The 54,590-nt window shown below is 74.1% G+C and carries 52 protein-coding genes, 3 tRNA genes and 1 pseudogene (1 of these 56 running past the window's edge); 30 read left to right on the forward strand and 26 right to left on the reverse strand.

Translation table 11 applies throughout. The features are described 5' to 3' along the window. Positions 1 to 31, forward strand: partial view of a beta-ketoacyl-ACP synthase II gene (gene fabF / locus ABZ924_RS06615; protein ID WP_361905058.1) — the 3' end only. 1,235 nt of this gene lie to the left of the window's left edge; 31 of the gene's 1,266 nt are visible here — the last part of the coding sequence; the start codon falls outside the window, past its left edge; the stop codon is at positions 29 to 31. 154 nt (positions 32 to 185) lie between these two features. Here fabF and ABZ924_RS06620 read toward each other — a convergent pair whose 3' ends face one another. Then, positions 186 to 680 (reverse strand): DUF3145 domain-containing protein, encoded by a 495-nt coding sequence (locus tag ABZ924_RS06620; protein WP_361905061.1) that lies wholly within the window; start codon positions 678 to 680, stop codon positions 186 to 188. Positions 681 to 930: 250 nt separating this feature from the next. On the opposite strand from ABZ924_RS06620, the gene ABZ924_RS06625 reads away from it, so the two are divergent. Next, complete coding sequence (locus ABZ924_RS06625) at positions 931 to 1,827, forward strand: SGNH/GDSL hydrolase family protein (RefSeq protein ID WP_361905064.1); 897 nt, start codon at positions 931 to 933, stop codon at positions 1,825 to 1,827. A 42-nt stretch (positions 1,828 to 1,869) separates the two neighbouring features. Here the strand turns inward: ABZ924_RS06625 and ABZ924_RS06630 are convergent, their stop codons facing one another. Further along, complete coding sequence (locus ABZ924_RS06630) at positions 1,870 to 2,295, reverse strand: MarR family transcriptional regulator (protein ID WP_361905390.1); 426 nt, start codon at positions 2,293 to 2,295, stop codon at positions 1,870 to 1,872. A 172-nt stretch (positions 2,296 to 2,467) separates the two neighbouring features. Between ABZ924_RS06630 and ABZ924_RS06635 the strand changes: the two genes are divergently transcribed. Next, positions 2,468 to 3,358 (forward strand): alpha/beta hydrolase, encoded by an 891-nt coding sequence (locus ABZ924_RS06635; RefSeq protein ID WP_361905066.1) that lies wholly within the window; start codon positions 2,468 to 2,470, stop codon positions 3,356 to 3,358. 40 nt (positions 3,359 to 3,398) lie between these two features. Continuing rightward, positions 3,399 to 4,310: a DMT family transporter gene (locus tag ABZ924_RS06640; RefSeq protein ID WP_361905068.1), complete on the forward strand. Its 912-nt coding sequence runs from the start codon at positions 3,399 to 3,401 to the stop codon at positions 4,308 to 4,310. A 46-nt stretch (positions 4,311 to 4,356) separates the two neighbouring features. Here ABZ924_RS06640 and ABZ924_RS06645 read toward each other — a convergent pair whose 3' ends face one another. Then, complete coding sequence (locus ABZ924_RS06645; RefSeq protein ID WP_361905071.1) at positions 4,357 to 5,007, reverse strand: hypothetical protein; 651 nt, start codon at positions 5,005 to 5,007, stop codon at positions 4,357 to 4,359. 115 nt (positions 5,008 to 5,122) lie between these two features. On the opposite strand from ABZ924_RS06645, the gene ABZ924_RS06650 reads away from it, so the two are divergent. Further along, positions 5,123 to 5,833 (forward strand): carbon-nitrogen hydrolase family protein, encoded by a 711-nt coding sequence (locus ABZ924_RS06650; RefSeq protein WP_361905074.1) that lies wholly within the window; start codon positions 5,123 to 5,125, stop codon positions 5,831 to 5,833. A gap of 52 nt (positions 5,834 to 5,885) precedes the next feature. Here the strand turns inward: ABZ924_RS06650 and ABZ924_RS06655 are convergent, their stop codons facing one another. From ABZ924_RS06655 to ABZ924_RS06665, 3 genes are all read right to left on the reverse strand, one after another. Next, complete coding sequence (locus tag ABZ924_RS06655) at positions 5,886 to 7,505, reverse strand: DUF2142 domain-containing protein (RefSeq protein WP_361905077.1); 1,620 nt, start codon at positions 7,503 to 7,505, stop codon at positions 5,886 to 5,888. After that, a complete protein-coding gene (locus ABZ924_RS06660; protein WP_361905080.1) occupies positions 7,502 to 9,244 on the reverse strand; it encodes a hypothetical protein in 1,743 nt (580 codons plus the stop codon). The genes ABZ924_RS06655 and ABZ924_RS06660 overlap by 4 nt, the downstream gene beginning before the upstream one ends. A 245-nt stretch (positions 9,245 to 9,489) precedes the next feature. Further along, positions 9,490 to 10,113 (reverse strand): DUF1707 and DUF4190 domain-containing protein, encoded by a 624-nt coding sequence (locus ABZ924_RS06665; RefSeq protein WP_361905083.1) that lies wholly within the window; start codon positions 10,111 to 10,113, stop codon positions 9,490 to 9,492. 219 nt (positions 10,114 to 10,332) lie between these two features. On the opposite strand from ABZ924_RS06665, the gene ABZ924_RS06670 reads away from it, so the two are divergent. Further along, positions 10,333 to 11,052, forward strand: a complete 720-nt coding sequence (locus ABZ924_RS06670) for a hotdog fold domain-containing protein (RefSeq protein WP_361905086.1) — start codon at positions 10,333 to 10,335, stop codon at positions 11,050 to 11,052. Between the two features lie 58 nt (positions 11,053 to 11,110). On the opposite strand, the gene ABZ924_RS06675 is transcribed toward ABZ924_RS06670, so the two are convergent. Beyond that, complete coding sequence (locus ABZ924_RS06675; protein ID WP_361905089.1) at positions 11,111 to 11,401, reverse strand: helix-turn-helix domain-containing protein; 291 nt, start codon at positions 11,399 to 11,401, stop codon at positions 11,111 to 11,113. Positions 11,402 to 11,549: 148 nt separating this feature from the next. Between ABZ924_RS06675 and ABZ924_RS06680 the strand changes: the two genes are divergently transcribed. Then, positions 11,550 to 12,470: an NAD(P)-binding domain-containing protein gene (locus ABZ924_RS06680; RefSeq protein ID WP_361905091.1), complete on the forward strand. Its 921-nt coding sequence runs from the start codon at positions 11,550 to 11,552 to the stop codon at positions 12,468 to 12,470. Positions 12,471 to 12,922: 452 nt separating this feature from the next. Here ABZ924_RS06680 and ABZ924_RS06685 read toward each other — a convergent pair. The 3 genes and pseudogenes from ABZ924_RS06685 to ABZ924_RS06695 all read right to left on the reverse strand — a co-directional run. Beyond that, positions 12,923 to 13,648, reverse strand: a pseudogene (locus ABZ924_RS06685) (EI24 domain-containing protein); the annotation flags it as partial. Positions 13,649 to 13,715: 67 nt separating this feature from the next. Next, entirely contained in the window at positions 13,716 to 14,138 is a 423-nt protein-coding gene (locus ABZ924_RS06690; protein WP_361905094.1) for an organic hydroperoxide resistance protein, read from the reverse strand. Between the two features lie 65 nt (positions 14,139 to 14,203). Next, a complete protein-coding gene (locus ABZ924_RS06695) occupies positions 14,204 to 15,223 on the reverse strand; it encodes an NADP-dependent oxidoreductase (protein ID WP_361905097.1) in 1,020 nt (339 codons plus the stop codon). 92 nt (positions 15,224 to 15,315) lie between these two features. On the opposite strand from ABZ924_RS06695, the gene ABZ924_RS06700 reads away from it, so the two are divergent. Further along, complete coding sequence (locus tag ABZ924_RS06700) at positions 15,316 to 15,747, forward strand: MarR family transcriptional regulator (RefSeq protein WP_361905100.1); 432 nt, start codon at positions 15,316 to 15,318, stop codon at positions 15,745 to 15,747. A 9-nt stretch (positions 15,748 to 15,756) separates the two neighbouring features. Here ABZ924_RS06700 and ABZ924_RS06705 read toward each other — a convergent pair whose 3' ends face one another. Further along, complete coding sequence (locus tag ABZ924_RS06705) at positions 15,757 to 16,662, reverse strand: hypothetical protein (protein WP_361905103.1); 906 nt, start codon at positions 16,660 to 16,662, stop codon at positions 15,757 to 15,759. 78 nt (positions 16,663 to 16,740) lie between these two features. Between ABZ924_RS06705 and ABZ924_RS06710 the strand changes: the two genes are divergently transcribed. Beyond that, positions 16,741 to 17,337, forward strand: a complete 597-nt coding sequence (locus ABZ924_RS06710) for a hypothetical protein (protein WP_361905105.1) — start codon at positions 16,741 to 16,743, stop codon at positions 17,335 to 17,337. A 26-nt stretch (positions 17,338 to 17,363) separates the two neighbouring features. Here the strand turns inward: ABZ924_RS06710 and ABZ924_RS06715 are convergent, their stop codons facing one another. Further along, the gene (locus tag ABZ924_RS06715) at positions 17,364 to 18,164 is read right to left on the reverse strand and encodes a triacylglycerol lipase (protein ID WP_361905108.1); all 801 of its coding nucleotides are present in this window, start codon (positions 18,162 to 18,164) and stop codon (positions 17,364 to 17,366) included. A 222-nt stretch (positions 18,165 to 18,386) separates the two neighbouring features. Here ABZ924_RS06715 and ABZ924_RS06720 point away from each other — a divergent pair, with 222 nt between their 5' ends. After that, positions 18,387 to 19,424, forward strand: coding sequence for a rod shape-determining protein (locus tag ABZ924_RS06720; RefSeq protein ID WP_361905111.1), 1,038 nt, complete (start codon positions 18,387 to 18,389; stop codon positions 19,422 to 19,424). After that, complete coding sequence (locus ABZ924_RS06725; protein ID WP_361905114.1) at positions 19,421 to 20,968, forward strand: GAF domain-containing protein; 1,548 nt, start codon at positions 19,421 to 19,423, stop codon at positions 20,966 to 20,968. Before ABZ924_RS06720 ends, ABZ924_RS06725 begins: the two co-directional genes overlap by 4 nt. Here the strand turns inward: ABZ924_RS06725 and ABZ924_RS06730 are convergent. Then, a complete protein-coding gene (locus ABZ924_RS06730; protein WP_361905117.1) occupies positions 20,965 to 21,414 on the reverse strand; it encodes an Lrp/AsnC family transcriptional regulator in 450 nt (149 codons plus the stop codon). The two genes, ABZ924_RS06725 and ABZ924_RS06730, sit on opposite strands and share 4 nt — an antisense overlap. Positions 21,415 to 21,484: 70 nt before the next feature. Here ABZ924_RS06730 and ABZ924_RS06735 point away from each other — a divergent pair, with 70 nt between their 5' ends. Both ABZ924_RS06735 and ABZ924_RS06740 read left to right on the forward strand, forming a co-directional pair. After that, entirely contained in the window at positions 21,485 to 22,336 is an 852-nt protein-coding gene (locus tag ABZ924_RS06735) for a LysE family transporter (protein ID WP_361905120.1), read from the forward strand. 68 nt (positions 22,337 to 22,404) lie between these two features. Continuing rightward, positions 22,405 to 23,757, forward strand: coding sequence for a carboxyl transferase domain-containing protein (locus tag ABZ924_RS06740; RefSeq protein ID WP_361905123.1), 1,353 nt, complete (start codon positions 22,405 to 22,407; stop codon positions 23,755 to 23,757). 45 nt (positions 23,758 to 23,802) lie between these two features. Here the strand turns inward: ABZ924_RS06740 and ABZ924_RS06745 are convergent, their stop codons facing one another. Further along, the gene (locus ABZ924_RS06745; protein ID WP_361905126.1) at positions 23,803 to 24,651 is read right to left on the reverse strand and encodes an AraC family transcriptional regulator; all 849 of its coding nucleotides are present in this window, start codon (positions 24,649 to 24,651) and stop codon (positions 23,803 to 23,805) included. A gap of 49 nt (positions 24,652 to 24,700) precedes the next feature. Between ABZ924_RS06745 and ABZ924_RS06750 the strand changes: the two genes are divergently transcribed. Beyond that, positions 24,701 to 25,150: a cupin domain-containing protein gene (locus ABZ924_RS06750; RefSeq protein ID WP_361905129.1), complete on the forward strand. Its 450-nt coding sequence runs from the start codon at positions 24,701 to 24,703 to the stop codon at positions 25,148 to 25,150. A 54-nt stretch (positions 25,151 to 25,204) separates the two neighbouring features. On the opposite strand, the gene ABZ924_RS06755 is transcribed toward ABZ924_RS06750, so the two are convergent. Then, a complete protein-coding gene (locus ABZ924_RS06755; RefSeq protein ID WP_361905132.1) occupies positions 25,205 to 26,509 on the reverse strand; it encodes an MFS transporter in 1,305 nt (434 codons plus the stop codon). A gap of 172 nt (positions 26,510 to 26,681) precedes the next feature. Between ABZ924_RS06755 and ABZ924_RS06760 the strand changes: the two genes are divergently transcribed. Beyond that, positions 26,682 to 27,863, forward strand: coding sequence for a glutamate--cysteine ligase (locus ABZ924_RS06760; RefSeq protein WP_361905134.1), 1,182 nt, complete (start codon positions 26,682 to 26,684; stop codon positions 27,861 to 27,863). A 68-nt stretch (positions 27,864 to 27,931) separates the two neighbouring features. Here ABZ924_RS06760 and ABZ924_RS06765 read toward each other — a convergent pair whose 3' ends face one another. The 4 genes from ABZ924_RS06765 to ABZ924_RS06780 form a co-directional block, all read right to left on the reverse strand. Further along, on the reverse strand, positions 27,932 to 28,135 hold the full coding sequence (locus ABZ924_RS06765; RefSeq protein WP_361905137.1) for a hypothetical protein: 204 nt from the start codon (positions 28,133 to 28,135) through the stop codon (positions 27,932 to 27,934). An 87-nt stretch (positions 28,136 to 28,222) separates the two neighbouring features. After that, positions 28,223 to 28,296 (reverse strand) — tRNA-Ile (locus tag ABZ924_RS06770). A gap of 185 nt (positions 28,297 to 28,481) precedes the next feature. Further along, positions 28,482 to 28,554: transfer RNA gene (locus ABZ924_RS06775), tRNA-Asn, on the reverse strand. 5 nt (positions 28,555 to 28,559) lie between these two features. Further along, positions 28,560 to 28,632: transfer RNA gene (locus ABZ924_RS06780), tRNA-Asn, on the reverse strand. Between the two features lie 146 nt (positions 28,633 to 28,778). Between ABZ924_RS06780 and ABZ924_RS06785 the strand changes: the two genes are divergently transcribed. From ABZ924_RS06785 to ABZ924_RS06800, 4 genes are all read left to right on the forward strand, one after another. Next, complete coding sequence (locus tag ABZ924_RS06785) at positions 28,779 to 29,081, forward strand: YtxH domain-containing protein (RefSeq protein WP_361905139.1); 303 nt, start codon at positions 28,779 to 28,781, stop codon at positions 29,079 to 29,081. 94 nt (positions 29,082 to 29,175) lie between these two features. After that, entirely contained in the window at positions 29,176 to 30,630 is a 1,455-nt protein-coding gene (locus ABZ924_RS06790; RefSeq protein ID WP_361905142.1) for an FGGY family carbohydrate kinase, read from the forward strand. A gap of 151 nt (positions 30,631 to 30,781) precedes the next feature. Next, positions 30,782 to 32,515, forward strand: a complete 1,734-nt coding sequence (locus ABZ924_RS06795; RefSeq protein ID WP_361905145.1) for an ABC transporter ATP-binding protein — start codon at positions 30,782 to 30,784, stop codon at positions 32,513 to 32,515. Then, complete coding sequence (locus ABZ924_RS06800) at positions 32,512 to 34,434, forward strand: ABC transporter ATP-binding protein (protein ID WP_361905148.1); 1,923 nt, start codon at positions 32,512 to 32,514, stop codon at positions 34,432 to 34,434. Before ABZ924_RS06795 ends, ABZ924_RS06800 begins: the two co-directional genes overlap by 4 nt. Positions 34,435 to 34,518: 84 nt before the next feature. On the opposite strand, the gene ABZ924_RS06805 is transcribed toward ABZ924_RS06800, so the two are convergent. After that, entirely contained in the window at positions 34,519 to 35,670 is a 1,152-nt protein-coding gene (locus ABZ924_RS06805) for an RNA polymerase sigma factor (protein ID WP_361905393.1), read from the reverse strand. A 174-nt stretch (positions 35,671 to 35,844) separates the two neighbouring features. Here ABZ924_RS06805 and ABZ924_RS06810 point away from each other — a divergent pair, with 174 nt between their 5' ends. Then, positions 35,845 to 36,441: a hypothetical protein gene (locus ABZ924_RS06810; RefSeq protein ID WP_361905151.1), complete on the forward strand. Its 597-nt coding sequence runs from the start codon at positions 35,845 to 35,847 to the stop codon at positions 36,439 to 36,441. Then, positions 36,438 to 37,403 (forward strand): nucleotidyl transferase AbiEii/AbiGii toxin family protein, encoded by a 966-nt coding sequence (locus ABZ924_RS06815; RefSeq protein ID WP_361905154.1) that lies wholly within the window; start codon positions 36,438 to 36,440, stop codon positions 37,401 to 37,403. The genes ABZ924_RS06810 and ABZ924_RS06815 overlap by 4 nt, the downstream gene beginning before the upstream one ends. A gap of 10 nt (positions 37,404 to 37,413) precedes the next feature. Here the strand turns inward: ABZ924_RS06815 and ABZ924_RS06820 are convergent, their stop codons facing one another. Both ABZ924_RS06820 and ABZ924_RS06825 read right to left on the reverse strand, forming a co-directional pair. Further along, a complete protein-coding gene (locus ABZ924_RS06820; RefSeq protein WP_361905157.1) occupies positions 37,414 to 39,492 on the reverse strand; it encodes a molybdopterin oxidoreductase family protein in 2,079 nt (692 codons plus the stop codon). Positions 39,493 to 39,805: 313 nt separating this feature from the next. Further along, a complete protein-coding gene (locus tag ABZ924_RS06825; protein ID WP_361905396.1) occupies positions 39,806 to 40,516 on the reverse strand; it encodes an ElyC/SanA/YdcF family protein in 711 nt (236 codons plus the stop codon). A 375-nt stretch (positions 40,517 to 40,891) separates the two neighbouring features. On the opposite strand from ABZ924_RS06825, the gene ABZ924_RS06830 reads away from it, so the two are divergent. The 4 genes from ABZ924_RS06830 (at position 40,892) to dnaG (ending at position 46,349) form a co-directional block, all read left to right on the forward strand. Next, entirely contained in the window at positions 40,892 to 41,626 is a 735-nt protein-coding gene (locus ABZ924_RS06830; RefSeq protein WP_361905160.1) for a CbiX/SirB N-terminal domain-containing protein, read from the forward strand. A gap of 58 nt (positions 41,627 to 41,684) precedes the next feature. Beyond that, the gene (locus tag ABZ924_RS06835) at positions 41,685 to 43,025 is read left to right on the forward strand and encodes a deoxyguanosinetriphosphate triphosphohydrolase (RefSeq protein ID WP_361905163.1); all 1,341 of its coding nucleotides are present in this window, start codon (positions 41,685 to 41,687) and stop codon (positions 43,023 to 43,025) included. Positions 43,026 to 43,118: 93 nt separating this feature from the next. Continuing rightward, the gene (locus ABZ924_RS06840) at positions 43,119 to 44,393 is read left to right on the forward strand and encodes an FAD-dependent oxidoreductase (protein ID WP_361905166.1); all 1,275 of its coding nucleotides are present in this window, start codon (positions 43,119 to 43,121) and stop codon (positions 44,391 to 44,393) included. A gap of 33 nt (positions 44,394 to 44,426) precedes the next feature. Further along, positions 44,427 to 46,349, forward strand: a complete 1,923-nt coding sequence (gene dnaG, locus ABZ924_RS06845) for a DNA primase (protein WP_361905169.1) — start codon at positions 44,427 to 44,429, stop codon at positions 46,347 to 46,349. Positions 46,350 to 46,377: 28 nt separating this feature from the next. Here dnaG and ABZ924_RS06850 read toward each other — a convergent pair whose 3' ends face one another. Together ABZ924_RS06850 and cutA are read right to left on the reverse strand one after the other, a co-directional pair. Beyond that, positions 46,378 to 46,797, reverse strand: coding sequence for a gamma-glutamylcyclotransferase family protein (locus ABZ924_RS06850; protein WP_361905172.1), 420 nt, complete (start codon positions 46,795 to 46,797; stop codon positions 46,378 to 46,380). Next, entirely contained in the window at positions 46,794 to 47,117 is a 324-nt protein-coding gene (cutA, locus tag ABZ924_RS06855) for a divalent-cation tolerance protein CutA (protein ID WP_361905399.1), read from the reverse strand. Before cutA ends, ABZ924_RS06850 begins: the two co-directional genes overlap by 4 nt. Before the next feature lie 351 nt (positions 47,118 to 47,468). Here cutA and ABZ924_RS06860 point away from each other — a divergent pair, with 351 nt between their 5' ends. Both ABZ924_RS06860 and ABZ924_RS06865 read left to right on the forward strand, forming a co-directional pair. Continuing rightward, on the forward strand, positions 47,469 to 48,014 hold the full coding sequence (locus tag ABZ924_RS06860; protein ID WP_361905175.1) for a hypothetical protein: 546 nt from the start codon (positions 47,469 to 47,471) through the stop codon (positions 48,012 to 48,014). 157 nt (positions 48,015 to 48,171) lie between these two features. Next, positions 48,172 to 48,792 (forward strand): class F sortase, encoded by a 621-nt coding sequence (locus ABZ924_RS06865; RefSeq protein ID WP_361905178.1) that lies wholly within the window; start codon positions 48,172 to 48,174, stop codon positions 48,790 to 48,792. Between the two features lie 63 nt (positions 48,793 to 48,855). Here ABZ924_RS06865 and ABZ924_RS06870 read toward each other — a convergent pair whose 3' ends face one another. Next, entirely contained in the window at positions 48,856 to 49,632 is a 777-nt protein-coding gene (locus ABZ924_RS06870; protein WP_361905181.1) for a TSUP family transporter, read from the reverse strand. A 204-nt stretch (positions 49,633 to 49,836) separates the two neighbouring features. Here ABZ924_RS06870 and ABZ924_RS06875 point away from each other — a divergent pair, with 204 nt between their 5' ends. The 3 genes from ABZ924_RS06875 to nirD are packed head-to-tail and all read left to right on the forward strand — an operon-like array spanning position 49,837 to position 54,082. Beyond that, entirely contained in the window at positions 49,837 to 51,174 is a 1,338-nt protein-coding gene (locus tag ABZ924_RS06875; protein WP_361905184.1) for an FAD-dependent oxidoreductase, read from the forward strand. Positions 51,175 to 51,176: 2 nt separating this feature from the next. Beyond that, a complete protein-coding gene (gene nirB, locus ABZ924_RS06880; RefSeq protein WP_361905187.1) occupies positions 51,177 to 53,723 on the forward strand; it encodes a nitrite reductase large subunit NirB in 2,547 nt (848 codons plus the stop codon). Then, positions 53,720 to 54,082, forward strand: coding sequence for a nitrite reductase small subunit NirD (nirD, locus tag ABZ924_RS06885; RefSeq protein WP_361905189.1), 363 nt, complete (start codon positions 53,720 to 53,722; stop codon positions 54,080 to 54,082). Before nirB ends, nirD begins: the two co-directional genes overlap by 4 nt. A gap of 23 nt (positions 54,083 to 54,105) precedes the next feature. Here the strand turns inward: nirD and ABZ924_RS06890 are convergent, their stop codons facing one another. Continuing rightward, positions 54,106 to 54,513 carry a VOC family protein gene (locus ABZ924_RS06890; protein WP_361905191.1) on the reverse strand — a complete coding sequence of 136 codons (408 nt, stop codon included), beginning with the start codon at positions 54,511 to 54,513 and terminating at the stop codon, positions 54,106 to 54,108. Between the last annotated feature and the right edge of the window lie 77 nt (positions 54,514 to 54,590).

Below are 54,590 nucleotides of genomic sequence, written 5' to 3' on the forward strand. Positions count from 1 at the left end.
CAACGTCACGCTGGCGTTCCGAAGCGTCTGACCCCCTCTCTGCGCCTGAACCGGCGCCGCTCTCGCGGCGCCGGTTGCTCGCCGTCTGGGTTCCTCAATTGATGGCTGAGGTGTTCGTCGTCGAGTAGCACACGCAGAAGGCCCACCCGGGAATCACCGGGTGGGCCTTCTGCGTGTGTCGCGGCTCAGACCACCTGGTGGAGCCAGCGGACCGGCGCGCCCTCGCCGGCGTAGCGGAAGGGCTCCAGCTCGTCGTCCCACGGCTTGCCGAGCAGCTTGGCGATCTCCGCCTCGAGGTCGGTCTCGCCGCGCGCGGAGCGGGCGAGGGCGGCGCGCAGCCGGTCCTCGGGGATCAGGATGTCGCCGTGCAGGCCGGTGACGGCGTGGAAGATGCCGAGTTCGGGGGTGGAGCTGTAGCGCTCGCCCTCGGCGGTCGGGCAGGGTTCCGCCGTCACCTCGAAGCGCAGCAGGTGCCAGCCGCGCAGCGCGGAGGCGAGCTTCGACGCCGTTCCCGCATCGGCCTGCCAGGAGAACTCGGCTCTCCAGGTGCCCGGGGAGGCGGGCTGCCGGATCCAGTCGAGGTTCACCCGCACCCCCAGCACGCCCGCAACAGCCCATTCCACGTGCGGGCAGAGCGCGCGCGGTGCGGAATGCACGTACAGAACTCCACGTGTCGTCACCGGGACCTCCAGTGTGGGACGAGGTCGGGAATAAACTCCAGAAACCGGACAGAATGTGACGTGATGTAACTTAGCGGAAAAGATCAGACATTGCGCTGCGGGACCTGCGGCCGAAACGCCACGGGGAAAAGCTACCGTGCCCCAGGGTCCATGGTGTGTCGTACGGTCGGTCCGAGGCCGCCAAACGCAGAGCATTCACTCAGCAGGACGCCCCGTGAGGACGTGGGGCGACAAGGAGGGGAACCACCCGATGCGCACCACCGCTCCCGGCCGCCGCGCGCGCCGCACTCTCGCCGGGGCGGGGGCCGCGATCGCCCTGCTGGCAGGGGCGCTGACCGGCTGTCAGGAGGAATCGGCCCCCGCGAAGGGCGACCGGGGTGCGCAGGCCGGGCCGCGCTGGAACACCGCGCCGACCTCGGTCGCCGCCGCCGGGGACTCCATCACCCGCGGTTTCGACGCCTGTTCGGTCCTCGCCGACTGCCCGGAGGTCTCCTGGGCGACCGGGAGCGACCCCGGCGTGCAGTCGCTGGCCGCTCGGCTGCTCGGGCAGGCCCAGGTGGCGGGGCGCAGTTGGAACTACGCGGTCACGGGCTCGCGGATGGCGGACCTGGCGGGGCAGCTGGCCTCGGCCGCCGAGCACAAGCCCGACCTGGTCACGGTCATGGTGGGCTCGAACGACGCCTGCCGCCCGTCGGCCGGGGCGATGACGCCGGTGGCGGAGTTCCGGGCCGGGTTCGAGAAGGCCCTCGCCGGTCTGCGGGCCACCTCACCCGCCTCGCAGGTGTACGTCTCCAGCGTCCCCGACCTCCAGCGGCTGTGGCAGCAGGGCAAGGACAGCCCGATGGTACGGCAGGTGTGGAAGCTGGGGATCTGCCAGTCGATGCTGGCGGACCCGCTGTCGTCGGCCGGGGCGGCGACCGCCCGGCGCGAGCAGGTGCGGGCGCGGGTGGTCGAGTACAACGAGGTGCTGCGCGAGGTCTGCGCGAAGGACGCGCTGTGCCGCTACGACGGCGGCGCGGTGTTCCAGTACCCCTTCGCGGTCGATCAGTTGAGCCGCTGGGACTGGTTCCACCCGGGGCGGGACGGGCAGGCCCGGCTCGCGGAGCTGGCGCACCGCCAGGTGACCTCGGCCGAGCCGCCGCGCTGACGTCCGGCGCGCGCCCGTCGCAGGGCGGCTCCGGGCCCGGTTTCAGGGGTGGTTTCCGGCCACGTCGCGGACCAGGTGGCGGGCGAGGAGCTCCAGGGCCTCGGTGACCTCCGGAAGCCGGGCGGACTCGGTGGCGCCCAGGGCCTTGGCGAGGGCCTCCTCGACCTTGGAGGAGCCTGCGGCCCGGATGGCGGCCACGCGGTCGGAGACCTCGGGAGCCTGGCGGACGAGGGTGCGGCGGCGGTCGGCCGGGTCGGGGGCCGTGCGGACCGAGCCGGCCTCGCGCAGGCGGGCGACGGCGGTGGAGACCTGGCTCTGCGGCAGGCCGGTGCGCTGCGCGGTCTCGCCGACCGTGGTGTCGGGGTGTGCGGCGATGTCCCCGGCCACGATCACGACGGAGCGGGTGCTGCCCTCGTACTGGGCGGCTCCGCCGGGAGGTTCGGGCAGGGCCTCCTCGCCGAGCTTCATCAGGGCGCGGCCCAGCAGGAAGAGTTCGATTCCGTCCACGCGAAGAAGGTACATCACGGCGGATGCATCGCTGGAGATACATCACTCTTGATGCATCTGTTTCGATGGGTTAGGCTGGTCGCAGAGCAGCGGACGAAGGGTCCGCCGCCGCGGCAGTACAGGGGGTATCGCCATGTCCCGAACCACCACCGTTGCCAGCACCGTTGCCAGCGCCGCCGTCACCACAACGACCGCCACCAGCACGACTGGAACGCTCGAGGTGCCGGGCGCTTCGCTCCACTACCGGCTCCAGGGGTCGGGGCCGCTGCTGCTCATCGCGCAGAGCGGTGAGGGCGACGCGGACCGGACGGTGGACCTGGTATCCCATCTCGAGGACGCGTTCACGGTGCTCACCTACGACCGGCGCGGCCTGTCCCGCAGCCGACTCGCCGAGCCGGGGCGGACCACCCCGCTCACCGAGCACGCCGAGGACGCCCACCGGCTGCTCGCCGCCGTCACCGACGAGCCCGCGCTGATGCTCGGGTGCAGCCTCGGCGCCGTGATCGGGCTGCACCTGGCGGTCCGGCACCCCGGGCAGGTCTCCACCCTGATCGCCCACGAGCCGGTGGCGCCCCGGCTGCTCCCGGCGGAGCTGCGGGAGCGGCACACGGAGGAGCTCTCCGGGCTGCAGGACACCTACCGTTCGGGAGGCCTGGCGGCGGCCTTCCCCGAGATGGCGCGGGTGCTGGGCATCGACCTCTCCCGGCGGGACGCGGAGCCGGGCCTGACCCCGCAGCCGCTGGACGACCGGCGCCGGGCGAACTTCGACTACTTCATCGAGCACGACTTCGCCGCGATCATCGAGGACACCCTCGACCCGGCCTCCCTGGCCGGGACGAGGACCCGGATCCTGCCGGCGGTCGGGGCCACGACGCCGCCCGAGGTCTTCGACCACCGGTGCGCGACCGAACTGGCGCAGCTGCTGGGCACGGGGATACGGACCTTCCCCGGCGGTCACAACGGCAACACCGCGCACCCCCGGGCGTATGCGGCCGAGATCCGCTCCCTGCTGGCCGGTCGATAAACCGCTCGGCAGGAGCGGGCGGCGCGATTAGGTTGCCGGGATGGACCAACAGGCTGGCGATCCCAGAACCGACCGTCGTGCCCTGGCTGCCGCATCCCTCACCGTGGTGTTGTGGGCCTCCGCTTTCGTCTCCATCCGCTCCGCGGCCGCCCACTACGACCCGGGAGCGCTGGCCCTGGGGCGGCTGCTGACGGCCTCGCTGGCCCTGGGGCTCGTGCTCCTGGTCAAGCGGGTGCCGTTCCCTCCGCGCGGGGCCTGGCCCGGGATCCTGGCCTCCGGGGTGCTGTGGTTCGGGCTGTACATGGTCGCCCTGAACTGGGGCGAGCAGCAGGTGGACGCCGGCACGGCGGCCATGGTGGTGAACATCGGCCCGATCGTCATCGCGCTGCTCAGCGGGTGGCTGCTCAAGGAGGGCTTCCCTCCGATGCTGCTGGCGGGGATGGGGGTGTCGTTCGCGGGGGCGGCCGTGGTGGGGCTGTCCACCTCCAAGGGCGGCTCCTCGTCCGTGCTGGGTGTGCTGCTGTGCCTGCTCGCCGCGCTCACGTACGGGGCCGGGGTGGTGGCGCAGAAGCCGGCGCTGTCGTATGCGAGCCCGATCCAGGTGACCACGTACGGCTGCTTCACCGGCACCCTCGTCACGCTGCCCTTCGCCGGGCAGCTCCTGGAGCAGCTGCCGCAGGCTCCGCTGTCGGCCACGCTGAACATGGTGTACCTGGGGCTGTTCCCGACCGCCCTGGCGTTCAGCACCTGGACGTACGCGCTGTCGCGGACCACCGCCGGGAAGATGGGCGCGACCACGTACGCGGTGCCGGCGACGGTGGTGCTGATCGCCTGGATCGTCCTGGGCGAGGTGCCGGGGTGGCTGACCCTGCTGGGCGGGGCGATCTGCCTGGCGGGCGTGGCCGTCTCGCGCCAGCGGCCCGGCCGGCCGCCGGCCCGCGCCGCGAGCTGACCGCCCGCGGTCGGCCGGAGGCCGCAGGGCAGGACCGCCCGCGGTACTAGGAGCGGCCGAGGAGGGGGTCGTGGACGGGGCAGGGCGGGCGGCGGGCGGGAGCGGGGACGCGGTAGACGGTGCGGCTGCGCAGGCGGCCCGTCCACGGCTCCCGCTCCGAGCGGCGCCTGACGAGGAGGTGGCGGCTGCTGCCCGCCTTCAGGTGGGCGCGGTATTCGCCCAGCAGCGGGTCCGCGGGGCCGAGGAAGTCCCGGATCTGGTCCTCGACGAGGCAGAACGGGCAGTCCGGGCCGGGCGGCAGCCGGAACTGGCGGCCCTCCGGACGGTCGTCGGAGCCGAAGGCCGTCAGGGCCAGCACCCCGCTGAACAGGACGCACACGCCCATGACCTGGGGTCCGGGGGAAGCCGCCACCTGCCCGGCGAGGCCGCGGAGCTCCGCGGTGTCGACCACCCGGATCCGCCCCAGCAGGGTGCGTGTTGCGGCCAGGAGGTGGTGGACCGCGGCCACCAGGGACACGGCGGCGACCGCCGGCGCGCCCCAGGACGGTCCGGTGTCCGCCAGCAGCCAGAGCAGTCCCGCGTTCAGCACGGCCATGGTGAACACGGCGACCCGCAGCCCGACGCCGCTCCTGCGGACCACGCCGTAGGACACCAGGAGGAAGGCGGCTGTCAGGACCGGGTGGATCCAGTCGGGCATCGGCCGGCCTTTCGTCAACTCCGGTGCGTGCGCGGGCCGTTACAGCATTGCGCGGCCCGGGGCGGCCGTCGACCCCCTGGCCGGCGGTCCGTGGCCGGCTGGCATCCTGGAGCCCGTGAAGATCGCCGCAGCCCAGCTGACCTGCATCCCGGCGGACGTGACCGCCAACACCGCGCAGGCCGCAGCCCTCGCCGACGAGGCCCGAAGCCAGGGCGCCGAGCTCGTCGTGTTCCCCGAGTTCACGCTCACCGGCTACGAGCTGGAGGCCCTGGCCGCCGACCCCGGCCTGTGGATCGCGGACCCGGACGACCCCCGCCTCGACCCGCTGCGGTCCGCCGGGATCGCCGTCGCCGTCAACGTCGCCCTGCACACCCCCGGGCCGCAGCCCGCCATCGCGACGCTGGTCTACGGGGCGGACGGCGCGCACGTGACGACGTACGCCAAGCAGCACCTGTACCGGCACGAGCAGGGCGCCTTCACGGCGGGCCGGGCGGACGGCCGGTTCGAGCTCGGCGGCATCCGCTTCTCGCTGGGCGTCTGCTTCGACAACCACTTCCCGGAGCTCGCCGGGCGCGCGGCGGCCGACGGCTGCCGCGTCCACCTGGCCTCCTCCCTGTACGGGACGGGCGACGGGATCCACGAGCGGGCCACGGTGCACCCGGCCCTCGCCGGGCACGGCCTGTACGTGGTCCTCGCCAACCACGTCGGCCCGGCAGGCCCGTGGACCGGCTGCGGCCGCTCCGCGGTGTGGGAGCCCGGCGGGAGCGTGCTCGCCGAGGCGGACGACCGTACGCCGTCGGTCGTGACGGCGGACATCCCCGTTTGACCCCGCGCGGCCGGGCGGGCGGGGCGGGGCGCATACGCCCCGCCCCCGCGGCTCAGCCGATCGCCGCGGCCCTCGGCCGCCCGGCGGTGCCGGTCGCGGCGGTGGGGGCCTCGTCGGGCGCGTCCGCGCCGTCCGCGGCGGCGGGCTGCTCCCGGTCCCGCATCAGCGCGATCAGGACGAGCATGAACGCGGCGGCCGTGTACACGCCGGTCCACAGGATCCAGCCGCCGGGCGGTGCCCAGTGCGCCGAGAACGGCACCCAGGGCCCGGCGGTGCCGACGGCGAAGCGCCGCAGCACCCAGAAGAACGCCGCCGCGTTGGCGAGCGCCAGCCCGGCCACCGTGAAGCCGGTGAGCCGGCGCCAGGGGAAACCCCGCCCCTGCGACCGGCTCGCGCCGATCAGCGCCGCCATCAGCGGCAGTCCCACGGCGAAGGGCAGCAGGTAGCGCCCCTGCCAGACCATGCCGAGCTTCTCGGCCTGCGAGGACTGGGCTACCACCGGGACCACCACGATCGCCACCAGCATGCCGACCAGGGCCAGCGCCTCGCGCCCGCGCCCGTACGCCAGGCCCAGCGCGACCAGCACCGCGATCGCGCCCAGCCAGATCAGGTAGGTGAAGGCCGGGGCGGGGGTGTCGAGCCAGCCGAAGTACCCGATCATCTGCTGGACGTAGGTCTCGGTGTTGCCGAAGGTCTGCCGGGCGGCCTCGCCGGCGGTCAGCGTCTTCGGCGTGTTGATCACAGAGTTGTCCGGGTGGGCCCCCGCCCACAGCAGCGCCCCGGCCGTGGCCAGGCCCAGCAGCGCCGTCCAGACCCACAGCGCCTTGCGCCGCAGGACCCGGCGCAGCGCGCCCCGCTGCTGGAGGAGCAGGGCGAAGACGACCGCGCCGGCGAACCAGATCAGGCCGAGCGGCCGGATGTTGATCAGCACGAGGCCGCCGATGCCCACGCGGGCCAGCCGGCGGTTCAGCAGCCGCGGATCGGGCGAGACGAGGAGGGACAGCAGCGCGGTCCACACGAGGATGCCGGCGGCGATCTCACCGCCGGAGGGGTTGACCACGCCCCCCATGTACAGGGCCATCGGCGTGGCGGCGGTGAGCACGCCGAGTACCGCCACGGAGCGGCGCCGCCACTCGGCGGCCGTGACCACCGCGCTCGCCAGCAGGGCGGAGCAGATCACGGCTGCCATCAGGCGCATCAGGTAGAGCCCCTGGGGGCCCTTGACCAGCAGGCTCGGCCAGCCCGTCGCCAGGTAGAAGGCCGGGTGGTAGCGGCCGGCGGCGGTGGTGGCCTGGACGGTCTTCTCCGAGTGCCCGATCGCCGGCGCGCAGGACGCGGGCCGGACCTGCTTCCACGAGTAGCAGTCGTGCTGGTGGGGCAGCTCGGTGTACCACTGCGGGAGCTTTACTCCGGTCTCGGCGAACTTGCCCTCGATGCCCGCCACGTTGTGCGGCACCATCACCTCGGTGCCGCCGAGCTGGCCCCGGGCCACCGCGGCCGCGCGGATGAAGTGCGCGTGCTCGTCGGGTGAGCCGCCGAGCGGGGTGGCCGCGGACCAGGAGGCCGCGAGGGCGAAGAAGAGCGCGAAGGACAGGGCCCAGAGCCGCCTGGGGGTCCGGGCCGACCAGTCGGCCAGCCGCGTCAGTGCGGAGGTCATCGGTTCCCGGGTCATCGGATGTACGCCAGCCAGCTCTGGTCGCCGTCCTTGGAGCACACGCCCTTCGGCGCGAACTTCGGGCACGTGCCGTTCTGCTGGCGCACGGTGTGCGACACCCACGGCAGGATCCGGTACGTGCCGTCCTGCGCCGGCATCAGCCGGTCGGACATCGAGGACGAAACCGTGCCGAGCAGCAGCATCAGCGCACAGAGCGCGCCGATCACCGCGCCCTCGCGCCCCGGGAACCCGCCGCCGCGCACGGCAGCGACGGCCACCGGGACATCCGTCGGGGCATCCGTCGGGGCGAGCGCCGCAGCGCCGGAGCGCCGCTCGGCCAGCCGCAGCGAGACCAGGTGCGCCACGAGCGCGCACAGGATCAGCCCGCAATAGAGCAGCTGGTTGTTGGTGCGGGTGTACAGCTGGACGGTCTGCGTCTCGTACATGTGGGAGGCGATGTACATCCGCATCACCCACGCGCTGACGAACATGGCGGCGATGGTGACCACCAGCGGCTTGCGCAGGCCCAGCCAGATCGCGGCGCCCAGGCAGACGAAGGTCACCAGGGCGAACAGCCCGACCCCGCCGAACTCGCCGGGCGGCGGCCAGTCCCCCACCTTGCCCGGCATGTCGGTGCGCCACATCAGGTAGTAGGCGGGGTCGGTGAAGTTGTCGAAGCGGAAGTTGTAGTCCTTGGTGGTCTGGCCCTCCCGCAGCATGACCACCAGGTAGCGCCCGGCCACCGCCAGGAAGGCCGCGAGGGCAGCGCCCACGAAGGCCGCGCCCTTGGCGGGGCCGGTCCGCCACGGGAAGTACAGCAGGGCGGCGAACAGAACGCCGGCCGCGCTCCACAAGAACCAGCCGGAGTACGTGAGGAAGAGCACGCCGAGCAGCGCGCCGAAGCCGGCGCCCTTGAGCAGCAGCGGCCGCCACCTCTCGGTGCCGCTGCGGCGCAGCGCCACCACCATCGCGACCAGCACCGGCACCAGCAGGGCGAGCACGGTCTGGCTGTACGGCTTGTACGAGTCGATCAGCGCGAAGGCGGGTACGACGCCGAAGGCCAGCGCCCGCACCGGGCTCAGCAGCATGCGCCAGGCCAGGTACACCAGCGGCCCGAAGGCGGCGGCGCCGAGGATCTGGAGGTCCTTGAACGCGTACGCGGTGTTGCCGCCGTGGAACCACTCGGCGTAGTAGCCGAGGGTGTAGAGCGGCAGCGGCGGGTAGACCGCCGAGCCCGAGGGACGGCCGTTCGCGACGGCGTGGGCCCATTCGACGAGGCGGCCGGTGTCGCCGTTGAGGCCGAACATCGGCCACGGCGTGCCCAGCAGCGCGATCACCGCTCCCGCGGCGACGAAGCCGCTGGCCAGGCCGGCGATGCCGGCGGAGGCGATGCGGGTGGCGAGGTCGAAGTGGCGGCCCCGGCGCAGCCGCATCGCCAGCACCACGGCGGCGACGAGCACCAGCGCGAGCAGCGCGAACCGCAGCTGGACCGCGGCCAGGCCGCTGACCTGGGCGATCCGGTCGAGCGGGTTGAGCTTGAGGCGGCGGGCCAGCAGGGGGAGGACCAGGGCCGCGGCGAAGGCCACGGCGGCTTCCAGCAGCAGCAGGCCGCCGCGGGAGCGCCAGGTGCGCGGCGCCGAGGGCGCTGCGGCCTCCACGGACGTCGCGGCCTCCGCGGGCGGCGCGGGGTCGTGGGCGGCCGGTCTGCTCGGGGGACCCGGACGCACGTCCGCCTGTCCCTCGGTACTGACTGTCACTGACGTGTCCCTACTGCTTGCTGGTCGGTGTTCGGCCCCCGGTGGTCGCAGCGCAGCAGACGACTGCCCCTCTGGGCCCGCCGCACCGGTGCCCCTGGCAGGGAGCGGCAGGATGAAGGGCGGTGCGGGACAGTTCCGGCTGTGCTGCCGCGCATACTATCCGGCCGTCTCGAACAGTCGTCGGCCTCGGGACGGCGGTCCGGGCGGGCCCGACGTGGTCCGGCCGGACCCGCCCGACCTGCGGATCAGTCGAGGACGCCCAAACCGGCGAGCAGGAAGAGCAGCACCCAACCGCCCATGGCCAGCCAGCCGAGGGCCAGGCCGATCGTGGCCGGCCCCTCGCCCTCCTCGCCGCTCGCCCGCATCTGCGCCTTGGCGATGTGGCCGGTGATCACGGCGCCGGGGGCCGCCACCCCGAAGGTCGGCAGGCTCAGCACACCCATGACGAGGGACGCGATGGCCATCCCGTTGACCCGGCGCCCGGGCACCGGCACCGTCCCCGGCATCGGCATCGGCATCGGCTGCGGCCCGAAGGCGGGCGGCACCGGCGCCGCCGGCAGCGCGGCGCCGAAGGGGCCCGGCACCGGCCCGGCGGGCAGGTCGGCGATCAGCTGCGCGAGCTGGCCGTACGTCTGGGCCCGGGAGGCCGCGTCGAAGCGCTGGCCGTACTCCTCGCGGGAGAGCCGGCCCTCGGCGTACGCGGCCTTGAGGACGTCGACCGTGCGGTCGCGGTCGGTGTGCGAGGCGCGCATCGCCGCGTGCGGCGCGGGCAGGGGCTGCTGCCAGGGCTGCCCGTACCCGTACGGCTGGGGTTGGGGCTGCGGCCGGGGAGGGACCGGGTACTGCTGCCCCCACGGCTGATCGCCCATCCCGCACCTCCGTCGCCCCTGCGCGCGGCACCCGCCGCGCGCGCCGCGCGCCTTCGGCGCACGTCGTTCCAGGATGGAGGACGAACGGGCCCCGGCAAAGGTTGCCGCTCTGCGGTCCGGGTCCGCGTCCGGGTCCGGTTCGCGTCCGGGTGCGGGTCCGGGTCCGGTCCGTGTCCGGCCCGGCTGCCGCCCGGCAGGTGTGTGTGATGAGGTGGCGGCATGACCGACTTCGAGACGATCACGGTGCCGGCCCGCCTGTGCGGATACCCCGGAGTGGCCTTCGGCGGGTACGTGGCCGGGACGCTGGCCGCACGGGCGGCTGCGCCGACGGTACGGGTGGACTTCCGCCGGCCCGTGCCCACCGACACCCCGGTCCGGCTCGCCGCGACCGCCGGCGGCGGGACGGAGCTGACGGACGGTACGGCCCTGCTGGCGACGGCGGTCCCCGCCGAGCCGGAGGCCCAGGCCCCGCCCGCCCCCTCGTGGGAGCAGGCGTCCGCGGCGGCCGACGCCTTCCGGGCGGCTCCGCCGGACGGCGGCGTCGACTGCTTCGGCTGCGGCCTGGACCGCACCCCCGACACCGGGCTGCGCCTGCACTGCGGCCTGGTCCCGGGCACCGCGCTGGTCGCCGCGGCCTGGACGCCGGGACCCGCCCTGGCGGGCGCGGATGGGCTGCTGCCGCCCGAGCTGGTGTGGGGCGCGCTGGACTGCCCGGGGAACGCGGCGGGCCGCCTCCTCGACGGCCGCAAGGCCGGTGCGGTCACGGCCTCGCTGACCGCGCGGCTGCTGCGCCCCGTCCCGGTCGGCGCGGGCCTGGTCTCGTACGCCTGGCTGCTCGGCAGCGAGGGGCGCAAGTACCGCGCGGGCACGGCCCTGGCCACCGCCGACGGCGAACTGTGCGCGCTCGGCGAGGCCCTGTGGGTCGAACCGCGCGGCTGAAGGCCCCGACCGGCCGGTCGGCCGACCGGGACGACCGGCCGACCGGCACGACCCGCGACTAGGCCGACGCGGCGGTGTGCGGCAGCAGGAGTCTGCCGAACTCCGCCAGCGGCTCCAGGGCGGTGTTGAGGTCGTGGCCCAGCGGGGTCAGGGAGTACTCCACGCGCGGCGGGACCTCGTCGTAGGCCTCGCGGTGGACGAGGCCGTCGGTCTCCATCTCGCGCAGCTGGGCCGCGAGCACCTTCTCGGAGACGCCGGGGACCAGTCTGCGCAGTTCACCGAAGCGGCACGGCCGCCGGTCCAGCTCCCACAGGAGCGACACCTTCCACTTGCCGTCGATCAAGGACATGGCCGCAGCCACACCACAGTGGTCCGCACCCGGCCTCCGCGTCACCGACATCGCACACCCCTCCCGACCTGCTCGCTCACCTCGGGGTAACCACCCACTCCGAAGTGCGTACTTGAGTGCCCGTCAGCCCGTGACCAGGCTGAAGGGCATGAACGACACCGACACCACCGTGGCACAGCGCTCCCTCACCCTTCTCGGCCTCGGCGACATGGGCTCGGCCCTCGCCCGCACCTGGCTCGCCGCAGGCCACTCCCTCACCCTCTGGAACCGCACCGCCGCCAAGGCGAATTCCCTCGCCGCGGAGCCGGGCGCCGCCGGCGCCGTCACCGTCGCCGCGAGCCCGGCCGAGGCGGTGGCCGCGAACCGCCTCGTCGTGGTGTGCCTGCTGGACGACGCCAGCGTCGGCTCCGCCCTCGACGGCGTCGACCTGAGCGGCAAGGACCTCGTCAACCTCACCACCGGAACCCCGGCCGAGGCCCGCCGGCGCGCCGCCCGGTCCGAGGCGCGCGGCGCCCGGTTCCTGGACGGCGGGATCATGGGCACCCCGGTGATGATCGGCGCACCCGAGACCGGCGGCTACGTCTTCTACAGCGGCTCCCGGGCCCTGTTCGACACCCACCGGGCCGTCCTGGAGGTCCCGGCCGCCGCCCGCTTCGTCGGCGAGGACCCCGGTCACGCCGCCCTGCACGACGTGGCGCTGCTGAGCGCGATGTACGGCCTGTTCGCCGGCATCAGCCACGCCTTCGCGCTGGTCGAGGGCGAGGAGGGCATCGCCCCGAAGGACCTCGCGCCGCTGCTGTCCGAATGGGTGGGCGCGATGGGCTTCTTCGTGGGCAACGCAGCCGAGCGGCTGACCTCGCGGGACTTCACCACCGGGGTGGTGTCGAACCTCGCCATGCAGGTCGCGGGCAGCGGGACGCTGCTGCGCACCGCCGAGGAGCAGGGCGTCAGCGCGGAGCTCATCGCCCCGTACTTCGAGCTGATGCGGCGCCGGCTGGCCGCCGACGAGGCCGCGCACGCCGGGGAGGACACGGCGGGCGCGATCACCCTGCTGAAGCGGGCGGGCTAAGCCGCCGGCCCCGCCTCTCACGGCTGCGGCGCCGACGGCGGTGCGCCGTGGCCTCCGGCGGGGTACTGCGGCGGATACGGGGCCTGCTGACCGCCGGCGGCCGGATACTGCGGCGGGTACGGGCTCTGCTGCGGCTGGGCGTACGGGCCCGGCTGCGGCTGCGCGTACGGCTGCTGCTGCGGCTGCGCGTACGGCTGCTGCCCGTACGGGTTCGGCTGCTGCGGCGCGTACGGGCCCTGCTGCTGCGGCGGGTACGCCGCCTGGTACGGCCCGGGGGCCCCGCCCTGCTGCTGCGGCGCGTACGGCCCCGGCCGGTCCGCGAACGGCGCCTGCTGCCCGTACGGCGAGTGCTGCGCCGGGGACGCCGGCCCGCCGGCGCCGCCCTCGGCGGCCCCCCGGTCCCCGTCGCGACCGGCCTCGGTGTCCTCGTCCGCGCCCTCGTCCTCGCCCCGCAGGTCCCGCACCATCAGCGTGGCCCCGGCCACCGCGCCCGGCATCAGGAACACCGCCACCAGCGGCAGCAGGAACACCAGCACCAGCGGCACGCCGAAGCCCAGGGCCATCGCCCGCCGCCCGCGCAGCAGCGCCAGCCGGTCCTTGAACTCCACCTCGCGCCGCTGGAGCGCGACGGCGGTGAGCTCCTCGGTGAGGAAGAACCCGGACACGCAGAACCCGATCGCCGGGACCACGGTCTGCCCGATCACGGGGATGAAGCCGAGCGCGAAGAGCAGGATCCCGTACAGCAGCACCCGGAGGAGCACCTTCACGCTGTCCCGGGCGGAGATCCACAGCTCCGTCATCAGCGGCAGCCCGGACTCGGGGGCTTCGCCGCCGACGCTGCGGTCGACCTGCTCGGAGAGGGACTCGTAGAACGGCTGGCCGATGAGCAGGGTAACGGCGGTGAAGGTGATCACCGCGAGGAACAGGCCGAGGGCGAAGACGAGGGCGGTCAGGAAGCCCCGGAACAGCCCGAGCCAGGGCGAGCCCCAGCCGTCGGCGAACGGCGTCGCCCAGGCCGTGAGGTCGTCGGCGCCGTAGCCCAGGCCGACGAGGGCGCCGGCGTACAGCACCAGCGACACCAGGCCGGGCAGCAGGCCGAAGCCCAGCCACCGGCCGTTACGGAACACCCATCTCTGTCCGGCCCACAGGTAGCCGAATCCCCCCGCAAGATCACGCATGGGGTCCAGCTTACGGCGAAGGCCGCCCCCCGCTTCGGGGGGCGGCCTCAGCCGGGCGCGAGCCGGATCAGACGGCGAGCTCGACCGTGATGTTGCCGCGGGTGGCCTTGGAGTACGGGCAGACCTCGTGGGCCTTCTCGATGAGCTCCTTGGCCTTGGCCTCGTCGACGTTCGGGATCACGGCGGAGATCTTGACGATCAGGCCGAAACCGTCGTCGTTCTTGCCGATGCCGACCTCGGCGGTGACGGTGGAGCCGGAGATGTCGGCGTTCTCGTTGCGGGCGACGACGCCGAGGGCGCCCTGGAAGCAGGCGCTGTAGCCGGCGGCGAAGAGCTGCTCCGGGTTGGTGCCGGCGCCGTTGCCGCCCAGCTCCTTCGGCGGGTTGACCACGACGTCGAGCTGGCCGTCGTTCGTCGCGACGCGGCCGTCACGGCCGTTCTCGGCGGTGGCGACGGCGGTGTAGAGGACGTCGGACTGCTGGATGGACATGTAAGGGGATCCTCCTGGTCATCGCCGCGACTCGCGCCCACGATCGCGACGGTTGTGCAGTGAGCCTAACCGGTGAAAGAAACGATCATCTTTCCGGTGTTGTCGCCGCGCAGCATTCCGAGGAACGCGTCCGCCGCGTTCTCGACGCCCTCGACGACCGTCTCGTCGGCCACGAGCTCCCCGGAGCGCAGCCAGCCGGCCACGTCCTGGACGAACTGCTGCTGCAGACCGGCGTGGTCGCTGACGAGGATGCCCTGCAGGCGCAGGCGCTTGCCGATGACCGCGACGAGGTTGCGCGGGCCGGGCGCCGGCTCGGTGTCGTTGTACTGGGCGATCGCCCCGCACAGGGTGGCCCGGCCGTGCAGCTTGAGGGAGTTGATGGCGGCTTCGAGGTGGTCGCCGCCGACGTTGTCGAAGTAGACGTCGATGCCCTCGGGGGCGGCCGCCTGCAGCTGCTCGCCGACGGGGCCGTTCTTGTAGTTGAAGGCGGCGTCGAAGCCATACTTCTCTGTGAGGAGCGTCACCTTCTCGTCGGAGCCGGCGGAGCCGATCACACGGGCGGCGCCCTTGATCTTCGCGAACTGGCCGACCAGGCTGCCGACCGCGCCGGCCGCGCCGGAGACGAAGACCGAGTCGCCCTCCTTGAAGGAGGCCACCTCGAAGAGGCCGGCGTAGGCGGTCAGACCCGGCATGCCGAGGACGCCCAGGTAAGCGGAGAGCGGGGCGAGCGAGGCGTCGACCTTGGTGGCGTGCTGCGCGTCGAGGTCGGCGTACTCGCGCCAGCCCAGGCCGTGCAGGACGTGGTCGCCGACCTCGAAGCCCTCGGCGGCGGAGGCGACGACCTCGCCGACCGCGCCGCCGTCCATGGGCTTGTCCAGCTGGAACGGCGGGATGTAGGACTTCACGTCGTTCATGCGGCCGCGCATGTACGGGTCCACGGACATGTGGAGGTTGCGGACCAGGATCCGGCCGGGGGCCGGGGCGGCCACCTCGACCTCGCGCAGGGCGAAGTCCTCGGCGACGGGCCAGCCCTGGGGACGGCGGATGAGGTGCCACTCGCGGCTGACGGCAGGGATCTCGGACATGGTGCACTCCCGGTCGGAAAAATGCTTCAGAAGGTGAAACAACCATGCGCCTGGATATTTCATGTTGTCAAGCAAATGGGTAGGCTGGAGCCATGCCCAGTCACCCCAGTCGCCGCGTGGATCCCCTGACCGTCGAGGTCGTCGAGCTCATCGGTACCGTCGTGGCCCGCTACCACGAGGAGTACGAGCACGCGGCCGCCAGTCACCAGCTGACCGGCGCCCAGGCCCGCGTGCTGAACCTGCTGTCCCTGGAGCCGATGGCGATGCGCCGCATCGCGCAGAAGCTGAAGTGCGAGCCGTCCAACATCACCGGCATCGTGGACCGCCTGGAGACGCGCGGCCTGGTCGAGCGCCGGCCCGACCCGGCCGACCGCCGCGTGAAGCTGGCCGCCCCGACCGAGGAGGGCCTGCAGACCGCCGACCGGCTGCGCGAGTCGCTGGACTTCGCGCGCGAGCCGCTGGCCGGCCTGTCCGCGGACGAGCGGGCGGTGCTGCGGGACCTGCTCAAGCGGATGCTGGGCTGACCGGCCCGGTCAGCAGAAGATCCACAGCACGCAGGACTGCGCCGTCTTCGTCGGCGTCGGACTCGGCTTCGGCGGCGGCACCGGCTGCGGCTGCGCCGTGCCCGAGGCGCTCGGCGAAGGCTGCCCCGACTGCCCCGGCTTTACGGACGGCCCCTTCCCGGTGACCGGCTGCGCTCCGGAGTCCCCGGAGGCGGAGGCCGACACCCCGGGACCCGGCTGCGCCGTGCCCGAGGCGGAGTCCCCGGGCTGCCCCGGCTGCGCAGCCCCGCCGGAGGCCTTCGCCCCGCCGGAGGCCTTGACCGGCTTCAGCGAGGCCGGAGCGGCCGGCCCGCCGGTTCTGCTCGGCAGCGGAGCCGGCTCCTCGGGACCGTTCCCGTCGGTCAGCATCACCTTGGCGGCGCGGTCGGAGCGCTCCCCCTCGGCCAGCATGCGGGCCAGCGCCACCGAGCCGCCGACCGCGAGCGCGAGCCCCAGCCCGACGCTGAGCAGCATCCGCCGGCGCCGACGGGTCTCGGCCCGGCGGCGGGCTCCGACGCGGCGCTCGTACGGCCCGGCCAGCTCGACGAGGGAGTCCGTGAACGGATCGGCCGACTCCGGCTCCGGCTCCGGCTCGCCGGCGGCCCCCTGGGGCGCGGGGGACTCGTACGGCGCGTGGGACTCGTAAGGGGCGTGGGACTCGTACGGGGCGTGGGCCCCGCGCGACCCGGCGGCGGCCCCGTAGGCACCGCCGTCCCCGTACGCACCGCTGTCCGCGTACGATCCGGCGGCCCCGTACGGCGCAGCCCCCTCGTACGGGGCGGCGGTCGCGACGGGGCTCGGCGGCGCGACGGGGGGCAGGTACTCGGCCGGGGTTCCGCACCCGGCGCACGCCAGAGCGCCGTTGAGGTGCCTCCGGCAGGCGTGGCAGTAGTCCATGGCGCCCTGACGCTACGCCGTTCGAGGCAACATCCGTATCGCGAGTTCGTAAAGGTCCTGTGTGGAATCGTTGAGTCCATGACCACCACGCCGCCCTCCGGACCCTTCGGCCGCACCGCGTTCCAACTGGTGCTTCTGCGCCGCATGGCGGATTTCCGGCCGGAGCTGGCCGAGGAGGCCCGGCGGCGGCTCGGCGCCTCGCTCGCCGACCAGCGGGAGGCCAACAAGCGCTGGCAGGCGATGGTCCGCTCACCCCGCTCGCGCGGGGCCCTGGCCCGCTACCGCTCGGTGCTGGGGCCGCCGGAGTCCACGGCCGCGCGGACCGTCGGCGACCTGCAGTGCGAGGCGCTGCTGTGGGCGCTGCCGCTCTGGCCGGACCTGCGCTTTGAAGTGCTGGCCGCGCCCGACGGGGCGGTGTGGAACGAGTGGCTGGTCCGCGCACCGGGCGCGCCGGCGCCCGTACTGGGCGCACCCGAGGACCTGCGGCCCTGGTCGGCGACGGTGGACGAGGTGGCGCGGGCCTTCGCCCCGGTGCGGCCGATGGAGGGCACCGCGCCGACTCGGTGGCGGCTGGCGTTCACCGCGCAGGGGCGGCCCTGCGTGGCGGAGTTCACGTACGGCCTGCTCCAGCGCGTGACGGTGGACGGCGCCGAACTCGCGCCCGCCGCCCCCTGAAATCGCGGCCGCGCCCGCGACCCGACCTAGCTCGCGAGGAAGGCCCGCACCCCCGCCGCGGTGACGCCGTCGCCCAGCAGGTCGTTGTGCTTCAGGCAGCCGACCGGGGTGTTGGCGGCCCCGGCCAGTGCGACGCTGCTGTCGGGGTTGACGACCTCGTCGCAGTTCGACCAGAACGCCGCGTACTTCACCGCGCCCGGGGTCTCGTCCCCCGAGTTCAGGTTCTTCACCACGTACGAGCCGGGGGTCATGTCCCGGCAGGCCTGGTCCCACAGGGCGCACGCCCAGGCGGTGGAGGTGCCGTGGTTGGGGCCGGCCAGCGAGGCCCAGTGGGCCACGCTCGCGCTGCCGCCTCCGTACTTCACGTACCAGCGGCTGACGAGCGATCCGAAGGAGTGCGCGACGATGTCGACCTCGGCGGCGCCGGTCTGCCGGCGGACCTGGTCGACGTACGCGCCGAGCTGCCCGGCCAGGACCTCGTTGACCGACCGGTGGGTGTCGTAACCCCAGGAGAAGAGCTCCGAGTCCGCGTAACCGGCGGCGCGCAGCTCCGCGCGCAGGGAACCCCAGACGCCCGGGTCGGCGTTGTAGCCGTGGACGAGGACGACGGGCCGGTGCGCGGACGCCGCCGGCCCGAAGGCCGGTGCCGGTCCAAAGGCCTGCGCCGGAACGGCGGCCTGCCCGGGGACGGCGGCCCGCGCCGGGACCGCGGCCCGCGCCGGGACCGCGGCCTGCGCCGGGGCGGGTGCCCGCAGGCCCAGGAGCACCAGGCAGAGGGTCAGGCACGCCGTCAGGAGCGCGGCCGTTCTCCGGCGGGGCGTCAGCATCGGTGTCCCCTTACCTTGTTACGGGCGAGTAGCGCGGGCGATGCGCGCATCGTCGTGCCTGTCGGTACAGAAATCCACCCCCGTGCAGCACCCCTCGCCCCCTGCGGCGCACCCCGGCCGGAGCAGTTCAACGGGCGCTATGCCCCATTCGCCCGAGAAGATATGGAGTGCAAACCGGCAGCCGCCGGTCTTCTTGCGTCAGCGCTCTCGGGAGGATCTGCCGTGACCGTCAGTCTTGAGCAGTTGCGCCGTTGCCACGTCGCCGTCGACCTCGGGGCCGCCAGGACCCGCGTCTACGTCAAGGGCGCCGGCCTCGTCGTGGACGAACCCAGCGTCGCCGCCGTCAACACCCGCACCGGCGCGCTCATCGCCGTCGGCACCTTCGCCGAGCGGATGACCGGCCGCACGCCCGACTACATCCGCGTGGTCCGCCCCGTCTCCGGCGGCACCGTCGTCGACATCGACATGGCCCAGCGGATGCTGCGCCACCTGCTCGGCGAGAAGCTGCGGCGCGCCCTGCGCCGCAAGCCCCGGCTGCGGGCCGCCGCCTGCACCCCGTACGACGCCGACCCGCTCGCCCAGCGCGCCGCCGTGGAGACCCTGGTCGGGCTCGGAGCCCGGCACGTCGAACTCGTCGACACCCTGATCGCGGCGGCCGTCGGCTGCGGCCTGCCCGTGGAGCAGCCGACCGCGACGATGATCATGGTCTGCGGGGCCGCGGCCACCCAGGTCGCCGTCCTCTCCCTCGGCTCGATCGTCACCGCCGAGCGGATCCCCGTCGGCGGCGAGGCCATCGACCACGCCGTCGTCCAGCACCTGCGCCACGCCCACGAGCTGATGCTGCCCAGCCAGGCCGTCCGGCCGCTCCAGCTGGCCCTGTCCGGCAACGGCATCACCGCCGGGGGCCCCGCCTCCACCCTCATCCACGGCCGCGACGTGTCCACCGGGCTCGCCCGCTCCGTCCACGTCGACACCGCCGCCGTCCGCGACGCCATCCACACCCCGCTGACCGCCGTCCTCGACGGCATCGGCAAGGTGCTGCGGGACTGCCCGCCCGACCTGGTGGCCGACCTGACGGACCGGGGAATCATGATGGTGGGAGGCAGCGCCCTGCTGCCCGGCCTGGACCAGATGCTGCGCGACGCCACCGGCATGCCCGTCGCCATCGCGGAGAGGCCGGACGTGTGCGCCGTGCTCGGGCTCGGCAAGATGCTCGAAGGGAAGATCGCCCCGATGGTCCTCAACCCGCTGTCCAAATGACCCCCGACCAGGGGGCCGGCCTCCCCGTCCTGTTGGAGGCGGTCCTCGGCGTCGGCTCGGAGCCGGAGCTGCGCACCACGCTCCAGCACCTCGCGGACTCGGCCGCCGAACTGTGCGGCGCCCGGTACGCGGCGCTCGGGGTCGTCGACCCCGAGCGCATCGCGCTGACCGGGCTGTACACGGCCGGGATGGGCGAGGCGGAGCGCGCCGCGATCCTCCGCCTGCCCGAGGGCCGGACCGGGCTGCTCGGCACCCTTGTCGGCGACCCGCGCCCGCTGATGCTGGACGACCTGACGAAGGACCCGCGCTCGGCCGGCTTCCCGACCGGCCACCCGCCCGTGCGCAGCTTCCTCGGCGTCCCGATCCGGGTCCACACGGAGGTCTTCGGCTACCTCTGCCTCACCGGGAAGCAGGACGGCGGCCCGTTCCTGCCCGAGGACCTCGCCCTGGTGCGGGTCCTCGCCTCGCAGGCGGGCATAGCCATCGGCAACGCCCGCCTGCACGAGACCGCCCGCCGCCGGGAGCGCTGGATCGAGGGCGCGGCCGCCGTCACCACCGCCCTGCTGGCCGGACGGCCGGCCGCCGACGCGCTGATGTGCGTGGCCGAGCGGGCCCGGCTGCTCGCCGACGCGGCCGCCGGGGTGATCCTCCAGCCGACCCGCGAAGGCGGCATGGAGATCGTGTCCGCCTCCACGCACGGCGACCCCGGCGACCTCGTCGGCACCACCATCGCGCCCGGTTCGGCGGTCCTGGAACAACTGCTGGGGGGCGAACCGGTGTTCATCGAGGACTCCGCGACCGACCCGCGGATGACGACGCACGTGCGCGAGCGCTTCGGCCCGAGCATGATGCTGCCGCTGCAGAGCGGCGGGCAGCTGATCGGCACCCTCGCCCTGCCGCGGGCGCGCGGCGGCCGGCCGTACGACGCCGTGGACCGGCTGCTGGCCTCGCAGTTCGCCTCCCAGGCCGCGCTGGCCCTGGTCCTGGCCGATGCGCAGCACGACCGGGAGCAGCTCGCCGTCTACGAGGACCGCGACCGGATCGCCCGGGACCTGCACGACCTGGTGGTCCAGCGGCTGTTCGCGACGGAGATGATGCTGGAGAGCACCAAGAAGCGGTCGGCGGCCGCCGCGTCCGCGGACACCGTCGGCGAGGAGATCGCCCGCGCCGTGGACGAGCTGGACTCCACCATCCAGGAGGTCCGCACCGCCATCTTCGCCCTCCAGCAGCCGCCGACCGACGCACCGGCGACCTTCCGCGGCCGGGTGCTGCGCGAGACCCGCGGCGCCGCGGTCCTGCTCGGCTTCGCCCCGTCGGTGCACTTCGCGGGGGCGGTCGACGCCCTGATACCCGACCCGGTGGCCAAGGACCTGCTCGCGGCCCTGCGCGGCGCCCTGGCCGCGGCCCACCGCCGCGCCGAGGTCACCTCCATCGAGGTGGAGGTGGACGCCGCCCCGGACCGGGTCCGCCTGACCGTCACGGACGACGGCCGCACGCGCACGGGTGCCCGCGGGACGACGCTGACCTGGGACGCGGCACTCTAAGGGAGACCGCCGCCGGGCGGGCGGCCGGCGGCCCGCAGTGCGATCCGGGTGCTGGACTGGGCCACGCCCGCCTCCCGCTTGAGGCGGCGCAGCAGGGTGTCGAGTGCGGCCGGGTCGGCGGCCCGGGCCCGTACGAGGTAGTCGTACTCCCCGGTCACGTGGACCACCTCGGTGATCCCCGGCAGGGCGGCCGCCTTCTGCTCGAACTCCTCGTTGGTGGTGTCCTGGCGCAGGGTCAGGTCGATGAAGACGACGAGCCCGCCGCGGGTGTCGGCGGCCGGATCGACGACGACGGTGAACCCCCGGATGACCCCCTCGCGCCGCATCCGCCGGACCCGGTCGGCGGCGGCGTTGGCACTGAGCCCGACGCGGACGCCGAGGTCCCGGTACGAGATCCGCGCATCCCGCTGCAGGATGCCGAGGATTTCCCTGTCGAGGCGGTCCATGCCGCGATTCTCGCAGTCACGGCCGATATCCGCCGCCGCGCCCGCCGCGGGGCACCGCACGCTGCCGTCCATGACGGAACTACTGACTCCCGCCTTGGCGGGCACGGTCGCGGGGCTGGGCGTGGCGATGCCGATGGGCGCGATGAGCGTGCTGCTGCTCCAGGAGGCGATGCGCGACCGCCGCACCGCCGTCGCCGCGGGGGCCGGGGTCGCGGTGGTCGACCTCGGCTACGCGGCCCTGGCCACGGCGGTGGGCCCCTGGATCGCCTCCCGCGTGAGCCCGGTCGAAGCCTGGATCCGCCTGATCGCAGCGGCGGCCCTCCTCGCGATCGCGGCCCGCGGCCTGTACGGAGCGACCCGCGCGACCGCCCCCGCCCCACCGGCTGGCCCCCCGGGCGACCCTTCGCCCGGGGCCGACGCCGGGGCCGGATCCCAGGCCCGGACCGGATCCGACGCCCGATCCGCGTCCGACGCCGGGACCGGATCCGGGGTCAGGGACGCGGCCGGGCCCGGGGCCGGGGCCGGATCCGGGGCTGAGACCGGATCCGGGGCCGGGCCCGGGGCCGCAGCCGCTGTCCTTCCGGCCGCAGTGGCCGGGATCCGGCCCGGCCGTACCCGACGCGCCGGCGGGGCGGGCAGGGCGTTCGGGCGGTACGTCGGGCTCACCGCCGTGAACCCCACCACCGCCCTCTACTTCGCCGCCCTCACCACCGCCCAGGCCGCCGCCCTCGACACCGCCGCGGCCGCCGGCGCCTTCGTCACGGGGGTCGCCGTCGCCTCGCTCCTGTGGCAGCAGGCCCTCGTCGCCCTCGGCGCCCTCGCCGGCCGCAGGATCCCGCCCGAGGTCCGGACGTGGACCTTCCGCCTCGGCTACGGGCTCGTCGCGGTCTATGCCGTGAAGATCGCCCTCCCCCTGCCCTAGACCCGGCACCGCCCCTATGACCTCCGACAAGATCCAAAACTGGCGGGTTCACCCCCTAGGGTGAGCCCGTGACGACGACCCGCCTCTCGGCCCGCGCGGCCATCGCCTCCGTGACCGACCCCGGCAGCTTCGCCGAACTGCCCGCGCCCCGCTGGGACTCGGCCCCCGACGGGCCCCTGGGCTGGACCGGCTACGACGCCTCCCGTGCCCGCGCCGCGGACCGGACCGGCGAGCAGGAGTCCGTGGTCATCGGCACCGCCCTGATCGGCGGCCGCCGGGCGGCCGTCATCTCCTTCGAGTTCGGCTTCCTCGGCGGCTCCCTCGGCGAACGCACCGGAGACCGGCTCGAAGCCGCGTACACCCACGCTCGCGAGCACCGCCTCCCCCTGGTCTCCCTGATCGCCACCGGCGGCTCCCGCATGCAGGAGGGCATGCTCGCACTGACCCAGCTCCAGCGCGTGGCCCGCCAGTGCGTCCTGACGCGGGCGGCCGGACTCCCCCAGATCGCCGTGCTCCGCGACCCCACCACCGGCGGCGGCTGGGCCACCCTCGGCGCCGGGGCGGACGTCGTGCTCGCGCTCCCGGGCGCGCAGGTCGGCTTCGCCGGGTCCCGGGTGCGGCCCGCGGACGCCGACCCGGCGGCGTACACCGCGGAGGGGCAGTTCGCCGCCGGGCACGTCGACGCCGTCGTGCCGCCCGCCGAGCTGCCGGGCGTCGTGGCCGACTGGCTGCGCGTGCTGGCCGCGCCCCGCTCCGCCGAGCCGGTCGATCCGCCGGCCGCGCTCGCCGACGCCGCGCCACCGGCCGGCGGCTGGGACGCCGTACGACAGGCCCGGCACCCCGCCCGGCCGCACGCCGAGGCCTACCTCGACGCGTACTTCTCGCTGCGGCTGCCGCTGTCCGGCGACCGGGCGGGCGGCACGGACCCCGGCATGCTGTGCGGCCTCGGGCTGCGCGAGGGCCGGGCCGTCGCGTACGCCGCCCAGTGCGGCACGGCGACCCGCCCGGCCGGATACCGCACGGCCGCCCGCGTGATCCGCCTCGCGGACCGCCTCGGGATCCCCGTCCTGACCCTGGTGGACACCCCCGGCGCGGCCAACGACGCCGCGGCCGAGCACGCGGGGGCGGGCGCGGCCATCGCCGACACGTTCGCCGCGGTCGCGGCGGCCGCGGTGCCGGTGACCACGCTCCTGATCGGCGAGGGCGGCTCCGGCGGGGCCCTGGCCTTGGCCGCGCCCGGCAACACCTGGGTCACGCCCGACAGCTACTTCTCCGTCATCGCCCCCGAGCTGGCCGCGGCCATCCTCAAGCGCCCCCCGTCCGAGGCCCCGGCCACGGCCGACCAACTCCGCATCCGTCCCCAGGACCTGGTCACCCTGGGCGTGGCCCGCGGCATCGTCACCCGCCGCCCCCGGGCGTAGACCCGGCGCACGTCCGGCAACCGGACTCCGTCCGGGGAGCCCCGCTCACGCGACGCCGGCGTGGCCGGGCCTGCCGGCGCGGGCGAAGGCGCCGGGGCCGGTGCCCACGTACCTCCGGAAGTGCCGGGTCAGGTGGGCCTGGTCGTAGAACCCGGCGGCGACGGCCGCCCCGGCCGGTCCCGCCCCGGCGAGCAGCAGCCGCCGGGCCAGCCCCACCCGCAGCCCCGTCAGGTACGCGTGCGGCGGCAGCCCGAAAGCACGGCGGAAGCTGCGGATCAGGTGCGTGGGGTGGACCCCGCCCAGCACGGCCGAGGCCTCGGCCAGCGTGATCCCCTCCACCACCCGGGCGTCGAGCAGTTCACGCAGCCGGACCGCGGTCCCGCGCCCCCGGGCCGGATCCGGCCCGGGGCCGGGCGGACGCCCCGCCAGCCGCTCCCGCAACCGCTCCCCCACGAACGCCAGCCGCGATTCCGCCTCGAACCGCTCGGCCGGCGCGTCCGGCCCGCCCAGCGCCAGGTGCAGCCCGTGCACCCGTTCCCGCAGCGCCCCGTCGAGCAGCAGCGGCGCATCCACGGCGGCCCCGGCCAGGCGCTCCGGCAGCAGCGTCGTGTCGAGGTAGAGCACGCGCTTGCGGAAGCCCGCCTCGGTGACGGTCCGGCCGTCGTGGACGACGCCGGGCGGCAGTAGAACCACCGCGTCCGAGACCCCGATCCCGTGCCGCTCGCGGTCCAGTGCGAAGTCGACGCGCCCGCCGTCGAGGACCATCAGCGCCCACGTGTCGTGGACATGGGCCGGGTAGGCGTGGTCGGTGAACCGGGCGTGGAACACCTCGGCGATGCCGGGAACATGCGGCTGCCAGGCGGAGACGGTGCTGCGCGGGCGTATCGCGGCCATGTCAGGAACGTACAAGACCGGCCCGCCCCGGCCCCGCCACTCTGCCCCCATGAAGACCACGAACGCACCGACCGCCGCACCAACCGACTCACCGGCGAACGCACCGCACCCGGCGCCGCAGCCGGTGGACATCGCCCGGATCCTGTCCGGGTTCGACGAGCCGTGGGCCCCGCGCCGCATCGCCCGCGTCAACGACTACGAGGTCAAGGCCGCCAAGCTCCGGGGCGCCTTCGTCTGGCACGCCCACGAGGACACCGACGAGCTGTTCCTCGTGGTCAGCGGCACGCTCACGATCCGCCTGCGCGACGGCGACGCCGACGGCGGCGCCGCCGACACCGAGGTCGTGCTCGGGCCGGGCCAGCTGTACGTCGTACCGCGCGGGGTGGAGCACTGCCCGGTCGCGGACGAGGAGGTGTCCATCCTGCTGTTCGAGCCGACCGGCACGGTCAACACCGGCACCGCGGGCGGCGACCGCACCCGCGAACCCGTGGACGCCTAGTGCTGCGACCGGAAAGGTTCACCGGGTCGCAGCACTAGCGGACGCCCGCCCCGGCTACGCCTGTGGCGAGCGGGCGTCGTAGCGGGCGAAGCCGGGCCAGCGCAGGGCGAGCAGGCCCAGCACCAGCACGCACGCGAGGCCACCGCCGGTGATCGCCACGGCCGGGGAGGCGAGGTCGGCGGCGGTCCCGGCGAGGAAGTCGCCGAGCCGGGGGCCGCCGGCGACCACCACGATGAAGACGCCCTGGAGGCGCCCGCGCATCTCGTCCGGGGTGGCGGACTGCATCATCGTGGAGCGGAAGACCATCGAGATGGTGTCCGACCAGCCGGCCAGCGCCAGGAAGAACAGCCCGAGCCACAGGTTCCGGGTCAGGCCGAACACGGCGATGGCCAGGCCCCAGGCTGCGACGGCCAGCAGGATGGCCAGCCCGTGCCGGCGGATCCGGCCCTGCCAGCCGGAGAAGAGGCCGCCCAGCAGCGCCCCGACCGCGGGGGCGGCGACGAGCAGGCCGACGGTGCGGGCGTCGCCGCCGTACCAGAGCACGGCGATGGCCGGGAACAGCGCCTTGGGCTGGGCCAGCACCATGGCGGCGAGGTCGGAGAAGAAGGTCATCCGGATGTTGGGCCGGGTCCCGAGGAAGCGCAGGCCGTCGAGGACGGAGGCCCGCCCCCGCTTGCCGCCCTCCCGGTCGGGCAGCATCGCCGGCAGCCGCCACATCGCGTAGAGCGAGGCGCAGAAGGTGACGGCGTCGATGAGGTACGCGGCCTGGTAGCCGGCCCAGCCGACGACCAGCCCGCCGAGCATGGGGCCGATCATCGTGCCGGAGGTCATCGTGACCGAGTTCAGGGCGTTGGCGGCGGGCAGCTGTTCGGCGGGCAGCAGCCGGGGGATCATGGCGGAGCGGGCGGGCCCGGCGAGGGCGCCGCACACGGCCTGGAGCGCGACGATCGTGTACAGCAGCCAGACCCGGTGGTATTCGAGCAGCGCGGCTGCGGCCAGCACCACCGACAGGGCGGCGAGGCCGGCCGAGCTGTACAGGCCGAGCCTGCGCCGGTCGACGGTGTCGGCGATGGCCCCGCCGTAGAGCCCGAAGACGACGAGCGGGACGAGGGTGAACAGTCCGACGAGTCCGACGGCGAAGCTGGAGCGGGTGATGGCGTAGACCTGGAGCGAGATCGCGAGCGCGGTCATCGCCTGGCCGATCCAGGAGATGGTTCCGCCGACCCACAGCCGCCGGTAGTGGGCCGAGCTGCGCAGCGGGGTGAGGTCGGCGAGTATGCGCGTCGGGCGCCGGGTCGGCGTGCTCGTTCCAGTCACAGCGGATGATAACCGGCGGCCCGGCTGCGGCCTGAGAGCCATTCACGCCGTTCACGCACCCGCAACAGTCGCCCCACCGGGACCCGGCGTACCGGAGCGGCCGGATCCTTGCCGTGAACGCGCCACTGGCCACCGACATTTGACTGAATCGGCGTGCGCTCCCCGCCCGCTGCTCGGCTCATGATGAAAAGACTCGTATGTCCAGGGAGGCGTAGTGATCGAACCTGGCAACAGCACCACGAGCACCGGCAACGCGGACAACGAAGTCCCCTCTGTCACCACCGTTCCCGTCCCCCGCACGGCTCCGCTGACGGTCGGGGTCGAGGAGGAGTTCCTCCTCGTCGACGCCCGCACCTTCCGGGTGGTCCCGGCCGCCCCGCTCGTCCTCGAGACCGCCGCAGGCCTGCCCGCCGAAGTGCATGCCGAGGGCACCCGCTACCAGGTGGAGATCTCCACCCCCGTCGCCGACTCGGCGCCGAAGCTGCGCGAGGAGCTGGCCGCCCTGCGGCGCACCCTGTCCCGGGCGGCCCGCGCGCACGGCTGCCGGCTGCTGGCCGCTCCCTCGCCGGTCGTGGCCGTGGAGCAGCCCCTGCACCTGACCGACGACGAGCCGCGCCAGCGGGAGCAGCACCGCCGCTTCGGCGCGCTCACCGACACGCTCGTCTCGTGCGGCCGCCACATCCACGTCGGCACCTTTGACGTGGACACGGCCGTAGCCGTGTCCAACAGGGTCAGACCATGGCTGCCGACCCTGATCGCCCTGGCCGCCAATTCGCCGTTCTGGGGCGGCCGGGACACGGGGCACGCCAGCTGGCGGTCGATGGCCTGGTCGGGCTGGCCTTCGGCGGGGCTGCCCCCGCACTTCACCTCCACCGCCCACTTCCGGCTCGCCGTGCAGACGCTGCTCCACTCGGGGGCCGCCCTGGACACCAAGATGGTCTACTGGGACCTCCGCCCGTCCGGACACTGGCCGACGCTCGAGATCCGGGCGCCCGACATGTCCCCGGACATCGACACGGCCATCCTCCAGGCCGAGCTGGTCCGCGCACTGGTGGCCACCGTCCTGCAGGACATCGCCGAGCACCGGGCGGAGCCCGCGGTACGGGACGACGTCCTGCGCCTGGCGCGCTGGCGGGCGGCCCACGACGGCCTGGAGGGCTTCGGCCTCGACCCGTACACCGGAGCGGAGCTCCCGGCGGCGGACCTCGCCGAGGCCCTGCTGGACCGGGTCGCCCCGCAACTGGCGGCCTCCGGCGAGCTGGACCACGCGGCGAAGACCATGGGCGGCCTGCTGCGCGACGGCTCGGGCGCCCACCGCCAGCGCAGGGCCTTCGCCCGCCGGCAGAACCTGACGGACGTCCTGCACCACCTGGCCGACGAAACGGAGAACTTCTAGACCGGGCTCAGACCGGCAGACCCCCCGGCGGACCCTTCCCACGCAGACCGCCGGGGCTCTGCCCGGCCTCACCACAGCACGTGCAGTCGCTCGGGAACCCGTTTGATGTTGCCCGTACGCCAGACCAGCTGGTCGGCGCCGAGGGCCGGCCGCAGGCCGGGCAGGCGTTCCAGCAGCGCGCCCAGGGCCTGCGCCGCATGGACGCGGGAGACCGCCGAGGCCGGGCGGTAGTGGCGGCCCGCCCCCGGCCCCACGCGACCGGCCTGTGACAACGGCCACAACCGTCCCACCCCGCACCCGAATTCCCCGGAAAACGCCGAAGCCGCAGGTGCGATCGTTTCTGCACCTGCGGCTTGCGGTGGGGCGGGTGGGACTCGAACCCACGGCCGACGGATTATGAGTCCGCTGCTCTAACCGGCTGAGCTACCGCCCCTTCTCGGCGTGGCGCGTACACCTGTGCGCGCCGTCTGCCGCAGCATAGCCGCTCATACGATCTCCTGCCTCGGGTGGGCCCGCATGATCGGCTGCGCCTGCTGAAGGAGACCGGTTTTCGGGCTGCCCGGTTCCAGGAGCAGGGCAAAAAAAGAAGAGGACCCGCTCGGGGTCCCCTTCCGTCCGCTCCCCCGACTGGACTCGAACCAGTAACCTGCCGGTTAACAGCCGGCTGCTCTGCCAATTGAGCTACAGGGGATCGCGCTCCCCCGACTGGACTCGAACCAGTAACCTGCCGGTTAACAGCCGGCTGCTCTGCCAATTGAGCTACAGGGGATTGCTGCGTTGCGCCGAACGACCCACCTCCGGCCTTGGCCAGGGGGCGAGCGCCCGTTGCGAGTCATAGATTAGCGCAAGCAGGGGGGTGCTCCGCCAATCGGTATTGATCGCAGGCCGGGCACCACACGACGAAGGGTGACAGGCATGCGGTACAAGGTCACGTTCGTGGTCGGACTGGCCCTCGGGTACGTGCTCGGCACGCGCGCCGGACGCGAGCGGTACGAGAAGCTGAAGAAGTCGGCGCGGGACCTCGCGCAGAACCCGGTGGTGCGGAACGCGGCCGAGACCGCCGGGCAGACCGGCCGGCAGGTCGCGGGCAAGGCGTTCACCGCGGTCGGCGACCGGGTCGGGCACGCGGTGCCCGCCTCGCTGGCCGGACGGGTGCGCGGGCTGCGCGACCGGGCCGGCTCCGGCGCCGACGACGACTGGGGCACGAGCAACACCTGACGGCCCTGGCCGGCCCCGGCCGGCCCTGGTTCCCACGGGATCCGCCGCCCCGCGGGCTGCGGGTCCCGGCCCGCCGTGCGGCAGAATTCTCCGCATGGGGATAGTCGCCGGGCTGGACAGCTCTTCCGCCTTCACTCGCATCGTCGTCTGCGACACCGACACGGGTGCCGTACTGCGCCAGGGCTACGCGCCCCATCCGCAGCCGGCGGGTGATCCCGAGAGCGTCCATCCCCACGAGACCGACCCGCAGGCCTGGCTGCTCTCGCTCGGCGAGGCCGCCGGCAACGGGCTCCTCGAAGGGGTCCAGGCCATAGGCGTCTCCGCGCAGCAGCACGGGCTGCTCCCCCTGGACGCGCAGGGGGCCCTGGTCCGCCCCGCCCTCGTCGGCAACGACAAGCGCGCCCAGGTCGCCGCCGCCGACCTCACCGAGGCGCTCGGCGGCCGGCAGGCCTGGGCCGAGGCCGTCGGGTCCGTCCCGCAGGCCGCGCAGCCGGTGGCCAAGCTCGCCTGGCTCGCCCGCAACGAGCCGGACGCGGCCCGGCGGACCGCGGTGCTCATGTCCCCGCACGACTGGCTGGTCTGGCAGCTGCTGGGCCGGCCCGCCCGGCGGACCACCGACCGCGGCGGCGCCTCCGGCACCGGGTACTGGTCCGCCGCCACCGGCGCCTACCGCCCCGACCTGGTCGAGCTGGCCCTCGGGCACATGGCGCTGCTGCCCGAGGTCCTCGCGCCGGCCGAGGCCGCCGGGATGACCCCGGAGGGGCTGCTGATCTCCGCCGGCACCGGCGAGACCATGGCCGCCGCGCTCGGCCTCGGCCTCGGCCCCGGCGACGCGGTGGTGTCGCTGGGCGCCTCCGGCTCGGTGATGGCCGTGCACCACGAGGCGCTGACGGAGCCGGGCGGCCTGATCACCTCCCTCGCCGACGCCGGCGGCATGCACCTGCCGGTGGTGAACACCTCCAACGCCGTACGCGCCCTGCGCGGCACCGCCGAGCTGCTCGGCACCGATCTGGAGGGGCTGTCCGACCTCGCGCTGAAGTCGACGCCGGGCGCGCACGGCCTCGTCCTCCTGCCGTACCTCGAGGGGGAGCGCACGCCGAACCTGCCGCACACCGCCGGAACGCTGACCGGGCTGCGCCGGGACTCCATGAAGCCGGAGCACCTGGCACGGGCCGCGTTCGAGGGCATGCTGTGCGGGCTGGCGGACGCGCTCGACGTGCTGCGCACGCGCGGGGTCGAGATCCGCCGGGTGTTCCTGCTGGGCGCGGCGGCCGAGCTGCCCGCCGTACAGGCCGCGGCCCCGGGGCTGTTCGGTACGCAGATCGTCGTGCCGGCGCCGGCGGACTACGCGGCGCTCGGCGCGGCACGGCAGGCGGCATGGGCCCTCGGGGTGCAGCAGGGGACGCTGGCCCCGCACACCCCGCCGGTGTGGCCGGGTCCGGCGGCGCAGCTCTTCGAGCCGGACGAGGAGTACCCGGCCTGGCAGGCGGTGCGCCAGCAGTACGTCGCCACGCGCGAGCAGATCCACCCGGGCGCATTCCAGGCGTAGGTCCCGTACGGGCGGGGCGGGCCGGGGTCCTGGGCGCCGTGCCCTGCGGTCTACTCCTTTTGACCGGGCTTTGCGAAAACCGGTGGGGATTGCACGCAGCGTTGGCCGAAGATGGGTCGAACCCCCTCGACCGTTCCCACGGAGCCTGCGCGTGCTCATACGACTTCTGCGGACCCATCTGGGTCCGTACCGCAAACCGATCGCCCTACTGGTCCTGCTGCAACTGCTGCAGACCAGTGCGAGCCTCTACCTGCCCACGCTGAACGCCGACATCATCGACAAGGGTGTCGTCAACGGCGACACCGGCTACATCCTGCGCTTCGGTGCGCTGATGCTCGGCGTCTCCGTCGTCCAGCTGGCCTGCAACATCGGCGCCGTCTACTACGGCGCCCGCACCTCGGCGGCCCTCGGCCGCGACGTCCGCGCCGCCGTCTTCGACCGCGTGCAGAGCTTCTCCGCGCGGGAGCTCGGCCAGTTCGGCGCGCCGTCGCTCATCACCCGTACGACCAATGACGTACAGCAGATCCAGATGCTGGTGCTGATGACCTTCACCCTGATGGTCTCGGCACCGATCATGTGCATCGGCGGCATCGCCATGGCGCTCTCGCTCGACGTGAAGCTGTCGGGCGTGCTGCTGGCCGTCGTGCCCGTCCTCGGCCTGTCGGTCGGCGCGATCGTGTGGCGCACGCGGCCGCTGTTCCGTCAGATGCAGCAGCGCCTGGACGTGGTGAACCGGGTGCTGCGCGAGCAGATCACCGGCAACCGCGTGATCCGCGCGTTCGTCCGGGACGCGTACGAGAAGGAGCGCTTCCGCGGCGCGAACACCGACCTGACGGACGTCTCCCTCGCCTCCGGCCGGCTGCTCGCGCTGATGTTCCCCACCGTCATCGTGGTCGTGAACATCTCCAGCGTCGCCGTCATCTGGTTCGGCGCGATGCGCATCGACGGCAACGGCATGGAGATCGGCCAGCTGACGGCCTTCCTCGCCTACCTGATGCAGATCGTGATGGCCGTGATGATGGCCACCTTCATGTTCATGATGGTGCCGCGCGCCGAGGTCTGCGCCGAGCGCGTCCAGGAGGTCCTGGACACCGAGTCCAGCGTGGTCCCGCCGGCCGAGCCGATCCGCGAGCTCTCCCTCACCGGCGTGCTCGAACTGCGCGGCGCCGACTTCCACTACCCGGGCGCCGAGGCCCCCGTCCTGCGCGGGGTCGACCTCGTGGCCCGGCCCGGCGAGACCACCGCGGTCATCGGCTCGACCGGCAGCGGCAAGTCGACGCTGCTGGGCCTGGTCGCCCGGCTGTTCGACGCGACCGGCGGCCACGTGCTCGTCGACGGCGAGGACGTCCGCTGGCTCGACCCCGAGCTGCTGGCCACGACGGTCGGCCTGGTGCCGCAAAAGCCGTACCTCTTCTCCGGGACCGTCGCCTCCAACCTGCGCTACGGGCAGCCCGACGCCACGGACGAGGAGCTGTGGCACGCACTGGAGGTGGCGCAGGCGGCGGAGTTCGTCTCCGCGCTCGAAGGCGGCCTCGACGCGCCGATCACCCAGGGCGGAACCAATGTCTCCGGCGGCCAGCGCCAGCGCCTGGCCATCGCCCGCACGCTCGTGCAGCGCCCGGAGATCTACCTGTTCGACGACTCCTTCTCGGCCCTGGACTACGCGACGGACGCGGCACTGCGCGCGGCGCTGTCCCGCGAGACCGAGGACGCGACGGTGGTCATCGTCGCCCAGCGCGTCGCCACGATCCGCGACGCCGACCGGATCATCGTGCTCGACGAGGGCCGGGTCGTGGGCGAGGGGCGCCACCACGAGCTGATGGCGGACAACGAGACCTACCGGGAGATCGTGCTCTCCCAGCTGACGGAGGCGGAGGCCGCATGAGCGGGCCCGGAGGACGGATGATGATGGGGCCGGCCCAGCGGTCCCTGGACTTCAAGGGCTCGGGCAAGCGGCTGCTGCGGCAGATCGCACACGACCGGGCCAAACTGTGGGGCATGGTCGCCGCCGTCTTCGGCAGCGTCACCTGCACCGTGATCGGACCGAAGATCCTCGGGCACGCCACCGACCTGGTCTTCGCGGGGATCGTCGGCCGGCAGATGCCGGAGGGGATCACCAAGCAGCAGGCCCTGGAGGGCTTGCGCGCCAAGGGCCAGGACGGCATGGCGGACATGCTGGCGGGCACCGACTTCACCCCCGGCCGGGGCATCGACTTCGGTGCGGTCGGGGTCGTGGCGCTGTGGGCGCTGGTGGTCTTCACCCTGGCGGGCCTGCTGATGCTGGTCGGCACGCGGCTGTCGAACCACATCATGAACGGCACCGTGTTCCGGATGCGCGAGGAGCTCCAGGACAAGCTGGCGCGGCTGCCGCTGTCGTACTTCGACCGGCAGAAGCGCGGCGAGGTGCTCAGCCGGGCCACGAACGACATCGACAACATCGGGCAGACGCTCCAGCAGACGATGGGCCAGCTGCTCAACTCGCTGCTGACGATCGTCGGCGTGCTCGCCATGATGTTCTGGATCTCGCCGCTGCTGGCGCTGGTCGCACTGGTGACGATCCCGGTGTCGGTGGTCGTCGCGGCGAAGATCGGCAAGAAGTCCCAGCCGCAGTTCGTGGCGCAGTGGAAGTCCACGGGTGCGCTGAACGCGCACGTCGAGGAGATGTACTCGGGCCACACGCTGGTGAAGGTCTTCGGCCGGCAGAAGGAGTCCGCGGCGGTCTTCGCCGAGCAGAACGAGGCGCTGTTCCGGGCCTCGTTCAAGGCGCAGCTGGTCAGCGGCATCATGCAGCCGGTGATGTTCTTCGTCTCGAACATCAACTACGTGCTGGTGGCGGTCGTCGGCGGTCTGCGGGTGGCCTCGGGCAGCCTGTCGATCGGTGACGTACAGGCCTTCATCCAGTACTCGCGCCAGTTCTCGATGCCGCTGACGCAGGTGGCGTCGATGGCGAACCTGGTGCAGTCCGGCGTGGCCTCTGCGGAGCGGGTGTACGAGCTGCTCGACGCGCAGGAGCAGGAGCCGGACAGCGAGGTCCCCGAGCGCCCGGAGACGGTCCGCGGACAGGTCACGCTCGACAAGGTGGCGTTCCGCTACGAGCCGGACAAGCCGCTGATCGAGGACCTGTCGCTGACCGTGGAGCCCGGCCAGACGGTCGCGATCGTCGGCCCGACCGGCGCCGGCAAGACCACGCTGGTGAACCTGCTGATGCGGTTCTACGAGGTCACCGGCGGCCGGATCGCCCTCGACGGGGTGGACATCGCGAAGATGACCCGCGAGGAACTGCGCGGCGGGATCGGCATGGTGCTGCAGGACACCTGGCTGTTCGGCGGCACGATCGCGGAGAACATCGCCTACGGCGCCTCGCGCGAGGTCACGCGCGCCGAGATCGAGGAGGCGGCGCGGGCGGCCCACGCGGACCGGTTCATCCGCACCCTGCCGGACGGCTACGACACGGTGCTCGACGACGAGGGCGCGGGCGTCAGCGCCGGTGAGAAGCAGCTGATCACCATCGCGCGGGCGTTCCTGTCGGACCCGGTGATCCTGGTGCTCGACGAGGCCACCAGCTCGGTCGACACCCGTACCGAGGTGCTGATCCAGAAGGCGATGGCGCGGCTCGCGCACGGCCGCACGTCGTTCGTCATCGCGCACCGGCTCTCCACCATCCGCGACGCGGACGTGATCCTGGTGATGGAGAACGGCTCGATCGTCGAGCAGGGCACGCACGAGGAGCTGCTGATCGCGCAGGGCGCGTACGCGCGCCTGTACGAGGCGCAGTTCGCCCAGGCGGTCGCCGAGGTGGACTAGCCCCCGGACGGGGGCCGCGTGAGTGCGGGGGCGGAGTCCGGCCGGTGCCGGGCCCGCCCCCGCCGTGCGTCTGCGGTCACGGCACTAGTCGAGGTAGCCGCGCAGTTGGTCGGCGAAGGCGTGGTCGCGCAGCTTGCCGAGGGTCTTGGACTCGATCTGGCGGATGCGCTCGCGCGTCACGCCGAAGATGCGCCCTATCTCCTCGAGGGTGCGGGGCCTGCCGTCGGCCAGGCCGTAGCGCAGCTGGACCACCTTGCGCTCGCGCTCGCCGAGGGTCGACAGCACGGCCTCCAGGTGCTCGCGCAGCAGGAAGAACGCGGCGGACTCCATCGGGGATGCGGCGTCGCCGTCCTCGATCAGGTCGCCGAGGGCGACGTCGTCCTCCTCGCCGACGGGCGCGTGCAGCGAGACCGGCTCCTGAGCCAGGCGCAGCACCTCCAGCACCCGCTCGGGCGTCAGTTCCAGGTGGACGGCGACCTCTTCGGCGGTGGGCTCGTACCCGCGCTCCTGGAGCATGCGGCGCTGCACGCGCACCACGCGGTTGATGAGCTCCACGACGTGCACGGGCACGCGGATGGTGCGGGCCTGGTCGGCGAGGGCCCGCGACATCGCCTGGCGGATCCACCAGGTGGCGTAGGTGGAGAACTTGTAGCCGCGGGCGTAGTCGAACTTCTCGACGGCCCGGATGAGGCCGAGGTTGCCCTCCTGTACGAGGTCGAGCATGGTGAGCCCGCGGCCCACGTAGCGCTTGGCGACGGAGACGACGAGCCGCAGGTTCGACTCGATGAGCCGCCGCTTGGCCATCCGGCCCATGACGACGAGCCGGTCGAGGTCGAGGGCGAGCCGCAGGTCGAGGTCGGGGGTGTTGGCGAGCTTCTCCTCGGCGAAGAGCCCGGCCTCGACGCGGCGCGCGAGCTCGACCTCCTCGGCCGCGGTCAGCAGCGGGATCCTGCCGATCTCGCGCAGGTACTGGCGGAACAGGTCGGCGGACGGGCCCCCGGCGGCGCCGCTCTCGCCGCGTCCGCGCTGCTCCGGGGCCTGCTCGATCAGTTCCAGCACCTCGGGCTCGTCGTGCTCGTCGTGCTCGTCGTCCACGGCGTCGGGCGCTGCATCCGCTTCGCCCGGTGTCCCGGCCGCGGGCTCGACCCCCGGCCCGGTCTCGGGCTCTTCGCCCTCGACGGCCTGGGTGTCGTGCGCGGGCGGGCTCACGTTGACGGGCAGGATCCGGGTCTGCACGGGGGCGACCTCCAGGGCTCCGAGGACGGTGGCACCGCAATTCAGTGTGGGGTACGACACATCGCCGCCACGAGGGGCGTGCGAGCACTTTCTGGGACCGGTGCGTGACCGGATGGTTACCCGCCGCGGAGAACCCCGATGCGGATCGGACGCATGTCCGAGAAGATCGATTCCATGTCCGAGTACGAAACCCACATCACCGTGCGCTGCCCGGACCCGGCGGAGCTGGTCCGGCTGGAGGCCTGGGCCGGGGCCCGCGGGCTGAAGATGACCCACATCGTGCTGGCCCGGGGCCGGATGGTCTCGCAGCCGATGCTGACCCTGCGGGACCGCGGCGGCCACGAGGAGCTGGTGCCGCGGCTGCGGGCGGACGGCTTCGACCCGGTCCGGGTCAAGGTGGAGACGGTGCCGTGGACCGCGGACCGGCCGGGGCCGGGCGGCGGCTACTTCGAGCACCACCTGAAGCTGCTGCTCCCGGCCGGCCACGACCGGGCCCGCCTGGAGGCCCTGGTGGCCCCGCACGGGGCGCACCTGTCGTGGAACGCCCGCCGCGTACGGGCCGACGGCCGCCAGGAGCGCTTCGTCACCCAGCGGTGGCGGGGGCCCGCGGGCGCAGAGGGCGCGGCCGGAGCGGGTCGCGCCTGCGACGCGCTGGTCGCGGAACTCACGGCCGCCGGCCACGACATCGACGCGCAGGAGCGGGAGTTCGTGCTGTACGACAGCGACCTGTCGGTGGACGAGGGCTGGATCGAGGAGGGGAAGACCGCATGAGCGGCGGGGAGTGGAAGCCGTCGATTCCGGACGGGCCGTGGGGGAACGAGTCGCTGGGTGACCGCCTCCACCGGAAGATGGAGCTGCCGTACACGCTGACCGCCGGAGTCGGCGACGACGCCGCCCGGCACCGGGTGTTCGACCCGGCGCTGAAGCAGTTCGACGACGCGTACCGGCCGCTGGATCCGAGCATCGAGGACCCGGTGGTCCGCGAGGCCTGGCTGCGGGCCCGGCGCACCGCGATGGAAGTCGCCCTGCGTGCCGTGCACGACGCCGGATGGGCGCCCTCGCTGGTGCTGCGCGGCAGCATGCTCATGGCGCAGTGGTTCGGACCCGCGGCGCGGGAGCCGCACGACCTGGACTTCGTCGTCGTCCCGGCGGACTGGCGGATCGAGGAGGACCGCACCGGGCGGATGCTCGACGAGATCGCCGCGGCCGCCGAACGGCTCGCCGGGGGCTTGGACATGCCGGCCGGCGAGGCGGCGTCCGAGTACATCTGGACGTACGAGCGCGTGCCCGGCCGGCGGCTGGTGCTGCCCTGGTACGCGCCGGGACTGCCGGGCGGGCAGGTCCAGTTGGACTTCGTCTTCAACGAGCCGCTGCCGGCGGACCCCGAGCCGGTGGAGGTGGCCGGGGTCCCGCTGCTCGGCGCCACGCGCGAACTCTCCCTCGCGTGGAAGCTGATGTGGCTGGCCGGGGACCTCTACCCGCAGGGCAAGGACCTGTACGACGCGGTGCTGCTGGCGGAGGGCTGCACGCTGTCGCGCGAGCTGCTGGAGGAGGTGTTCCGGCTGTCCGGCGAGTTCGAGGTCGCGGGCATGGTGCCGCTCTCGCCCGCAACGTTCGACGGGTTCGCCGACACCGACTGGAGCGGCTTCCGGGCCGAGTACCCCTCGCTCGGCATCGACGAGCCGGGTCTCGTACGACGCCTGCTGGCCGCGGTGGAGCGGGTGTTCGCCTAGCGGGTGTTCGCTAGGGCACCGGTTCGACGCGGACCGCGCAGACCTTGAACTCCGGCATCCGGGAGACCGGGTCCAGGGCCGGGTTGGTCAGGGTGTTGGCGCGGCCCTCGCCCGGCCAGTGGAACGGCATGAACACCGTGTCCGCACGGATCGCGTCGGTGATGCGGGCCGGGGCGACGGCGCGGCCGCGGCGGGAGACGACCGCGAGCGGGGTGCCCTCGACGGCGCCCAGGCGGGCGGCCAGGCGGGGGTGGAGCTCCACGAACGGGCCGGGGGCCGCCGCGTTCAGCTCGTCCACCCGGCGGGTCTGGGCGCCGGACTGGTACTGGGCGACCACCCGGCCGGTGGTGAGCAGGATCGGGTACTCGGCGTCGGGGACTTCGGCCGCGTCCCGGTGGGAGACGGGTGCGAAGCGGGCCCGGCCGTCCTCGGTGGCGAACCGGTCCAGGAAGAGCCGGGGCTGCCCCGGGGAACCCTCGGGGCAGGGCCAGAAGACGCCCTGCTCGGTCTCGATGCGGGCGTAGGAGATGCCGGAGTAGTCGGCCGGGCCGCCGGCGGAGGCCCGGCGGAGTTCCTCGAAGACCTCCTCGGGGGCGGTCGGGAAGCCCTTCTCGATGCCGAGGCGGGCGGCGAGCCCGTGCAGGACCTCCAGGTCGCTGCGGACGCCCGGCGGCGGGCTCAGGGCGCGGCGGCGCAGCAGGACCCGGCCCTCCAGGTTGGTCGTGGTGCCGGTCTCCTCCGCCCACTGGGTGACGGGCAGGACCACGTCCGCGAGGGCCGCGGTCTCGGAGAGGACCACGTCGGCCACGGCCAGGAAGTCCAGGGAGCGGATGCGGTCCTCGACGTGGGCGGCCCGGGGGGCCGAGACCACCGGGTTGGAGCCCATGAGGAGCAGCGCCTTCACGTCCGTGCCGAGGGCGTCGAGGAGTTCGTACGCGCTGCGGCCCGGGCCGGGCAGGCTGTCGGGGTCGACGCCCCAGACCTCCGCGACGTGGGCGCGGGCGGCCGGGTCGGCGAGCTTGCGGTAGCCGGGGAGCTGGTCGGCCTTCTGGCCGTGCTCGCGGCCGCCCTGCCCGTTGCCCTGGCCGGTGAGGCAGCCGTAGCCGGAGAGCGGCCGGCCGGCCCGGCCGGTGGCCAGGCACAGGTTGATCCACGCACCGACGGTGTCGGTGCCCTTGGACTGCTGCTCGGGCCCGCGGGCGGTGAGCACCATGGCCGAGGACGGGGCGCAGAACAGGGAGACCGCCTCGCGGAGCTTCGGCACGGGGACGCCGGTGATCCGCTCGACCAGCTCCGGCCAGTGCGCCATGGCCGCCGCGCGGGCCTCCTCCCAGCCGGTGGTGCGCTCCGCGATGAACGCCTCGTCGGTGCGGCCCTCGGCGACGACCAGGTGCAGCAGGCCGAGGGCGAGCGCGAGGTCGGTGCCCGGGCGGGGGGCCAGGTGCAGGTCGGCGTGCTCGGCGGTGCGGGTGCGGCGCGGGTCGACGACGATCAGGGTGCCGCCGTTCGCCTTGAGCTCGGTGAAGTAGCGCAGGGCGGGCGGCATGGTCTCGGCCGGGTTCGAGCCGACGAGGATCACGCAGCCGGTGCGCGGGATGTCCTCCAGCGGGAAGGGCAGTCCGCGGTCGAGTCCGAAGGCCCGCTGGTGGGCGGCGGCGGCCGAGGACATGCAGAAGCGGCCGTTGTAGTCGATCTGGGAGGTGCGCAGCGCGACGCGGGCGAACTTGCCGAGCGCGTACGCCTTCTCGTTGGTGAGGCCGCCGCCGCCGAAGACGCCGACCGCGTCGGGGCCGTGGGCGTGGCGGGTGCGGGCGAGGCCCTCGGCGACGGCGTCGAGGGCCTCCTCCCAGGTGGCCGGCTCCAGCCGCCCGGCATGGGTGCGGATCAGCGGCTCGGTCAGGCGCACCCGGGAGGAGAGCACGGCGGGCGCGGTGCGGCCCTTGCCGCAGAGGGCGCCCCGGTTCACGGGGAAGTCGGCCCGCTCCTCCACCGCCACGCCCGTGCCGTTCGGCGTGGGGCGGAGGTTCATGCCGCACTGGAGGGCGCAGTACGGGCAGTGGGTGGCGGTGGCGGTGTCCGGGGTGTGCATACCGGCCAGCGTGCGGGGGCGGTGTTACGCGGGCCGCCGCCTCCGGTTACACCTCCCGTACGACCCCCTCAGCGCCTCCCGGACCCCCCGGTGAGGACCGCCCCTGTCCGGCCCGGCCGACCCGCCTCGCCGCCTGCCGCCGAAGGAGCAACCCGGCTCCGCCGGGCACCGGGCTCCGCCCGGACCCGCGCCTCAAACGCCGGCGAGGCTGGATATGCCCGACCCTCGGCTTCGACAACGACGGCGAGGTCGAAATGGCGGCACCGCCCGGCGGGTCGGCGGGCCACCTGGCTGCCGGGCCACCGGCGGCGGGTCAGGTTCGCGGGGTGGCCAGGGCGCGGGAGACGCCCGGCTCCTTCGGGCCCAGGAACTGCGGGCCCGGCTTGAAGGTCGCGTCCAGGGCCGCCTTGCCGGCCGCGAACACCTCGCGGGTGCCGCCGTAGTACCAGGTCGCGTCGTGCTCGTCGTCCACCCCGACGCCGTAGGAGTCCACGCCGGCCGCCCCGCACAGTGCAACGGCCCGGCGTATGTGGAAGCCCTGGCTGATCAGCACCGCCCGCTCCACCCCGAAGATCTTCCGGGCCCGCACGCACGAGTCCCACGTGTCGAACCCGGCGAAGTCGCTGACGATCCGCTCCCCCGGCACGCCGTGCCGGGTCAGGTACGTGCGCATCGCGTCGGGCTCGTCGTACTCGGTGCGGCTGTTGTCCCCGGTGACGAGGACGACCTTGACCTTCCCGGTGCGGTACAGCTCGGCCGCCGCGTCGAGCCGGCGCGCCAGGTACGGGGTCGGCCGCCCGTTCAGCAGCCCGGCCCCGAACACCACCGCCACCTCGGCGGGCGGCGCGTCGGCCGTGGTGCGCAGCCGGTCCGCGGCCACCGCGTGCGTCCACGCCGACGGGAGCAGCGCGAGGACGCAGCCCGCCATCACGGCCTGGACGGCCCGCCGCCGGCCGCGCACGGTGCGCGGCAGCCGGGGCCGCAGTGCCACCGCCGCCCGCCGCACCCGCTCGCGCACCCGCATGCCCTTCGCCTCCACGACCGTCACCCTCCCCCGCCGCCCGCGCCTGCGCACCGCGCACCGCGCCCCGCGCCCCGTACACATCCTTCGCACACTTGGACGGTCAAGTCCGGGGTCCCAGTTCCCCCGACCGGCTCTTTCACTCGGCCGGATGACCGAGTGAGCACCCGGAAAACACCCGTCACCCCGGCGCAACGCCCACGCAACCTGCGGCCCGCAGGATCGATCCATGACGGAGCCGGTGCACCCTCCCGAGTCCCCTTCCCTCCCGCTTCCCCCCGCCACCGCCGCGGAGCTGCTGACCCGGATCACCGCCCAACTCGGCACGCAGCTGCGCGGACTGCGCCCGCCGGGGGCCCGGCACCTCGGAGCCCACGCATGCAGCCCACCCTCGTCGCCGTCGCCCACGGCAGCCGCGACCCGCGCGCCCTGCCCACCGTCCAGGCCCTGCTGGAGCGCGTCCGCGAGCTCCGCCCCCGTCTCGAGGTCCGCCTCGGCCACATCGAGCTGAACCGGCCGCTGCTCGCCGACACCCTGGGGCGGACCGACGGCCCGGCCGTGCTCGTCCCCCTGCTCCTCGGCCGGGGGTACCACGTCAAGCGGGACCTGCCCGCGGCCGCGGCCCGCCACCCGGACGCCCGGGTCGCCGCCCCGCTCGGCCCGCACCCGCTGCTGGTCGAGGCCCTGTGCGAACGCCTGCTTGAGGCGGGCCGGACCTCCGCCGGCGCATCCGGCGGCGCGTCCGGCGGCGGGGCGGTCGTGCTCGCCGCCGCCGGCTCGCGCGACCCCGACGCGGCCGCCGACACCCGCCGCACCGCCGCCCTGCTCTCCGAGCGCCTGGGCGGGGCGGCCGTGGTGCCGGCCTACGCCTCCGGCGCCGCGCCCACCGTGCCCGACGCGGTCCGCGCCCTGGCCGCGCGCGGCCACCACCGGGTCGCGGTGGCCTCGTACTTCACCGCCCCGGGCCGCTTCTCCGTGCAGAGCGCGGCCGCCGCGACCGGCCCGGCGGCCGCCCCGCTCGGCGACCACCCGGCCCTCGCCCGGCTGGTGCTGCAGCGCTACGACGAGGCCGCGGCCCTGCGGCGGACCCCTCTGGAGCTGGCCACCGCGTGAAGAGCGCGCCCCTGCTCGAATTGCTCGCATTGTCGGCGGTCCCGGTTACCGTCTGAGCATGGAAGGCATGGCAGGCACCGCACCCGTCCGTCCCGGCTCCGGCAGCCCCCGCGAGCCCTACGACCCGGCGGACACCGAGCGCTGGGTGGCCGAGCCCGACAAACGGCCGGGCCGGACCGCCTTCCAGCGCGACCGCGCCCGCGTGCTGCACTCGGGGGCGCTGCGCCGCCTCGCCGGGAAGACCCAGGTGGTCACCCCGGGCACCCGCAGCTTCGACTGGGACGCGAGCCCCCGTACGCGGCTGACGCACTCCCTGGAGTGCGCGCAGGTGGGCCGCGAGCTCGGCGCTGCCCTCGGCTGCGATCCCGACCTGGTCGAGGCCGCCTGCCTCTCGCACGACATGGGCCACCCGCCGTTCGGGCACAACGGCGAGGAGGCGCTGAACGAGTTCGCCAAGGACTGCGGCGGCTTCGAGGGCAACGCCCAGTCGCTGCGCCTGCTGACCCGCCTGGAGCCGAAGCGGTTCACGGCCGATCCGCAGACCGGCGCCCCCGTCAGCGTGGGCCTCAACCTCACCCGTGCCTGCCTGGACGCGGCCACCAAGTATCCCTGGCCCCGCGGCGGGCACCCGACCGACCCGGACTCGGTCAAGTTCGGCGCGTACGACGACGACCTGCCCGTCTTCGAGTGGCTGCGGCGCGGTGCGCCCGCCGACCGCAAGTGCTTCGAGGCGCAGGTCATGGACTGGTCCGATGACGTGGCGTACTCCGTCCACGACTTCGAGGACGGCCTGCACGCCGGGCACATCGATCCCAACATGCTCTTCGCGGAGCCCGAGCGCGCCGCGATCGCGCGGGTCGCGATCGGGCGCTACGTGCCGGCCGACACCGATCCGGAGGAGTTGCGCGAGGCCCTCGACCGGCTGATGGACCAGGAGTGGTGGCCGCACGGGTACGACGGCTCGGCCGTCGCCCAGGCCCGTCTGAAGGACGCCACCAGCCAGCTGATCGGCCGGTTCTGCCTGGCCGCGGAGGGCGCCACCCGCGAGGCGTACGGCTCCGGCCGGCTGACCCGTTACGCAGCGGAGCTGGTGGTCCCGCGCGAGGCGCGCAACGAGTGCGCGGTCCTGAAGTCGGTCGCCGACCTGTACGTGATGCAGCGCGACGAGCAGGAGCGGCTGCGCGCCGACCAGCGCATCGTCCTGGCCGAACTGGCGGAGGCGCTGCAGGCCCGCGCGCCCGAGGGCCTGGACCCGCAGTTCCGGGCCATCTTCGATGCCGCCCCGGACGACAGGGCCCGCAAACGCGCGGTCATCGACCAGATCGCGGCGCTCACCGACGCCTCGGCGCGCTCCCTGCACGCCAGGCTCGTCCTGCACTCCCGCCGCGCAGCCGGGTGATCCGATCGGGCCACTCCCCCTTCCCGGGGCAGGCTCCGTGCGGGACGCTCGCTTGTGGTCGCAAGTGGCGGTGAGGTTATGAGGAGGCATCAGGTGGTCGACGCACACCGGACGTTCGTCATCGTGGGCGCAGGGCTGGCGGGGGCCAAGGCGGCCGAGACGCTGAGGTCCGAGGGGTTCACGGGGCGGGTGATCCTGATCGGGGACGAGCGCGACCATCCGTACGAACGGCCCCCGCTGTCCAAGGGCTACCTCCAGGGCAAGGAGGAGCGCGACAGCGTCTTCGTCCACGAGCCGTCCTGGTACGCCCGCGCCGACATCGAGCTGCACCTCGGCCAGCCCGCCGTGCACCTGGACCGGGAGGCCAAGAAGGTGGTCCTCGTCGACGGCACGGCGCTGCCCTACGACAAGCTGCTGCTGGCCACCGGTGCCGAGCCGCGCCGCCTCGACATCCCGGGCACGGGGCTGGCCGGGGTGCACCACCTGCGCCGGCTGGCCCATGCGGAGCGGCTGCGCGGCGTCCTGGCCACCCTCGGCCGGGACAACGGCCACCTGCTCATCGCGGGCGCCGGCTGGATCGGGCTGGAGGTCGCCGCCGCGGCCCGGGAGTACGGCGCCGAGGTGACCGTGGTCGAACCGCTGGCCACGCCGCTGCACGCGGTGCTCGGCCCGGAGATCGGCCGGCTCTTCGCGGACCTGCACACCGAGCACGGGGTCCGCTTCCACTTCGGCGCGCGGCTCACCGAGATCGTCGGGCAGGACGGCATGGTGCTGGCCGCCCGGACGGACGACGGGGAGGAGCACCCGGCGCACGCGGTGCTCGCCGCGATCGGGGCCGCGCCGCGCACCGCGCTCGCCGAGACCTCCGGGCTGGCCCTGGTGGACCGGGAGCACGGCGGCGGGATCGCCGTGGACGCCTCGCTGCGCACCTCCGACGCGGACGTCTTCGCGGTGGGGGACGTGGCGGCCGCGCACCACCCGCTGCTGGGGACGCGGCTGCGGGTGGAGCACTGGGCGAACGCGCTCAACGGCGGCCCGGCCGCCGCGCGGGCGATGCTGGGCCAGGAGGTGTCGTACGACCGGGTGCCGTACTTCTTCTCCGACCAGTACGACGTGGGCATGGAGTACTCCGGCTACGCCCCGCCCGGCGGGTACGACCAGGTCCTGATCCGGGGGGACGTGGCCAAGCGCGAGTTCATCGCGTTCTGGCTGTCGCAGGGCCGGGTCCTGGCCGGGATGAACGTGAACGTGTGGGACGTCACCGAGCACATCCAGGCCCTGATCAGGTCGAAGGCGGCGGTCGACCGCGAGGCACTGGCGGACCCTTCAGTTCCGCTTGCCTCCCTGGTGGCGGACGAGGGCGCCTGAGGGTTTTCCTGCGCCCGGCCGTAGACTTCACGGGTGGCAGGACGGATCAACGACGACGACGTGAAGGCGGTACGGGACGCGGTCCCGATCGACGCCGTGGTCTCCGACTACCTCCAACTGCGCAACGCGGGCGGCGGCAACCTCAAGGGCCTGTGCCCCTTCCACGACGAGAAGTCCCCGTCCTTCCAGGTCAGCCCCAGCAAGGGTCTCTACCACTGCTTCGGCTGCCAGGCGGGCGGGGACACCCTCGACTTCATCATGAAGATCGACCACCTGTCGTTCTCCGAGGCGGTCGAGCGGCTGGCCGCGCAGGCCGGCATCACCCTGCGCTACGAGGAGGGCGGCTACACCGCCGGCACCAGCGGCCGCGGCGAGCGGATCCGGCTGGTCGAGGCCCACAAGGCGGCCGCCCAGTTCTACATCGAACAGCTGGGCAGCCCCGAGGCCGAGATCGCCCGCCGCTTCCTGGCCGAGCGGGGCTTCGACCAGGCCGCGGCCGAGCACTTCAGCGTCGGCTACAGCCCGGCCGGCTGGGACCACCTGACCCGCTTCCTGCGCGGCCGGGGCTTCAGCGACCGCGAGCTGATCACCTCGGGCCTGTCCCAGGACAGCCGCAGCGGCAAGCCCATCGACCGCTTCCGCGGCCGGCTGATGTGGCCGATCCGCGACATCAGCGGCGAGGTCGTCGGCTTCGGCGCCCGCAAGCTGCGCGACGACGACAACGGGCCGAAGTACCTGAACACGCCCGAGACGGCGATCTACAAGAAGTCCCAGGTGCTCTACGGCATCGACCTGGCCAAGAAGGAGATCGCCAGGACCTCCCAGGCGGTCGTGGTCGAGGGCTACACCGACGTGATGGCCTGCCACCTGGCCGGGGTTCCCACCGCGATCGCGACCTGTGGCACCGCCTTCGGCGGAGAGCACGTCAAGATCCTGCGCCGGCTGCTGATGGACAACGCCACGGCCGAGGTGATCTTCACCTTCGACGGTGACGCGGCCGGGCAGAAGGCCGCGCTGCGCGCCTTCGAGGACGACCAGAAGTTCGCCGCCGAGACCTCGATCGCGATCACCCCCGGCGGCATGGACCCGTGCGACCTGCGGCTGGCCGAGGGCGACGCGGCCGTCACCGCGCTGGTGGAGTCCCGCACCCCGCTGTTCGAGTTCGCGCTGCGGCACATCGTGGCCCGGCACAACCTGGAGCACCCGGCGGGCCGGGCGGCCGCGCTGGACGAGGCGGCCCCGGTGGTCGCCGGCATCAAGAACATCGCGATCCAGCACGAGTCGGCGGTCCAGCTGGCGGGCATGCTGGGCATCCGCGACGAGCAGTTCGTCGTCAAGCGGGTCGCGCAGCTGGCGCGCTGGGCCCGCGAGCGCGGCAACGGCCGTCCCGGCCCCGGCGGCGGCCCGCAGCAGCCCGCCCCCGCCCGACGCCCGTACGAGGCCGTCCCCGCCCCGGCCGCCGCCCCCGCGGGCGGTCCCGCGCTGAACCTGCGCAGCCCGGCCCACCGCACCGAGCGCGAGCTGCTCAAGCTGGCCCTGCAGCGGCCGGAGCTGGTCTCGCCGGCGTTCGATGCGTACGGGGTGGACGAGTTCACCGCCCCGCCCTACGCGGCCGTGCGCCAGGCGATCCAGGACGCGGGCGGCGCCGCCCCGGGCGCCGACGGCTACCTGGCCCGGGTGCGCGAGGCCGCGCCCAACGACACGGTCCGCGCGCTCGTCACCGAGCTGGCGGTGGAGGCCATCCACGCCAAGACGGTGGACGAGGTGTACGCGGGCGTGCAGCTGGTCCAGGTCAGGCTGCGCGCGGTGGACCGCCGGGTCCACGAGATCCAGGGCACGCTGGCCCGCATGGGCAGCCACGCCCCGCCGGAGCAGCTGGCCGCGGTGCAGGAGGAGCTGTGGGTCCTCCAGCAGTACGGGCAGCGGCTGCGCAACCGGGGCGCCGAAGGGCTGTAGCCGCCGCGGGACGTCCGCGCCGGCGGCACTAGCGTCGGTGCAGCCAGTCGCCGCCGGGTATCTCGGTGCCGCTCTCGCGCAGCCGGCGGGCCAGCGCGGGCGCCGCCAGGTAGACCCAGGCCGGGGTCCGGGTGCCGTCGGGGCGGAGCGCGTCGCGCCGCACCCGGTCGTAGACGTTGAGCGGCCGGTTCGGGCCGTGGTACTCCTCCAGCCGGTCCAGCTCGGCCAGCAGCCGCGCGTACGCGCCGGGCGCCGGGGTGATCAGCTCGCCGACGATCTGCGACCCGGCGTACTGGACGGCGTACGGATAGCCTGGGCCGTCGTACAGCAGCGCGTCCGGGAGCCGGGCGGGCTCCTCGGCGGCCGTGCGGCCCCGCAGGAACAGCGCGTGGTTGACCTCGCCGGGCCGGAGGGTCCCGTACACGAAGAACGGCAGCTCGGCGGTCATCGGGCCGCCACCTCCTCCGCGACCCAGGCCAGGTAGCCGGCGCTGCCCCGCACCACCGGCGTCGCGATGATCTCCGGCGTCTCGTAGGGGTGCTCGGCGGTCAGCCGGGCCTCCAGGGCCGGGTACGCCGCGGCGGTGGTCTTGAGCAGGACCTGCCACTCCTGGGCGGTCTCCACCTCGCCCTTCCACCGGTAGACCGAGGTCACCGGACCCGAGACCTGGGCGCACGCGGCGAGCCGGGACTCCACGGCGGACCGGGCGAGCCCGGCGGCCGCCTCCGCCGAGTCGACGGTGGTCAGCACGGTCAGTACGGTCAGCACCGATGCCGGTGCCGGTCCGGGCACGGGTACGGGTTCCTGCGGCCGGTCGGCTGGTGTCACGGGGCCCTCCCTCGGACGCGGCGGACAGCTCTTGCTCCGGGACCCCGGTCCCGGATCCTCCTGTGCCCCCCACCGTACGCACCGCCGTTGCACGACCTCCCGGTGGCGGTGCCCCCCATCGTTTCACCCGGACGGGGCGATGGTCGCGCGCGGCCGAAGCGGCGGGCCTGACCTGCGGAAACGGGCGCCACGGCAGTCCGCCTGACACGGCATCAGCAGGCGGAGTGCCGCCGGCCCGGGGTACCACGGGACCACGACCCGACCACGACCCCGTGTCCGGCAGGAGCCCCCATGCGCCGTCGCACCGCCCACCTGCTCACCGCCGCCGTGCTGACCGCCGCCGCGGTCTCCGGCCCGGTCGTGGGCGGGGCCGCCGCCGTGGAACCCGCGGCCGCGCCGGGCCGCGCCCCGGGCGACTTCGCCGTGCTGGAGGTCTGGCCCCGGTCGGCCGCCCCCGGGGGCACGGTCACCGTGAACACCACGGCCTGCGGGCCGGGCAGCCACGCCGACGGCGACGCCACGATGGTCGGCGGCGGCCGCTTCAAACTGGTCCCGGGCACGCACGAGGAGGTGGTCATCGGGCAGTTCCAGGTCGCCCGCACCATCCGCCCGGGCACCTACAGCATCGGCGCGACCTGCGCCGACGGGAAGTACGCCACCGGGGACCTGGTCGTCACCGAACGCGGTCCGCAGGGCAGCGTGCGCACGGGGGTGGGCGGTGGCACGGCCAGAACCGCCGACCCCACCAAGATCACGGCGGGAGCGGTCCTGCTGGCCGCGGCCGCCGTCGGCGGTACCTGGCTCCTGCGTCGCCGGGCGAGCGGCACGCGGAGCTGACGGGCGCCCACCGCGGCCCTGCCGCGGTCCCGACCGGTACCGTCCCCCGTCGCCCGCCCCGCGAGGTCCCCCCGTTCGCGGGGCCGGGCGACGGCCTTCCCACCCGAGCACACCGAGCACACCGAGCACCCGATCCCCGAGCACCGAGGGGGCGTTCATGGGCACCGGCCGGGCCGGCCGCGGCGGGATCGTCGCGCTCACCGCCTGCATCGGCATCTGGCTCATCCACAGCGGCTCCGGCGAGTCCGTCCGGCCCCCGCTGCCCTCCCCCGGCGAGGCGCTGAGCGGGCACACCCCGTACCCGGGCGGGATCGACCCGCTTCCCGGCTCCCCGCCCACCCGCATCCGGATCCCGTCCATCCGGGTCGACGCCCCGCTGGCCGGGCTCGGGCTGGCGCGCGACGGCAGCCTCGAAGTACCGCCGCCCGCCCGCCCCGACCTGGCCGGCTGGTACCGCGACGGCACCACCCCGGGCGCGGTGGGCACGGCCGTCGTCGTCGGCCACGTGGACCACGCCTCCGGGCCGGCCGTCTTCTACCGGCTGGGCGCGCTGCGCCGCGGGGCCGCCGTCGAAATCCGGCGGGCGGACGGGCGTACGGCGGTGTTCACCGTCCACGCGGTCGAGGTGTACGACGCCAAGGGCTTCCCCGACTCCCGCGTGTACGGGCCTTCGGCGCGCGCCGAGCTGCGGGTGATCACCTGCGGCGGCCGCTTCTCGCCCCGCACGGGCTACCAGGGCAACGTCGTCGTCTTCGCCCACCTCACGGGCACCCGCTGACGGCCCCTGCCGGGCCGCTCGGCTGCCTCGACCGCCGCGCCCGCCGCGCCCGCCGCGCCCGCCTCAGCCGAACTGCTCGAAGCCGAGCTTGAGCACCAGGGCGCCGACCACCGTGAGCAGGACGCCCCGGACGAAGCCGCTGCCCTTCTTCAGCGCCGTCCGCGCCCCGATCATCCCGCCGGCCAGGTTGAACGCCGCCAGCAGAGCGGCCAGCTGCCACAGCACCCGGCCCTGGTAGGCGAACATCGCGAGGGCGCCCGCGTTCGTGCACACGTTGACGATCTTGGCGGTGGCGGAGGCGTTGACCAGGTCCAGGTGGAGCAGCGCGGTCAGGGCGAGGACGAGGAAGGTACCGGTGCCGGGGCCGATCAGACCGTCGTAGAAGCCGATGCCCAGACCGGCGAGGCCGATGGCGAGCAGGACCCGCTGCCGGCTCGCCGGGACGGCAGCCGGGGCCGTCCCGAAGGCGGGCTTGAAGACGACGAACGCTCCGACGAGCAGGAGCACGGCCATGATCAGCGGGCGCATGGCGTCCTTGCTGATCCCGTCGGCCAGCAGGGCGCCGCCCATGGACCCGGCGACGGCCGCCAGGCCGATCCGGACGGCAAGCTTCACATCGACCGGCGCTTTGCGGGCGTACGTCACGGCGGCCCCCGTGGTCCCCACGATGGCGACGGCCTTGTTGGTTCCGAGCACGGCGGCGGGCTGGGCGTGGGGCAGGCCGAGCAGCAGGGTCGGGAGGAGCAGCAGGCCGCCGCCGCCCACCACGGCGTCGATCCAGCCGGCCGCCGCGGCCGCGATGCACAGGACGATGAGCATGGTCGTGGATATGTCAGGCACAAGGCGACCCTAGGGACCGACTCGATGCACTGCCCATCCATTGCGGGAAACTTGCGCAAAGGTTGAGGTTCGCGCCGTCCCCGACGGCCTCCGCGGCACCCGGGCGGCGCCTCACCGGCCCGCCGCCGAGGCGCTGAGGTGGGCGTTCCGTCCGGGTAACAAGCGCGATGCGGAGGGGAAACAGCGGCCGCGCACGCTCGGGGCATGACCTCGGAGCAGCAGCGTGTGGTGGTGATCGGCGGCGGCCTCGCGGGCCTCCGGCTCGCGGCGGGGCTCGGCGCGGGCCGGGTCGCGGACGTCACCGTGCTCGGCGAGGAGGCGCACGTCCCGTACAACCGGGTCCTGCTCGCCGAGGTGCTGGCGGGCCGGTACGCCCCGGAGGTGGCCTCCCTCCCCGCGCCCGGCCCGGTGCTGCGGCGCGGGGTGCGGGCGGTACGGATCGACCGGGCCGAGCGGGCGGTGCACTGCGACGACGGCACCACGGAGCGGTACGACGTACTGGTCCTGGCGACCGGCTCCAACGCGGTGCTGCCGCCGCTGCGCGGGCTGTTCGAGCCCGCCGGCGCCTCCCGGGCGGCGCAGAGCGGGGCGGCGGCCGGTACGGCCGGCGGGGAACTCCCCGACGGGGTCCACGCGTTCCGCACCATGGACGACTGCCTGGCGCTGTCCGCGGCCGTGTCCACCGCGCCCGGCCTGCGCGCGGTGGTGATCGGCGGCGGCCTGCTCGGCGTCTCCGCGGCCCGCGCCCTGGCCGAGCGCGGCGCGCAGGTGGTCCTGGCCCAGCAGGGCGAGCGGCTGATGGAGCGCCAGCTGGACGCGGAGGCCTCGGCGCTGCTGCACGCCCACCTGACCGCCCTCGGCATCGAGATCCACACCGAGTGCCGGGTCCGCGGACTGAGCACCTGCGCGGTCCCGGCGGACGGCCGGCGCCGGGTCACCGGGGTCGAGCTCGCCGACGGCTACCGGCTCGACGCCGACGCCGTGGTCCTGGCCTGCGGGGTACGGCCGCGGACGGGCCTGGCCCGCGCCGCCGGCCTGGAGGTCCGCCTCGGGATCGTCGTCGACGACCGGCTGCGCACCAGCGACCCGCACATCCACGCCATCGGCGACTGCGCCGAGCACGCGGGCCGGGTCTACGGCCTCGCGGGCCCCGCCCTGGAGCAGGCCGACGCCCTCGCCGCACTCCTGGCCGCCGGGGCCGGCCGGACCGGCGCCGGCGCTGCCGGGGCCGCCGCACCCGCCGCGCCCCCCGCCTACACCGGCACCCGGGCCCTGACCCGCCTCACCCTGGCCGCCGGCGAGTCCGGCCCGCTCGATCTCGCCGCCTTCGGCGAGACCACCCCGCTCCCCGGCGACGACGTGGTCCGGCTCTCGGACGCCACCCGCCGGACCTACCGCAAGGTCGTCGTCCGCGGCGACCGCCTCGTCGGCGGCGTCCTGCTCGGCGAACTCTCCAGCGTGGGCGCCCTCGCCCGCAGCTGGGAGGACGAGGAAGCCCTGACCGACCTGTTCCACCTGCTCACCGACGACGGAGGCTCCTGATCATGGCCGCACCCACGCCCACCCCCGCCATCGTGCTCATCGGCCACGGCATGGTCGGCCAGCGCTACCTGGAGGTACTCGCCGAGCGCGGGGCCACCGCCACGCACCGGATCACCGTGCTCTGCGAGGAGCCCCGGCCCGCGTACGACCGCGTGCACCTCACCTCGTACTTCTCGGGCAGCAGCCCGGAGGAGCTCTCCCTGGTGCCCGCCGGTTTCATGGAGCAGCACGGCATCGACCTCCGCCTCGGCGACCCCGCCGAGAGCATCGACCTGCAGGCCCGCACCGTCACCTCCCGCTCCGGGACGGTGGTCCCGTACGACGTGCTCGTCCTGGCGACGGGCAGCTACCCGTTCGTGCCGCCCGTCCCCGGCAAGGACGCCCCCGGCTGCTTCGTGTACCGCACCATCGAGGACCTCCTGGCCATCGAGGAGTACGCGCGGACCCGCACGACCGGAGCGGTCGTGGGCGGCGGCCTGCTCGGGCTGGAGGCCGCCGGCGCCCTGCAGGGGCTCGGGCTCGCCACGCGCATCGTGGAGTTCGCGCCGCGCCTGATGCCCGTCCAGGTCGACGAGGGCGGCGGCGCCGCCCTGCTGCGCACCATCGAGGGCATGGGGCTGACGGTCCACACCGGCGTCGGCACCCAGGAGGTCGTCACCGGCGAGGACGGCCGCGTCAGCGGGATGCGGCTGTCCGACGGCTCCACCGTCGCCACCGAGCTCGTCGTCTTCTCCGCCGGTGTCCGCCCCCGCGACCAGCTGGCCCGCGATGCGGGCCTGGCCGTCGGCGAGCGCGGCGGCATCGCGGTGGACGCCCGCTGCCGCACCTCGGACCCGCACGTGTACGCCATCGGCGAGTGCGCGCTGGCCGCCGACGGCCGGGTCTACGGCCTGGTCGCGCCCGGCTACGAGATGGCCGAGACCGCGGCCGAGGACCTGCTGGGCCGCGAGAAGGAGTTCACCGGGGCGGACCTGTCCACCAAGCTCAAGCTGCTCGGCGTGGACGTGGCCTCCTTCGGCGACGCCCACGGCGCCGCCGAGGGCAGCCTCGACGTCGTCTACTCCGACTCCCGCTCCGGGGTCTACAAGAAGCTGGTCGTCTCCCCCGACGGGGTCCTGCTCGGCGGCGTCCTGGTCGGCGACGCGGACTCGTACGGGCTGCTGCGCCCGCTGACCGGCAGCGTCCCGCCCGTCAGCCCCGACCAGCTGGTGCTGCCCGCCGGCCTCACGCCCGCGGACCGGCTCGGCCCGTCCGCGCTGCCCGACACGGCCGTGATCTGCTCCTGCCACAACGTCACCAAGAAGGCGATCACGGCCTGCGCGACCCTCCCCGAGGTCAAGCAGTGCACCAAGGCGGGCACCGGCTGCGGCAGCTGTCTGAAGGTGATCGGGCAGCTGCTGCCCGCCCCCGCCGACAAGGGCCTGTGCGGCTGCTTCCCCTTCACCCGCGCCGAGCTGTACGAGATCGTCCGCACCCGGCAGCTGACCTCGTACGAGCAGCTCCTCGACGGGCACGGCCGCCAGGAGGCCCGCGGCGGCGACGGCTGCGAGGTGTGCAAGCCCGCCGTCGGCTCGATCATCGCCTCGCTCGCCCCGACGCTCGGCGCGAGCGGCTACGTCCTGGACGGCGAGCAGGCCGCCCTGCAGGACACCAACGACCACTTCCTCGCGAACCTCCAGCGCAACGGCTCGTACTCGGTCGTCCCGCGCATCCCCGGCGGCGAGATCACCCCGGACAGGCTCATCGTGATCGGCGAGGTGGCCCGCGACTTCGGCCTCTACACGAAGATCACCGGCGGCCAGCGCATCGACCTCTTCGGCGCGAGCGTGGACCAGCTCCCGCGGATCTGGGCCCGGCTCGTGGACGCCGGATTCGAGTCCGGGCACGCGTACGGCAAGGCACTGCGCACGGTGAAGTCCTGCGTGGGGCAGACCTGGTGCCGCTACGGGGTCCAGGACAGCGTGCGGATGGCCATCGACCTGGAGCTGCGCTACCGGGGGCTGCGCGCCCCGCACAAGCTGAAGTCGGCGGTCTCCGGCTGCGCCCGCGAATGCGCGGAGGCGCAGAGCAAGGACTTCGGGGTCATCGCGACGGCCAACGGCTGGAACCTCTACGTCGGGGGCAACGGCGGGGCCACCCCGCGCCACGCCGACCTCCTGGCCCAGGACCTGTCCGACGCCGAGCTGGTCCGGCTCATCGACCGGTTCCTGATGTTCTACATCCGCACGGCGGACCGGCTGGAGCGCACGTCCACCTGGCTGGACCGGCTGGAGGGCGGCCTCGACCACCTGCGGGACGTGGTCGTGCACGACTCGCTCGGGCTGTGCGACGAGCTGGAGGCGCTGATGGCCGACCACGTCGCGAACTACCGCGACGAGTGGGCCGAGACGCTCCAGGATCCGGACCGGCTGCGCCGGTTCGTCTCCTTCGTCAATGCGCCCGGCGCGCCCGACCCGACCGTGCGCTTCGTCCCCGAACGCGACCAGGTCAAGCCCGACCTGGCCGTCCTGACCCTTCAGCCGCTGGACGCCGTGGGAGGCAACCGATGACCGTGGAACTTCAGGTGGGAGAGGGCTGGCTGACGGTGTGCGAACTGTCCGACATGATCCCGGGGCGGGGCGTCGCGGCGCTGCTGCCCGACGGGAGCCAGGCGGCGGTGTTCCTCGGCCGCTCGGGATGGACGTACGCCGTCGACAACCAGGACCCCTTCACGGGCGCGGCGGTCCTCTCCCGCGGGCTCGTGGGCTGCGTGGAGGGCCGGCCGTTCGTGGCGTCACCGCTGCTCAAGCAGCGTTTCGACCTGGAGACGGGCCGCTGTCTGGACGACGAGGAGGTGGCGGTCCGGACCTATCCGGTGCGGACCGCCGTGACCTCCGGCGCCGTGGCCTCCGGCGCCGCGGCGGCCTAGCGCGGGGCGGCGGCCGACGGGGCTCAGCCCTGGACGGCCGCCGGGTCCATCCACATGATCTCCCAGGTGTGGCCCTCCAGGTCCTCGAAGGCCCGGCCGTACATGAAGCCGTGGTCCTGGGCCGCGCGGGGCTCGGTGGCGCCGGCCGCGAGGGCCGCGTCGACGAGCTCGTCGACCTTCTCCCGGCTCTCGGCGCTCAGGCAGAGCAGCGCCTCGGTGGTGGTGGAGGTGTCCGCGATCGCCTTGTGCGTGAACTCCTTGAAGCGGGGCTCGGTCAGCAGCATCGCGTAGATGGTGTCGCTGATGACGAGGCAGGCGGCGGTGTCGTCGGTGAACTGCGGGTTGCAGGAGTAGCCGAGCTTCGCCCAGAAGGCCTTGCTGGCGTCGAGGTCCTTGACCGGCAGGTTGACGAAGATCATGGTGGCGGACATCTCGGTCTCTCTTCTTCTCTCGTGTGGCGCTTTCGAGGGGTAGACCGGGGGCCGCACGGAAACTCATCGCTCCTCGG

Source organism: Streptomyces sp. NPDC046876 (genome assembly GCF_040645035.1).
Taxonomy (GTDB): domain Bacteria; phylum Actinomycetota; class Actinomycetes; order Streptomycetales; family Streptomycetaceae; genus Streptomyces.

Excerpts from the sequence above, each read along its gene's own strand:
- ABZ924_RS06625 (WP_361905064.1), top strand. The coding sequence starts at position 931 with ATGCGCACCACCGCTCCCGGCCGCCGCGCGCGCCGCACTCTCGCCGGG.
- ABZ924_RS06630 (WP_361905390.1), bottom strand. The coding sequence starts at position 2,295 with ATGAAGCTCGGCGAGGAGGCCCTGCCCGAACCTCCCGGCGGAGCCGCC.
- ABZ924_RS06635 (WP_361905066.1), top strand. The coding sequence starts at position 2,468 with ATGTCCCGAACCACCACCGTTGCCAGCACCGTTGCCAGCGCCGCCGTC.
- ABZ924_RS06640 (WP_361905068.1), top strand. The coding sequence starts at position 3,399 with ATGGACCAACAGGCTGGCGATCCCAGAACCGACCGTCGTGCCCTGGCT.
- ABZ924_RS06645 (WP_361905071.1), bottom strand. The coding sequence starts at position 5,007 with ATGCCCGACTGGATCCACCCGGTCCTGACAGCCGCCTTCCTCCTGGTG.
- ABZ924_RS06655 (WP_361905077.1), bottom strand. The coding sequence starts at position 7,505 with ATGACCCGGGAACCGATGACCTCCGCACTGACGCGGCTGGCCGACTGG.
- ABZ924_RS06665 (WP_361905083.1), bottom strand. The coding sequence starts at position 10,113 with ATGGGCGATCAGCCGTGGGGGCAGCAGTACCCGGTCCCTCCCCGGCCG.
- ABZ924_RS06670 (WP_361905086.1), top strand. The coding sequence starts at position 10,333 with ATGACCGACTTCGAGACGATCACGGTGCCGGCCCGCCTGTGCGGATAC.
- ABZ924_RS06675 (WP_361905089.1), bottom strand. The coding sequence starts at position 11,401 with ATGTCCTTGATCGACGGCAAGTGGAAGGTGTCGCTCCTGTGGGAGCTG.
- ABZ924_RS06680 (WP_361905091.1), top strand. The coding sequence starts at position 11,550 with ATGAACGACACCGACACCACCGTGGCACAGCGCTCCCTCACCCTTCTC.
- ABZ924_RS06690 (WP_361905094.1), bottom strand. The coding sequence starts at position 14,138 with ATGTCCATCCAGCAGTCCGACGTCCTCTACACCGCCGTCGCCACCGCC.
- ABZ924_RS06695 (WP_361905097.1), bottom strand. The coding sequence starts at position 15,223 with ATGTCCGAGATCCCTGCCGTCAGCCGCGAGTGGCACCTCATCCGCCGT.
- ABZ924_RS06700 (WP_361905100.1), top strand. The coding sequence starts at position 15,316 with ATGCCCAGTCACCCCAGTCGCCGCGTGGATCCCCTGACCGTCGAGGTC.
- ABZ924_RS06705 (WP_361905103.1), bottom strand. The coding sequence starts at position 16,662 with ATGGACTACTGCCACGCCTGCCGGAGGCACCTCAACGGCGCTCTGGCG.
- ABZ924_RS06710 (WP_361905105.1), top strand. The coding sequence starts at position 16,741 with ATGACCACCACGCCGCCCTCCGGACCCTTCGGCCGCACCGCGTTCCAA.
- ABZ924_RS06715 (WP_361905108.1), bottom strand. The coding sequence starts at position 18,164 with ATGCTGACGCCCCGCCGGAGAACGGCCGCGCTCCTGACGGCGTGCCTG.
- ABZ924_RS06725 (WP_361905114.1), top strand. The coding sequence starts at position 19,421 with ATGACCCCCGACCAGGGGGCCGGCCTCCCCGTCCTGTTGGAGGCGGTC.
- ABZ924_RS06730 (WP_361905117.1), bottom strand. The coding sequence starts at position 21,414 with ATGGACCGCCTCGACAGGGAAATCCTCGGCATCCTGCAGCGGGATGCG.
- ABZ924_RS06735 (WP_361905120.1), top strand. The coding sequence starts at position 21,485 with ATGACGGAACTACTGACTCCCGCCTTGGCGGGCACGGTCGCGGGGCTG.
- ABZ924_RS06745 (WP_361905126.1), bottom strand. The coding sequence starts at position 24,651 with ATGGCCGCGATACGCCCGCGCAGCACCGTCTCCGCCTGGCAGCCGCAT.
- ABZ924_RS06750 (WP_361905129.1), top strand. The coding sequence starts at position 24,701 with ATGAAGACCACGAACGCACCGACCGCCGCACCAACCGACTCACCGGCG.
- ABZ924_RS06755 (WP_361905132.1), bottom strand. The coding sequence starts at position 26,509 with ATGGCTCTCAGGCCGCAGCCGGGCCGCCGGTTATCATCCGCTGTGACT.
- ABZ924_RS06785 (WP_361905139.1), top strand. The coding sequence starts at position 28,779 with ATGCGGTACAAGGTCACGTTCGTGGTCGGACTGGCCCTCGGGTACGTG.
- ABZ924_RS06790 (WP_361905142.1), top strand. The coding sequence starts at position 29,176 with ATGGGGATAGTCGCCGGGCTGGACAGCTCTTCCGCCTTCACTCGCATC.
- ABZ924_RS06800 (WP_361905148.1), top strand. The coding sequence starts at position 32,512 with ATGAGCGGGCCCGGAGGACGGATGATGATGGGGCCGGCCCAGCGGTCC.
- ABZ924_RS06810 (WP_361905151.1), top strand. The coding sequence starts at position 35,845 with ATGTCCGAGTACGAAACCCACATCACCGTGCGCTGCCCGGACCCGGCG.
- ABZ924_RS06815 (WP_361905154.1), top strand. The coding sequence starts at position 36,438 with ATGAGCGGCGGGGAGTGGAAGCCGTCGATTCCGGACGGGCCGTGGGGG.
- ABZ924_RS06820 (WP_361905157.1), bottom strand. The coding sequence starts at position 39,492 with ATGCACACCCCGGACACCGCCACCGCCACCCACTGCCCGTACTGCGCC.
- ABZ924_RS06825 (WP_361905396.1), bottom strand. The coding sequence starts at position 40,516 with ATGCGGGTGCGCGAGCGGGTGCGGCGGGCGGCGGTGGCACTGCGGCCC.
- ABZ924_RS06830 (WP_361905160.1), top strand. The coding sequence starts at position 40,892 with ATGCAGCCCACCCTCGTCGCCGTCGCCCACGGCAGCCGCGACCCGCGC.
- ABZ924_RS06835 (WP_361905163.1), top strand. The coding sequence starts at position 41,685 with ATGGAAGGCATGGCAGGCACCGCACCCGTCCGTCCCGGCTCCGGCAGC.
- ABZ924_RS06850 (WP_361905172.1), bottom strand. The coding sequence starts at position 46,797 with ATGACCGCCGAGCTGCCGTTCTTCGTGTACGGGACCCTCCGGCCCGGC.
- ABZ924_RS06860 (WP_361905175.1), top strand. The coding sequence starts at position 47,469 with ATGCGCCGTCGCACCGCCCACCTGCTCACCGCCGCCGTGCTGACCGCC.
- ABZ924_RS06865 (WP_361905178.1), top strand. The coding sequence starts at position 48,172 with ATGGGCACCGGCCGGGCCGGCCGCGGCGGGATCGTCGCGCTCACCGCC.
- ABZ924_RS06875 (WP_361905184.1), top strand. The coding sequence starts at position 49,837 with ATGACCTCGGAGCAGCAGCGTGTGGTGGTGATCGGCGGCGGCCTCGCG.
- nirB (WP_361905187.1), top strand. The coding sequence starts at position 51,177 with ATGGCCGCACCCACGCCCACCCCCGCCATCGTGCTCATCGGCCACGGC.
- nirD (WP_361905189.1), top strand. The coding sequence starts at position 53,720 with ATGACCGTGGAACTTCAGGTGGGAGAGGGCTGGCTGACGGTGTGCGAA.
- ABZ924_RS06890 (WP_361905191.1), bottom strand. The coding sequence starts at position 54,513 with ATGTCCGCCACCATGATCTTCGTCAACCTGCCGGTCAAGGACCTCGAC.